This window comes from Pseudomonas sp. 32_A (assembly GCF_017490905.1).
GTDB classification, from domain to species: Bacteria; Pseudomonadota; Gammaproteobacteria; order Pseudomonadales; family Pseudomonadaceae; genus Aquipseudomonas; species Aquipseudomonas inefficax.
This window is the reverse complement of sequence record NZ_JAFGYI010000012.1, coordinates 1-54,982: the sequence shown is the minus strand read 5'-3', so window position 1 is coordinate 54,982 and position 54,982 is coordinate 1. Positions and strand designations below refer to the sequence as shown.

Genomic DNA, 54,982 nt, shown 5'->3' with positions numbered 1-54,982 from the left:
GCGGCGCAGAGTGCAAAGAGTACGCCTTTGCCGAAATGAGATTGCATTTGTACATTCCTTGTCATTGGCTTTATGCCTTTGCCCGGTCGACATGCAGGCGGTTGCGGCCCGCCTGCTTGGCGATATAGAGCGCCTGATCGGCGCGTTCAATCAGCGATGGCGGGTTGTCGAGGACCGTTCCATCGGCGCAGGCGATGCCGATACTGGCGGTCACATGCCCGAAAGGGCTGCCTTGGTGAGGGATGGCCTGCAAGGCCAGGCGCTCGAGCATCAGCCTGGCAACGACGGCTGCTCCGTCGTTGTCGGTATCGGGCAGGATCACCGCCATTTCCTCACCCCCGTAGCGTGCCAGCAGGTCGCGAGGGCGGCGGATGCAGTAAGAGAGCAGGGAAGCGATCTGCTGCAGACAGGCATCGCCAGCCGGGTGCCCATAGGTGTCGTTGTAGCGTTTGAAATGGTCGATGTCGATCATCAGCAAGGCCAGCGTGGTGCCGTTTCGATGGGCCGTGCGGATTTCCTGGGTCAGTGTCTCGTCGAAGCAGCGCCGGTTGGCAAGCCCCGTCAGCGCATCGTGCATCGCCAGGCTTTCGAGCCGTTGGTTACTGTCCAGCAACTGCTGTTGGGTCAGTCGAAGTTCGTTTTCGACTGCGCTTCGCCGGCTCATGGCACGGATCAGCAGCCAGCCAATGGCTCCGATCAATGCCAGCAGCGCAGCGACCACCAGCGACGACAGCAGCGCCTCGAGCCGCCAGGCCGAGAGTGCTTCCTGCTTGCCCAGCGCGACCGTTGTCACCAGGGGTAGCTTGTCGCTCTTGCGAAACGCATAGAGGCGCTCCACGCCGTCCAGGCTGGAGGTGAACGATGCAGTGCCTGCTGACTGGTCGACGAGATACTTGGTGAAGATGGGCGACTTCGAAAAGTTGCGCCCCATGTCCTGTTCCCGAAACGGGTAGCGCACCAGCATGGAACCGTCGGTATAGGCCAGCCCGATGGCCCCCTCATGGCCGACATCCAGTTTGCCGAAAAGCTGCAGGAAGTTCTCCACGCCAAGCGTCATGGCAACGACGCCGGCAAACTCGCCGTGGTCATCGTTGAATCGCCGGCTGATGGTGATCACCCATTTCTGGTTGACGCGGCTACGGATCGGCAGCCCGATGAAGGGGTCGCGGGATGGGTCGTCACGGTGATGTATGAAAAAGGCCCGGTCGCTGCTGTTGGCACCATCGGGCATCGGACGGTTGGACGACATCAGCCAGCGTCCATCCCTGGCGTAGATCGTGATGCCGCTCATTGGCGGCATCAACGGTTGCTGACGCTTGACCAGCTCACTCAGGCGTTCGATCTGCGCAGGTCCGGCGCCTTCGGTTTCCAGGCGCTCGACAAGGCCGAGCAGCAGCATCGAGCTCTGCCGGACGATACCTTCCGAATAGGTGGACAATGCCTGGGTCAGGTTCAGGCCATGGACATTGACGTCTTCCAGGGCGCGCTCTCGCGAAGCCATGACCTTCCACAGCGTCAACGAGGCGAGTGAGCAACCGATGACCGATAGCAGTAGCACAACGAGGTGGATGTCACGCTTCACGTCAATTCACACGCCTTTTTCCCTTAAAGACCAAGTTGAGCGTCGACACGCTTTGACTAACTGGAAGGTCAGGAAGTAACTATCTGGTTCACGTGCAATAATATAACAGCTAAATTGCTGGAATGTCCGACAGAATTACGCGCTCTGGAAAATCTCGTCTCTTATCTTCCGGCAGGGTTTTCAGAAGTTTGAACATGACGATTGGGCAAGTAACCTTGGACGTGGCGCACGGTCTTTTCCAGGGTGCGCACCATATCGGGATGTGCCAGTTGATACTTTCGTTCCAGTTGCTGGCTGTCACTCATGTCGAAGCGCTGCGTCTGGATGAAGTTCAATGACTCGGCGCTGATCGAGAGTCGGGTGGCCAGCCCGGGAATCGCCAGTAGCCACCTGAGCAGCCCTATGGGTACATGGTGCCGGGGCGCCTTGATATCCAGCGTTTTTGCCAACTGCCCGAGCATTCCCTGCAGGTTCGGGGTGTTCTCGTAGAGCGCCAGCACCTGCCGGTTGGCCATCGAAGGGTCGAATGCCACGCAGGTCATCATCTTTACCAGGTAATCGACGCTGACCAAGGGCAACCAGTGCCTGGCGGAACCAGGGATAGCCATGAACCGGCCCAGTGCCAGATTGCGAATGAGGTCGGCCAGAGGCTGCCCTTCAGGGATGTGCCCGCTCTCGCTGTGGCCACACACCGTAGCAGGATGAACGATCGTGTAATCCGCACCTACCTCCTGCATGTAACGGATGACTGCGAAATGGGACTCCAGCTTGCTGCCCTCGTAGCCACCTACGCGGCCGTAGACTTCGGGCCAATCGGTGTTCGCAGGGCACTCGTTATCAACCCCGATGCTCGCAAGGTGGGCAAGATTCTGCACCATGTAACCGCCCACCATCAGCAAGCGGATATCCTGGCTCGCCGCGAGCCTGGCGACTCTCAGCGCCCCTTGTACATTGACTGCGCGGGCCTGCTCCATTGTCAGCCCCCAGGTAAACTGCGCCGCGAGGTGGAAGAATACAGCGGCAGAAGACACGCACTGCTTGTCTGCTTCGCTGAGTCCAAGTTCTTCCCGGCTGATATCTCCTTCGACTGCATGGATATATGCAGGGTTACCTCCCAGTCGGCCTACCTGCTCTTTGAGGCGCTCGATGTTTTCAGGGTTGCGCATGAGCACCCAGGTCTTGTGCCCTGTCGCAGTAAGACGGGCCAACAGATGTTGACCCACAAACCCGCTGCCGCCTGTGACGAAGCATTCCACGCTCATATCTGAATCCTTGTCTGGATGATGGGCGCAGGCTAAAGTGTCGAGCGTACTCTACAGTCAAGGAATTTTTACTGTGAATGTTGGAGAGTTGGAGCGCAGGAGTGGAGTTGGCCGCCATACATTGCGCTATTACGAGCAACTCGGGCTGATCGTGGCCCATCGCCAAGCCAACAACTACCGCAGCTACAGCGACCAGACCGTGGTTGACCTGGCCTTTATCCAGAGTGCCCAGAGCGGCGGTTTTTCACTCGCCGAGATCGGCGACATCCTTGCGGCCAAGCGGGGTAATACGATCGATTGCGCGCAAGGTGCGGCCTTGGTGACCAGCAAGATGGCCGAAATTCAAGCGAAGATCACCACGCTGCAAGCCGCCTATGCCTTTTTGGACACAGAGCGTGCGAAGCTGGAGGAAAGCGCCATTGCCAACGGGCTGACCATTCCTCACCTTCCCAAGATTTAGCATGGCTCGATGCTGTAGCTTGTTTATTCGCAATTATTTCTCATTTACACTTGTGTCTTGTTTCGGGGCCTACCCCTTATTCAGGATGCATCGTGTCGTTCGATCCCGCCAAACCGACGCTGCTGTCTACATTGGTACGTCACTATGACGAGCTGGTGGACCACATTCGCCGACGCTTCGGCGACAGAGGCATGGCGCGCGATGTAGTGCACGACGTGTGCGTGCAGTTGCTTGAGCGCGGCGAGAAAGAAGACGTTCGCACTCCACTGGCCCTGCTGCGAAAAATCTCCCACGACGCCGCCGTGAGTCGCTATCGTGGCGATCGCCGCCGAGGCGCGTGGGTAGAGGCAATCTCCGAGCTGCCTGAAGTTGCGTGCCCGGCCGCCACCCCGATGACCAGGTATGACGCCGCGCGCGAGTTTCAACTGCTCGTCGACGCTGTCGCAGGCCTCCCACCTCGCTGCCAGGCTGTTTTCGTCATGCACAAGATTCACGAAATCCCCCAGGCAGAAGTAGCCGCTCGCCTCGGTATTTCCATCAAGACTGTGGAAAAGCACCTGCGCCTGGGGTTGGCAGCGTGCAGGCAACGGCTTGGGCGCGATGAGGTGCATCCATGACCAAGCAGCCCGAACAGGCGCCATTGGACGAGGCTCTGGGGCGCCATCGTGACGAACTCAAGCAGCTGTTCCCCATGCCGCCGTCCAGGCCAGCGCCTTCGAAAGCGGTAAAGACCGCCGGTATCACGCTAGCGGTCGCGATCGCCTTTGCAGCCCTGGCCTGGCTGAACCCTGCCTACAAGAGCGAGCGTTTCGCTACCGCCATTGGCGAGCGGCGCGCTGTGCTGTTGAGCGATGGCAGCAAGCTGCTGCTCGACAGTGGCACGCATGTCGATATCAGTTGGCGTCTGCTCAGCCGCGAAGTCGATCTGCGCGCAGGGCAGGCCCTTTTCGATGTATCCGCGGCCGTGTACCGCCCCTTCGTGGTGTCCGCTGGCCTGGCGAAAGTCGAGGTGCTCGGTACGCTGTTCAATGTCAGGCGCCTGGATAACGACGCGGTGCGTGTGACCCTGGCCCGTGGGCGCGTGGACGTCGCCGTGGCTACTGCAGCACAAGCGCCTGTCACACTCAAGCCAGGGCAACAGGTCGACTCGATTGGCGGGCAACTGATGCCGGTTGCGAAGGCCGACGCTTCCAAGGCGATGGCATGGAAAGATGATCGCATCGTGTTCGAGCAGACGCCGCTGGATGAAGCGGTGTCGTTGCTGCGCCATTATCGCAAGGCTCCCATCGAGCTAAGCGACCCAGGCCTGGCCGCGCTCAAGGTGACAGGGGTATTCGAGGCGCACAATGTCGACCTGCTACTGGGCTTGCTACCGAGCATCCTGCCCGTCGCCGTGCTGCAACAAGGGGATGGCAGCGTCCGGATTCAACGCAAACCGATAACAAAATAATTCTCAGGCGCAGGTAGGGTTTCTCGATTCTCGTGGCGGCTACTGAAAAAGCCCACCTATAAAAAGGAACTCGAGAAGTGCTCTTTCCCCTCCGCAGTCGCCAGCTACGCCTGTCATTGCTTGCCAGTAGCCTGCTCATCGCAATGTCGGCCCAGGGCCGGGAAAAGGTGAACGTGGATCTCCCCGCCGCACCGTTGGGCGAGGCCATCAACGCGCTTGCACAGCAGTCTTCGGTACAGATCATCTTTGCCAGCGATCTCGGTGCAGGCCGAAACGCGCCTGCGCTGAAGGGGCGGTTCACACCCGAGGAAGCACTTCAAACGCTGCTCAAGGACAGTGGCTTGCAGGTACAGGCCAAGGATGAGCGCACGTTCGTCATCGTCGCGCAGGGTGCCCCTGCATCAAGCCCGGAAATCCAGAGCGGGCCCGTGGAAATGGCGCAGATGGAAATCACCGCCTCGCGCACCAGCAGCAGCCTGGTTTCCGCAACGCGGCAATCCACCGTTCTCGAGCATGAACAACTGCAGGAACTGCGCCAGGGTTCGGAGAGCCTGGCCACGGTACTGGCCAAGGCGATTCCCGGCATGTCCGACTCCAGCCGCACCGTCACCGAGTATGGCCAGACCCTGCGCGGGCGCAGCATGCTGGTCATGGTTGACGGGGTGCCGCTCAATACCAACCGCGACTCTTCGCGCAACCTGGCCAACATCGACCCGGCACTGATCGAACGGGTCGAAGTCATTCGTGGCAGCAGCGCCATCTACGGCAGCGGCGCCACGGGGGGCATCATATCCATCACCACACGGCCTGCAGGTGGCGAAAACCGTGCCGAAACCAGCCTGAGCGCCACCTCGCCACTTACCCGCCTGGGCAGCGATGGCCTGGGTGGCCAGTTCCAGCAATATTTCGCAGGCTCTCAGGGCGCGGTGGACTACTCGTTCGACTTCGGTACCCGCCACATCGGTGCCTCGTACGATGCGCACGGCGACCGGATCGCCCCGGAGCCCAGCCAAGGCGACCTGTTCGATTCGAACATCTACAACATTGGCGGCAAGCTGGGGCTGCACATCGACGAAGACCAGCGAATCCAGCTCGCAGTCAGCCACTACGACGCCCGCCAGGACACCGACTACGCAACCGACCCAAGCGTCGCCAGGCTCCCCGCAGGCTCCGTGCCGGCCAATGCGATCAAAGGGCTGGATCTCGACGAACAGAACCGCATTCGCAACACGCTGGTGAACCTGGAGTACGAGAATCTCGACATTCTCGGAAGCCGGCTTTCTGCCCAGATGTACTACCGGGACTACTTCACCCGTTTTACCCCGTTCGACGCCCGGGCCGTTGCCACCCGCGGCGGCAACGTCGACCAGATCATGCAGAACAGTGAGGTCTTCGGCAGCCGCCTGACCCTGCGCACGCCACTTGGCGAAAGCGGCAGTACCGAGCTGGTGTGGGGGGGCGACTATAACCAGGAGCGCAGCGACATGCCGCTCGATGTCTTCGACCCTGCGGCTTATGACGGCAGTGGCGGCCTGGTATTCGACAAGATCGGCAAGCTCACCTACATGCCCCCGCTGAGGACGCGAAGCGCCGGTGCGTTCGCCCAGCTACAGCATCGCTTCGATGAGCATTGGTCTGTCGACGGCGGCCTGCGCTACGAGTACTCCACCGCCGAATTCGATGACTTCATCCCGTTGTCCGAATCCGCGGCTGCCTCCCCGGTCGCAGTGAAGGGTGGCGACATTCATTACGATGCGGTGCTGTCGAACCTGGGCATCGTCTACTCACCGGTACTCGGCCAGGAAATCTACGCCTCCTTCAGCCAGGGCTTCCAATTGCCTGACGTGGGCATTCAGTTGCGCAATGCGCGCCGTGGTTTCGACATCGACGCATCGAACCTGGAACCGGTCAAAACCAACAACTATGAGCTTGGCTGGCGAGGAGAGCTAGGCAGCAACACCCTCGGTACCTTGGCGCTGTTCTACACCACCTCCAAACTGGGGGACGTGCAAAGTTTCAACAATGGCCTGATTCTGACCCGCACCAAGGAGCGTATCTACGGTGCCGAAGCCAGTGCCGATTGGCTATCGGATGATGCGGTGTGGGGCGCAGGGGGGAGTGCGACCTGGATGCGCGGGCGAGAAAAACCGGACGGCAAAGCTTGGCAGGACATGACCGGCTATCGCGTCCCGCCCCTGAAGCTGACCGCCTACGTTCAGTACAAGCCGACCCTGGATTGGAGCAACCGCTTGCAAGCCACGTTCTTCGATAGCAAGGACTACAGGCTCGATGGGGTGGACAGCTTTGGTCGGCATCAGGTGAGTACCTATACGACAGTGGACCTGGTCAGCCAGTACCAGATTTCCGCTGACGACAAGGTAAGCGTCGGCATTCAAAACCTGTTCAACCGCGACTATTACCCGCTCTACAGCCAATTGCTGCGCAATAACAACAACACCAGCCACTTGCCGGCACCAGGCACCGTGTTGACTGCCAGTTATACGCACGATTGGTAAGGTGGTGAGCAACCACCGGGTCGTTATCGAGCCCGGTGGCCATTTATGCCTGGTGGCATGGCAGGTGCAATAACTGTGTTGAATACTCCTTTGAGGTCTGATCACATGGATCACGTCAGCCTGTTACCCGAGCTCCTTGTTCGCAAGCCCGTCAGCGCTGATGCCGCTGCCATTGCCCTCCTTCACGTTCGCAGCTGGCAGAGCGCCTATGAAGGGCTGTTGTCGAGCCGTTACCTGAGCGCCCTGGACAGCAGTGTGGAACGCCGTGTGGGATTCCTGAGGCAGGCAATCGAATCTGGCAATCCTTCCATTCGCGTAGCCGAATTGAATGGGCAGGTGGTTGGCTGGGTTTCCTTCGGCCCTAGCCGCGATCTTGACGCTGCCCAATGCACTGCCGAACTGATGGCGATCTACCTGGACCCGGTCTTCTGGGCGCGGGGTATAGGTACGGCGCTGTGGGCAGAGGCCCTGCAGGCGATAAGGAGCAGCGGATATCGGCAGGTCTGCGCATGGGTACTCGATGGCAACGAGCGCGCCACACGCTTTTACCTCAAGCACGGTTTCACTTCGCAGGCTGCAAGCCAGCGCGTCGTTGAAGAGGACAGTGAACCACTTGCGATCACCCGCTTTGGCTTGATGCTCGAACCATGACGAGGCTTGTTGCTCTGCGTGCTCCAGGCCAAATGGCACCAACAAATGGCGAAGCCAAGGAGAGCGCACATGAACTTGCTCATTACCGCGGCAGCCCGGTCTTGACCTCAAGTTAAGTCAAGGTTTTAGAGTGTCGTCCGGACTCTCTCGCTGCTTCCGGAAACGAACTCGCAAAGGACCAGGAATGGACGCTTCGACTTCACTGCTGATTTTCCAGATAACCTGCTGCATTGGCTTGAGCCTGTGGCTGAGCATCAGCCTGATCAACAACCTTCATGCCTTCGCCAGCTCGGCCGGGGCGATCGGGGCGACCATGTCGATGGCGCCGCTGGCCCAACCTCCCGCAATCAGCTTCCCTCTGCTGGGGCGAGCGATGACCTCTCCCTCCCTCCATCGCCTGGCCTTGGCGATCATCGTGCTGATACAGGCAGCTGCCGTGCTCACTGCCTGGGTCGGGTGCTATGAACTGGTGCTTGGCGCCGGCCTGGAAGCTTCGCTGCCCTGGCTGAACCTGGCCTTGAGCGCGGCGCTCGGGTTCCTGCTCGCCATGTTGCTGGGCGGGATATGGTTCGGCTACTGGATCCGTCAGGAGGGGTTGCAACTGACCCATCTGCTGCTGATGGTCTGGATCCTGCTGCACTTCGTCGTACTCAATGTCCGGTGGAGTTGATGGGCGATGGACACTTGCAGGATGCCAGGAAGGAGCAACAGCTGAAGACGATGAGCGTAGGGTCAGCGTTGATAGGACTGCTTTCTAGCCGAAGCAGACATCTGCTGTAGCCGCGGTCGAGCCGTAGCTGGCATGCTTGTCTGATCGCTAGCGGGAAGACGCAGGGAGTCTACGATGGAACGGTCTTGCATCACTTATTACCTGGAAATGACCTCGGCTTCCGAGTTGAAGGAAAAGCCACAGCGTCACGACCTCCAGATCATCGAATGTGAAGTGCCTCAGGCGGAATTCAATCGGTTTCTCTACAAGCTGGTAGGAACGCCCTGGGAGTGGGGCGATCTTGATAGCTGGAGTAGTTCCCAATGGCAGGCGCTGGTTGAACAGGAGTGCCACCGTACCTGGGTTGCCTATCACCGTGGTGCGATAGCCGGCTATTACGAGCTTTATCGCCCTGACGGCCGTAACTGCGAAATCCGCTACTTTGGCTTGGCGCCTCAGTTTCTGGGGTGTGGATTCGGCGGAGCGCTATTGAGCCACGCTGTTCGATCTGCGTGGGAATGGCATGGTACAGAGCGGGTATGGGTACACACCTGCACATTTGACCATCCTGCCGCACTGCAAAATTATCAGGCGCGTGGATTGCGTATTTTCAAGCAGGAGGAGGCGGAGCCAAGCCAATCATCGCTGGGTTGAAGCTGCTGGCCGCGAAAGGCAGCCATGGGCGTTAGCAGCCATTCGCGACTGACCGCTAACGACCCATAGCCGACGTTGCGTCTTACAGCGGACTTTGTGGGAGCGGGTTCACCCGCGAACACCGGCACAGCCGGTGCCATCCACCGCGGCGCCTGCTTCGCGGGTAAACCCGCTCCCACAGAGTGTGTGTCGCACTCACGAAGCCGGTTATTCTCAAGTGTCCGCTTCGGGCCGGTTGCAGCCATTCGCGAACGGCTGCCTTCGACCCATAGCTGCCGCTCATGGCCTCAGTAGAACGACAGGCGCTTCAACCATCATCGGCCGAGGATCGACTCACCTGTCGACATAGTGACGCGTCCCAAATAGCATGCCTCAATCCAATATGCCGAGCTGGTAAAATGATCTCAGACCCCGGTACACCAACTCTAGACCAGCTGAAAGTTCTCTTGACGGTCGTAGAAGTGGGAAGCTTCGCTGGCGCTGCAAGGAAATTGCATCGTGCAACGTCAGTAGTGAGCTATGCCATTTCCAATCTGGAGGTGCAGCTCGGCGTATCACTTTTTGACCGCAAGACGACACGTAAACCACAGCTGACAGAGGCTGGCCGTACAGTATTGGCCGAAGCACGAACCATCATCAACGGGGTCAACGGGCTGCGATCGAAGGTGTCTGGACTGCTGCATGGTCTCGAAGCAGAGGTGCATCTTGTTCTGGATGTAATGCTGCCAGCGGAGCGGGTCGTCGACGCGCTTAGTACTTTTAGGCAGGTGTTCCCAACCGTGGCTTTGCATCTACACATGGAAGCGCTCGGGGCGGTCACGCAACTAGTACTTGAGAAAAAAGCCGGCATTGGGATCAGTGGGCCCCTGGATACGGGGAGGGATGGCCTTGAGCGTGTCGGCGTAGGCAGTGTTGAGTTAGTACCCGTTGCAGCCCCGGCCCACCCACTCGCCCTCGCCGGCCGCAACGAGCCTGGGGCGGCAAGAAATCACGTCCAATTGGTGTTGTCAGATCGCTCAACGCTTACCGGGGACAGAGATTTTGCCGTAGTAAGCCCCCGCACCTGGCGGCTTGCGGACTTAGGCGCAAAACATATGCTACTTAAGGAAGGCATTGGCTGGGGCAACATGCCCTTACCTATGGTCCAAGCGGACCTCAATTCGGGACATCTTATCCATCTCGACCTGCCCGATTGCAAAGGCGGCTCTTACGCGTTTGACGCTATTTACCTTACTGATTCGCCGCCTGGGCCGGCTGGTCTATGGCTCATCCAACGCTTCGGTCAGCAAGCCGAAGCTCTCTAGACTTGTCGAATAAGTCGAATAAAACATTCGATATTCTTCTGGTTTTTAGCCAGGTAGCCCCCTGTTAGGCTGTGCTCATAGACCAGACCTGCGCTTCGGTGCCTGGCCTCAATGGTCACAATTTTCCGGTACCACGAGGTGAACCTATGTATTCGGCAGCCGAGCTTCTCAAACACCATTTCGAAACGTTTGTTGATAACCATGAAAAATGGAAATCCCTAATCGCCCCAGACATCGTCTGGGAGCTGCCCTTCGCCCCGAGTCTCGGTCACCCGGAAAAGCTGGTCGGCCGCGAGCAAGTGCTCAATCACGTCGCCTGGTTTGTCGGAGCGGTTGAATCGTTTCGATTCCACGATATACGTATTCAGCAATTCGCTGATTCACTGTCCGCCGTCGCGCAAGTCAAGGCGCAGGGGATCATCACTGAGACGGGTAAAACCTACTCACAAGAATATGTCCTTTTCGTTAGCGTTTCTGAGGGAAAGCTGACGCATATTCGTGAGTACTTCGATCCTGTCCAGGCATCTTACGCCTTGGACTCCCCCGTTGTGATGCCGGGCTAGCGCCCCTGCCTAGTACACGAAAGAAGCAAAACTCCGACAGGCAAAGCAAGGTCGCCAAGGAGTCGGATGTCAAAAAGAGAGAGATTGGGACCGTCGAAAGCGACAACCAATTCCTGACTTGGAGACATCAAAATGACTGACTTCATCCCAACCCCAAATGAAGTGGCAGGCAAAGTGGTGCTGGTAACCGGCGCGGCTAGCGGCATCGGGAAGGCCATCGCCGAGCTCCTTCACAGCCGTGGAGCGAAAGTCATCGCCGAGGATATCGACCCGAAAGTCAACGCCCTTGAGCGTCCCGGCCTGGTTCCTTTCATCGCCGATATCACCGTTGACGGTTCTGCCGAGCAAGCGGTGGCGTTGGCGGTAGAGAAGTTTGGCAAGCTGGACGTCTTGGTCAATAACGCCGGTCGCATCCTATACAAGCCCCTCGTCGAAATGACCCGTGAAGATTGGGAATGGCAGATGCAAACCAACGTTACGGGGGCCTTTCTTCATTCCCGAGAGGCGATGAAGGAGATGATGAAGAACAAGAGCGGCGCGATCGTGAACATCGCCTCGTACGCGTCCTACTTCGCATTTCCCGGTATCGCGGCCTATACCGCGTCCAAAGGCGCCTTGGCACAGTTGACTCGTACCCAGGCGCTGGAAGCGATTGAGCATGGCATTCGGGTCAATGCCATTGGCGTGGGAGATGTGGTTACCAACCTGTTGAACCACTTCATGGAAGACGGTCGTGGGTTCCTACAAGAGCATGGCAAGTCCGCGCCGATCGGTCGAGCTGCAGCACCGGAAGAGATCGCCGAGATTGTCTCTTTCCTGGCTTCCGAGCGCGCCAGCTTCATTGTCGGTTCGGTGGTCATGGCCGATGGCGGCATGAGCGTCCCGGTAGGTTAATCCTTCGCGTTGTCCGCGTTGTGCTGCATTGGCAGCACAACGCGTTTTCTTGCTAGCAGACCTTTTCAGCGGAGGCGTTATGACCGCACCTCGAAAATCCGACTTTCCCCTCATCGACGTTCGCCAGCATCTGGAAACCGGGCCCATCGTCCTCGTGACCTCAGCCTGGAAGGGCGAGAGCAACATCATGACCATGGGATGGCACATGATGATGCAGTTCGATCCAGCCCTTTTTGGCTGCTACATCTGGTCGGGGAACCACAGCTACGAACTGATCCGCAACAGCCAGGGATGTGTGATTAACGTACCCACCCTGGAGCTGGCGGACCAGGTAGTCGCGGTGGGCAACAGTACGGGCAGTGACGTAGACAAGTTTGGTGAATTCGGACTTACCGCGACAGCGGCGACGCGGGTTGCAGCGCCGCTGATAGCCGAATGTTATGCCAGCTTCGAATGCCAGCTGTACGACTCGAAGCTGATTGGCGATTACGGCTTGTTCATTTGGGAAGTCGTCAAAGCGCACGTAGATCGCTCCGTGAAGCAGCCCAGAACGCTGCACTACAGGGGAGGCGGTCAATTCATGGTGGCTGGGGAAACCTTGGATTTTCGCCAGCAATTTCGTCCGCAGAACCTCTGACTGGCGTAGCCCACTCACTATTTACGGTATTGAGTGGGCGTGACGCCAACCTCACGTTTGAACACCTGCGAAAAATGGCTTGGGCTGCTGTATCCGACCTCCAAGCCTATATCGATTACGTTCCGATCCGTTTCGACCAGGAGCTGCCGGGCTCTTGCCATCCTCAGTCTGATAAAGAACTGCGACGGTGAATAACCAGCGGCTTTTTTGAACAGCCGGCTGAAGTGGTACTCGCTCATCCCAGCTATTTCGGCCAAGTGCCCGAGATTGAAATCCTCAGCCAGATTCGCCTCCATCGCCGACAGCACGCGGCGCAGCTTGTAAGCAGGCAATGCGTTGCGGCGCACGATATCGTCCGCTGAGCTGTCTAGGTAGCTGCGGGCTAGGTGAATGGCGATGCACTGGGCCAGGCCCTGCAGATAAAGAGGACTAGCCCTGTGCCCCGTCAGCTCCAGGCGAACTTGCTCCAGTAGAACGGACAACCCATCGTCACGCCCGCCTGAGACTTCACGTAGTCGAACCGCTTCCACAGACCCGCCCAAGACCTCATGGATGGCTTTTTCCAAAAGCGGGATGCCGAGGTAGATATGCATGACTTCAAATGGTTCTACACCGTCTACGTTCCAGCGCATCTCGTAAGGCCGTGCCGAAGTAGTCAAGAAGAAATCACCTTTGGACACTTGGCTACATTGCCAGTCGCCGTCAAGCTCACGCTCCTGAACGGCAGCATTCCCGGAGATGATCCACACGAGCAAGGGCTCAGCTACGGCGGGCACGATAAAGCTCTCTTCTTTACGCTCCCGGTTAAAGATCTGCACCAACATATCCCTGTCGGCCAGGACGTCCGAGGCGGCAAGCCGCTCACCCCGAATGTAAGCCTCCAAACCATGGGCTGAAGTCCGCTCTATGACATCCATGGGAATCGTCGCCTCAGTCAGTACGCCTGCTCAAACGAGCCACCTCGGACATTGGTCTCACAGGGTGGACTTGAAGTTCAAGCCTAGGCTTTCAATGGTGAAGGCCCATCGCGGACCCGTTTGGGGATGTAAAGAACCCGCTCTGGATGCGTGTTCTGAAAGGTAAAGGTCGAAAAAAAGCCGGAATGTCTCCATTCCGGCCGGGCCTTCAACGCTCGGGATATAGAATCATCCCTGCGTGATACAGCACGTTGCTACGAAACTCCCCGTCGGCAGTAAATCCGCTGTCATCCACATACTCGATGTGATCACCCTCTAGCCAGTATCGACCTTGGTACGCGCTTTGTTGCCCTCCGCGGGCTTCGTCATAGCGGCCGCCAGGCAAGAGCTCATGGCGAATGCGTCCGTCAGCCGTCACCCACATGCCAACGTATTTGTCCTGATCTCCAGATGGTTCACCCATGGCATTTTCCTCGCTGTCGACCCGACATTCAGAATGGACTTGCGGTTGGACGCACGATGAGTTCGCTGACATCGACATCCGCAGGCTGTTCTACGGCGTAGGCGATCGCCCGGGCAATCGCCGAGGCAGGAATCGCGATTTTGCGAAACTCGCGCATCTCGGCCCGCCCGCCCTCATCGGAAATGCTGTCGGCCAGTTCGGACTCGGTGACGCCTGGGGCGATGACGGTGACCCGGATGTCACCCCCCACCTCTTGGCGCAAACCTTCGGAAATGGCTCGTACGGCATATTTGGTAGCGCAGTACACAGCAGCGGTCGGGCTCACCGCGTAGGCTCCGATCGAGGCAATATTGATGATCTGACCGGCGCGCTGTTCTTGCATGAGCGGCAGCGTTGCGGCAATGCCGTGCAGGACCCCGCGAATGTTCACATCGATCATCCGATTCCACTCATCTACCTTGAGCGCTTCGAGTTTCGAAAGCGGCATGACGCCGGCATTGTTGATCAGCACGTCGACGCGTCCGTGCAGTTCGACAGCGAAGTCTATAAAGGACTGCATGTCATCCAGGTTGGTGACATCCAGCGCCAGGACATCAGCGATACCGCCTGCTGAACGAATCTCCTTGGCCAGAGTTCCCAGGCGATCGGTGCGGCGGGCGCCCAGGACCACGCGAGCGCCTTTGCTGGCTAGCAGGCGGGCTGTTGCTTCGCCGATACCACTGCTGGCGCCGGTTATCACGATGACTTTTTGTTCGATGCCGTGCATTTTTTCGTACTCCTGTTTCTGGCTTGAGGGGCCACCGCCGACAGGCAGGTGGTGAAGCAAGAGTAAGAAGCCTGAGTTGGGCTGGGTTATCCCATTCCTATGGCCAACATGCACGATCCTGCGTTAGTGGTCGGGGTTGGAGGTCATCGCGTTATCAGTGGGCAAAAGGGAAGATACTTTTCAATTTAATCGAACATAAACCAAGAAATTAACCGGCTATTCAGTTATGTGAGGCTGTTCCAAACTTACTCCTACCAGCGTTCCATTCCGGAATGCGTACATTAAGGAACGTATGCCATGCCTCACGCCACCACCGTTTCAAGCTCAGCCTCTCATCCTTCGGCTGCGACAGCTGGTGCCGCCGCACTAGTAGGTCGCGTTTTTCTGAGCGCGATCTTCATCCTCTCCGGCATATCCAAGGTAAACGCGCCGGCCATGATGATCGGCTACATCAGTTCAGTGGGTCTGCCGTTTCCTTCCTTAGCGCTGACGCTTGCCATTCTTGTGGAAATAGCCGGCGGTGTAGCTCTAGTCGCCGGCTATAAGACCCGTGTTGTCGCAGCAGGTTTGGCGCTTTTCAGTGTCCTCACCGCGGTGATCTTCCACAGTGCTCTGGCCGATCAAAATCAATTCATTCACTTCTTCAAGAACATCGCGATGGCCGGCGGTTTGCTGCAGATCGTGGCCTACGGCGCAGGCCGCTTCAGCTTGGATTCGCGTCGCCATTAACTGACGCGCGCTGTCAACCATCGACTTAGATAAACCATTACCTACAGACGGGGAAGTTCATGAAAGCTATACAAGTGGCAGAGTACGGTCAGGTTGAGCGGCTTGAACTGATAGAGCTTGAAGAGCTGGTGCCCAACGATGATCAGGTTCTGATTGACGTTGCTGGGAGCGGAATCAATCCGATCGACTGGAAAATTCTCTCGGGGGCCATGAAGCAGTTCATCCCAATGTCCTTCCCCTATACGCCGGGTGTCGAGGTTGCTGGCACCATTGCAGCTGTTGGAAAGAATATTCATGAATACGCTGTGGGTGATGAGGTGTTCGGATTCATTGGAATAGTCGGTGGTTACGCCACTCAGGCTCTTGCAACGCCCGATAGGCTTGCGCACAAACCCGATGGGCTATCACTTCTTCACGCCGGTGGAATTCCTGCCGCAGCGCTTACTGCTTGGCAGGCGCTGCACGAACACGCCGAAATCAAGCCAGGCCAGACTGTTTTGATTCACGGTGCCGCAGGAGGGGTGGGTAGTTTCGCGGTCCAGTTAGCACGGCTGGCCGGCGCTCATGTAGTGGCAACGGGCTCGGCCAGAAACCGAGACTACCTCCGATCACTCGGCGCCCATCAGTTCATTGATTACACCGCACAACAGTTCGAGAACCTCGTCAGCAATGTCGATATGGTGATTGATCTGATCGGCGGAGAAACTCAGGATCGGTCCTGGACGGTGATCAAGCGCGGTGGGGCGTTAGTCTCGCCTGTCAGCACACCCAACGCGCAGAAAGCTCTTGAGTACGGCGTAGTCGGCAAAAACTTCGCAACCCGGTCGGATGGGCGCCAGTTAGCGGTTATAGCGAAATTGTTTGCTGAGAAGAAGCTACACGCCGAGGTTGAGGTCGTTCCGCTTTCCAACGCGGCTGAGGCTTTGATGCTAAGCCGTGGAGGACATACTCGCGGCAAACTGGTGTTCGATGTGAATCGGTGATTAACCTCGAAGGCCCTGCGCTCGAGTAAATCTGCCAGAAGGCGGCCCTGTGCAGAAATATGCAAAAGCCTCGCAGGAACCAAATAACGGCCTGCTTATCGCCGCCGTAATCTAAGCCCAAGCAGAAAGCGAGCCCGCTACTGCCGCCGGCCATCAGAGCGACCGAGCCTGCAAAAAACAGGAATCCACGTCACGCTTTGCACTGACAACCGGCAACGAATCCATCGCAAATTACGGAGTCGCTGTCATGAAAACTGTACATACCATGATGATTGGAATCGCCTTGTCTGCTCTCAGCGCAGGTTCGATGGCACTGCCAGCCAAAGAAATTGGTGGTTGGACCGATCGGACCTGCAAAGAAGTGATGGCTCCCCTTGTGGCGGAGGGTGGTGCGGGTCGCCTTAATGACCGCCGTGTGGCTGAAGGTGGTGCGGATCGCCTTAATGACCGCCGTGTGGCTGAGGGTGGTGCTGATCGGCTGAATGACTGCCGTGTGGCTGAAGGTGGTGGGGATCGTCTCAATGACCGCCGCGTGGCCGAGGGTGGCGGGGATCGTCTCAATGACCGCCGCGTGGCCGAGGGTGGTGGGGATCGTCTCAATGACCGCCGCGTGTCCGAGGATGGTTCGGATCGCCTGAATGACCGCCGTGTGGCTGAGGATGGTTCGGATCGCCTGAATGATCGCCGTGTGGCTGAAGATGGTGCGGAACCTCTTAATGCCCGTAGAGTGGCTAAATTCGATACAGATTGCGTCACCTATGCCTGACGTATATAGCCCATCCTACCGAGAGCCCGGCCTGCCGGGCTCTTGCATTTGAAGGGTGTCCATTAGCATCTATCCAAAAGGCTGCGGACCAATTTATTCTCTGCAATAGAACAAGCCTAACGGGAGGTAATGGCAATGGATGATAGGGACGAAGAGCTGACGCGTCTGAGAGCCGAGCTAGCATCAACCATGCATCGTTATGCTCCCACCTACGGCGTGTTTGAGACGGGGATTGCTCCGCTGCATTTCATACGCAGTGATGCTCCAACCGATGTGATCCACACTGTACATAAGCCGGGGCTATGTATCGTTGTGCAGGGCCGTAAACAGGTGCAGCTGTGGGAAGAAAGCTACGTCTACGACCCTTTGAACTATCTGGTCGTCTCGGTAACCCTACCTCTCGCGGGTCAAGTGACAGAGGCATCCTCAGAAAAGCCCTATTTCTGCATCCGCCTGGATATTGACCCGGCAGAAATAGCTCAGCTAATTGCAGACGTCAGTCCTATCGGCGTTCCGAGCCAACAGCCCCACCGAGGGCTATATCTGGATAAGATCGATAGCTCCTTGCTCGATGCAATGCTGCGATTGGTACGTCTGTTGGATGTGCCATCGGATATACCTGCGTTGGCGCCGCTAGCACTCAGAGAAATTTTCTACCGGCTGCTGAAAGGCCAGCAGGGTCAGCGTTTACATGAGATAGCCATAACCGATAGCCAGACCCATCGCGTTACTCGGGCCATTGAGTGGCTGAACAACAATTATGCAGAGCCGTTGCACATTGATGAGCTAGCGAGCTATGTCAATCTGAGTAACTCGACGCTTCACCATCGATTCAAGGCTGTCACCGCAATGAGTCCTTTGCAGTATCAAAAACAACTTCGCCTGCAGCATGCACGCAGGTTGATGATCTCAGAGGGTCTGGATGTTTCTACAGCCGGATTCAAGGTGGGCTATGAAAGTCCCTCACAGTTCAGCCGTGAATACAGCCGGATGTTTGGGGCCCCACCGAGCCGAGATATCGCGAAGCTTCGGTCTTTCGGGTAAGGTGCTGCTGAGGGCTCGGCTAAAACAACCCTGATGGCAGACGCCGAGCAGAAGGTGCTGCGGCAACTTATCGGCTGCTATGGGTCGGTTAGCGACGGTCTACCCTCGACCGTCGCTTTGGATGGTCAGACCTCCGTCTGCTCTGCCATCTCCAAGGCATCGTCGACCTCAATCCCCAGATATCTGACGGTGCTTTCAAGCTTCGTATGGCCAAGCAGGAGTTGCACTGCCCTCAGATTCTTGGTTCTGCGATAGATCAATGAGGCTTTCGTTCGCCGCAGCGTGTGGGTGCCGTACAGCGCTGGATCAAGGCCAATGGCTGTCACCCAGGCTTTCACTATTCGAGCGTATTGCCTAGTGGAGAGATGATCTGAACCATGTAGCCGACTCGGAAACAGACAGTCCTCGCTACGGAGGTGAGCCTGATGCATCCAGGCTTCCAAAGCCATACGTGTTTGCTCGGTGATCTCAAATTGCACTGGATGATGAGTCTTCTGCTGCATTACGATCGCTCGTGACGACACATGCTCTCCATGGGCTACGTCTCGTACACGAAGCTTGGTCAAGTCGCAGGCTCGCAGCTTGCTGTCGATGGCCAAGTTGAACAACGCTAGATCCCTAGATTTCTCCGCGATCTGGAGCCTTACCCGGATGGCCCAGATATCTTTAAGTCGGAGCGGGGCTTTCTGCCCGATTAGTTTTCCCTTGTTCCACGGGCGATGGGTGTAGGTAGCAGCGGTTTTCATGGATTGTCCTCCGCGTTAGAAGAGGACAAGGGTGAACTCGATACGGTGGACGGTCGCTAACCGACCCATAGCCGACGTTGCGTCTTACAGCGGACTTTGTGGGAGCGGGTTCACCCGCGAACACCGGCACAGCCGGTGCCATCCACCGCGGCGCCTGCTTCGCGGGTAAACCCGCTCCCACAGAGTGTGTGTCGCACTCACGAAGCCGGTTATTCTCAAGTGTCCGCTTCGGGCCGAATGCTGCCGTTTGCCGTCTGTAGCCAAGGGCCATTGACAGCCATTCGCGAGCTGACCGCTATCAACCCGAAGAGGTCATCTGTAACCGGGGCCGCTTCGCGGCCCATCGCCGGCAAGCGCGGCTCCCACAGGTACAGCGCATGTCTGAAGTCTAATGAAATTCCTGTGGGAGCTGGCTCATGGGTTGTCCTCGCGTCAGGGGAACTCGATACGGTGGACGGTCGCGATCCACCCCATTGCTGTCCTTCGCGGAAGGTTGTTCATGGGTAAACCTCCGGGCAATACACCGGCGCCTTACTGAATGGCTTAACGTTTACTGAAGGCGAGACGAGCAGCAAAAAGAACGAAGAGCATTCCTGTTGCACGATCCATCCACGCAACCACCTTCTCACGCCGCAATATACCGGCCAGCGGTTGGGTTGCGGCGATCAGAATAATTGACCATAGCAACCCGATTACCACGTGAATACTTACCAAGCCGAACGTCCAAGTAATCAATGGCTGGCCTTGGGGAATGAATTGGGGCAAGAAAGAGACGTAGAAAATACCAATCTTGGGATTGAGGATATTTCCCATCACTCCCTTCAGGAACCAGTCACGGCTTGGCTTTGCTGCCGCTTGGACAGGCGACAATGATTTACGCGGACGTAAAAGCATATTCAGCCCGAGCCAGGCTAAATAGGCGGCACCGCAGTATTTCAAGACGTTGAACGCCAACTCTGATACGGCAATCAGTGCGCCTAGTCCAAATGCCACAGCGGCGCCCCACAGCAAGCAACCTGTGTTGATGCCCAGCGCGGCGCGAAAAGCCTGCTGCTTTCCTTCCACGGTGGCCGTTCTCAATATCAAAGCAGTGTCGAGGCCGGGCGTCAGTGTTAACAGCGTTGCTGCGAAGGTGAACGCAAGAAGGTTGTCAGCAATTGACATAGGGAGATGGCCTCGGCGTGATTTTGAAGGGAAGTTAACCTCAAAAGCTGCCTGTTGAAAGTCGCATCTCCTTCGGTAGCAGCTTATGAACGTTACGGTTTTGCGTTGGCAAGGGGAGTGGGCGAAATTGCCGGGTTGGTCTATCAGCCGATGGAGAAGCGGCTGACCAATTGAATCGCCGCTTTCGACCCATAGCGAACATCTGTAACCGGGGCCGCTTCGCGGCCCATCGCCGGCAAGCGCGGCTCCCACAGGTACAGCGCATGCCTGATGGCTGGTGATTTTCGAAACATGCTGGGCAAAGACCGTCCCCACGTGACTTCGAGGGTGGGACAGCGTCGCTCGCCGTGCTGACGGTGTTCGCCTGGAGCATGATGGGAGCCGTTCAATCCGGCTACTCTGCCACCCAGTCAAAGGCGTAATCCTTGAAAACTGACCACCCGATCCCATGGGAGCACTGTACATGCCTGTCGATTTCAGACCCGCTCAAGCCTCGGACGCGCAAGACATCGCGCGCTTCTTTCAACTGACATCGGAAGGCATGGCCGATTACATATGGAGCAAGCTTGCCGCACCTGGAGAAGCGTTGCTGAGTGTCGGGGCGTCTCGCTATGCCAGGGAACAGGGCGACTTTTCCTACAAGAACTGCCTGATGGCCACTTCCGAAGGGCGCGTAATCGGCATGATGCACAGCTATGCCTTGCGCGAGACACCTGACAGACCTGTCGAGACAGACCCGGTCCTCGCACCTTATTCCGACATGGAAATACCCGACACCTTGTACATTTCCAGCCTGGCCCTGGATGAGGCGTGGCGCAGCCAGGGGCTGGGCGTCCAGTTTCTTCGCCACGCCCAGCAGCGCGCCGAGGACTCTGGCCTGGATGGGCTATGCCTGATCGATTATGCAGAAAACCACGGTGCACGCCGCTTCTACGAACGTCACGGTTTTCAGATTGTTAAAACCTGCCAGATCGTTCCGCACCCGATGCTGGGCGTAACCGGTGAAGCCTATTTGATGTATCGCCCTACCCACAACGTGCTCGAGAAAAAACCATGAACAAGAAACTGACCGTGTTCCGCGAACTGGATATCCAACCGGTGCGCGACCTGCCCTTTTTTGAAGAGGTCGTGGAAGGCACCCCTCATACGCTGACGTCCAAGTACTATCACGATGAACAGCAAGGTCGCATTTCCGGAGAATGGCAAGCCAGCACCGGAGCGTGGCGCATCGACTACAAAGTCTGGGAGTTCTGCCATGTCCTGAGTGGACGCTGCGTCATCGAGCTTGAGGGTTGCGCCCCCGTAACACTGGCCGCTGGCGACACGTTCATCATCGAACCGGGCGCCAAGGGCAAATGGACCGTGCTGGAAGACATGAAAAAGAACTTCGTGATCCTCTTGCACGCATAGTAGGCGCGAGGCACGCAACCACGACCAATGCGGCCAAGCCGCACCGGTCGTGAACCACTATCACTGTAGATGCTGTCTGATCGCCTGGGCAGCCTGGTCCATCGCACTGCGGGTACCGGGCACCTGGCCGAGTACGTTGAGCAGGCCGAAGTCGTGGATCATGCCGTTGTAGCGCACGGCGGTCACCGGTACGCCGGCAGCGCCAAGCTTGCGGGCGTAGGCTTCGCCTTCATCGCGCAGCACGTCCATCTCGGCGGTCTGTACCAGCGCGGGTGGCAGGCCTTTCAACTGCTCCAGGCTGGCGCGCAGTGGCGAGGCGTGGATGTCGTCACGCTGCCTGGGGTCGCTGGTATAGCTGTCCCAGAACCACTGCATCATGTTGCGGGTCAGGAAATGGCCCTCGGCGAACTGGTTGTACGAACCGTTGTTGAAGTTGGCATCGGTCACCGGCCACAGCAGGGCCTGGAAGCGCAGCTTTGGCGTGCCGGCCTCCTTGGCCTTGAGCGCCACAACCGCCGCCATGTTGCCGCCGACGCTGTTGCCGACAACCGCCAGGCGCTTGCCATCGACGCCAATTTGCCTGCCGTTCTCGGCAACCCAGCGGGTGGCGGCATAGGCCTGGTTGATGGCGGTGGGGAATTTCGCTTCTGGCGATGGCGTGTAGTCGACATAGACGGCCGCTGCACCGGAGCCGAGCACCAAGTCGTGGATCAGGCGTTCATGGGTCGGGTAATCCCCCAGCACCCAGCCACCGCCATGGAAGAACATGAACACAGGCAGCTCGCCTTTCGCCCCTTGTGGACGTACCACGCGGATCTCCAGGGCCTGCCCGTCGACAGCAATAGTGCGGCGCTCGACCTGGATGCCGGATACGTCCACATTCACGCTGGCCTGTGCGCCAGTGAGCACGGCACGAGCGTCTTTCGGCGACAGGGTTTCCAGTGGTTTGCCGTCGCCGGCTTCAAGAGCCTGGAGGAAAGCCTGGGTGGTGGTTTCCACACCGGGGCTACCGGCGGCGAAGGCGCTGTTGACGGCGAGCGCGAGCAGGCCGGCGGCGAGGGGGCGGGAGAGTTTCATGGTCAAGCTCCTGGGGCGCTGGGTAGGGTGATCAGTTCTGGTTGGCGTAGGTGGTCGGGCGCAGGTAGCTGACCTTCTGCAACTTGCCGTCGCTGTCACGGTAGGTCAGGGTGGCAGTACTGGCGTGCCCGGTGGCGTTGGCCGGGGCGTCCACGGCGATCACTTGGGCGATGTCCAGGTGCATGCCGTACTGGTACGGCGAGGCGGTCTGGGCGAAGGCACTGACGCTGGCGCCGAAGGTCAAGGTGGCGATGGCGATTGCTTTGCTGAAGTTCATGGTCATGCTCCGTTGGCTTGGGTAGGGGATCAGCGATTGCTTGCTGGGTGATTGGTATATTGCGCGGTAATAGTTAGTGCGCAAAATATATTTCCGTTATCGGGCCGATCGACACGCTGCATCAAGGCCGCAGTCTTGAACGGTACGGCGGTCGCTGCGCTTGGCGGATAGGCGGCACGCTAGGCCCGTTGAACCGCGAGTCAGTCGAGATCCATGGAGCGACGATGATTAGCGCCACTGATCTGCTATTCATGTATGGCACTGAACACGTGGGGTAAGGCCATTACCCCAACAGGGTAGGGCGCTTTTCCATCGCCCCTGACTTCTGGGAGTTCAGCATGAAAGCAATCGTTTATAACGGCCCGCGCGACGTCGCCGTCAACAATGTCGCGGATGCAAGGATCGAGAAACCTACAGACGCGCTGGTGCGCATAACCACTACCAACATCTGCGGATCCGACCTTCACATGTACGAGGGGCGCACATCGTTCGAGGCCGGGCGCGTGTTCGGTCATGAAAACCTCGGTGAGGTGATCGAGGTGGGTGCAGGGGTAGACCGGGTCAAGGTCGGTGATTGGGTCAGCCTGCCTTTCAATATCGGCTGCGGGTTCTGTGAAAACTGCGAAAAAGGCCTTACAGGATTCTGCCTCACTGCCAACCCGGGTGCTGCCGGGGCCGCATACGGCTTTGCCGACATGGGGCCCTATCAAGGCGGCCAGGCCGAGCTGTTGCGTGTACCGTACGCTGATTTCAACTGCCTGGTGCTGCCGGAGGACGCCCAGGAGCGTGAAGACGACTACGTCATGCTTTCGGATATTTTCCCCACCGGTTGGCATGCCACAGAGCTGGCCGGCCTACAGCCGGGCGAGAGCATCGCGATCTATGGAGCGGGCCCCGTCGGGCTGATGGCGGCCTATTCGGCAATCATCAAGGGTGCCTCCCAGGTGTTCGTGATCGACAACCAGCCAGATCGTCTGAGGCTGGCCGCGCAGCTTGGGGCAACCCCCATCAATGCGGTCGAGCAAAAGGCAGTGGAGGAAATCATGAACCTGACCCATGGCAAAGGCACCGACCGTGGATGTGAATGTGTGGGTTACCAGTGCTGCGACAAGCATGGTCATGAAGCGAACTACCTCACCATGAACAACCTGGTTGCCTCAACCAAGGCTACCGGTGGCATAGGCGTCGTGGGTGTGTTCGTGCCAGAAGACCCGGGTGCGAAGAATGAGCTGGCGAAGCAGGGCAAGATGGCCTTCGATTTTGGTGCGTTCTGGTTCAAAGGCCAGTTCATCCGCACAGGTCAGGCAAACGTGAAGGCCTACAATCGTCGTCTGGCGCAGCTCATTCATCATGGGCGGGCGAAGCCTTCCCAGATCATTTCCCATCGTTTGACGCTTGCCGAAGGCCCCGATGCCTACAAGCATTTTGATGCGCGGGATGATGGCTGGACGAAGGTGGTGCTCAAGCCTGCTGCTTGATCCGTACTCCGATGCCTCCAGGGAAGGAGGCTCGGCGAGGGAAGGGTTCGCCTTCTGCGCTAACCGGCCCCTCCCTGAAACAAGGCCCGAACCACCTCCCTCATCCAGCGATTCCCGCTGTCTTGCTGGTACCGCGCGTGCCAATGCTGCTTGACCGTGAAGCCCTCCACTGCAAACGGGCAATCGTGCACCTGCAGACCATGCATGTCGGCGAGTGTCTGCCCGATGTGCCGTGGCAGCGTAGCCACCAGGTCGGTCGACCCGACAATCATGCCTAACCCCAGAAACGCCGGCAGCTCGAGCATTATCCTGCGCTCGATGCCGGCTCGAGCCAGGCCTGCCTCCAGCAACTTCTGCCCGGTACCGGCACTGATCTGTACATGCCCCTCGGCCTGGTAGCGCGCCACGCTCATGCCTTTGCCCAGGCGAGGGTGTCGTGGGTTGCTCAGGCAGACCCAGTCCTGTTCGAACAACACTTGCTGATACATCCCCGCACCCAGCCAAGGCACAAAACCGATGGCCAGGTCCGCCTCGCCTGACTCCAGTGCGCTCTCGGTATTGCCATCGATGCGCGCTGCCTCCAGGCGAATGCCCGGCGCATGGGTGCGCAGGTGGTTGAGAATGCTGGGCAGCAGGGTGATATGGCTGGCATCACTGACGCACAGGCGAAAGCGCCGCTGCGCCGTGGCCGGAACGAATTGCGGCTCCCAGGTAGTCAGGCGCCGCAGCGATTCCAGCACCTCGCGGCAGGGCCCGATCAGTTGGTCTGCTCGCGGGGTAGGGGCCATGCCGCCAGGGGTGCGCACGAACAGCGGGTCGTTCAATTCTTCACGCAAGCGCCCCAACCAGATGCTCACCGTAGGTTGGCTCTGGCCGAGCTGTTCAGCGCTGCGGGTCACGCTACGGCAGTGGTAAAGCACATCGAACAGCTGCAGCAGCTTTGGATCGGGCAAGGCATCGAGCGTGCTCATTATTGCGAAACTCAATAACTGTATTGAGCCCATTGTATAGCCGAAATAAGACCCGCTGCATAAGGTAGTCGCAAACCACAGGAGGTCTGCGATTTGAAAATCTGCATTCTGGGCGCCGGTGCCTTGGGTTGTGCCATTGGTGCAGCCTTGAGCGAAGCGGGGCACGAAACCTGGCTGTTGAACCGTGGCCGTGCGCATGTCGACGCGATGAACCTGCACGGGCTGCGGGTACAGGACGAACGCGGCGAGCGGCAGGTCCGGGTGAAGGCGGCCTGCGACGCGGCAACCGTGGGCGTGGCCGACCTGGTGGTGGTGCTGGTCAAGTCGTTCCACACCCGCGAGGCGATTACCGGTGCCAAGGCGCTGATCGGGCCGCAAACGCTGGTGCTGTCACTGCAGAACGGTCTTGGCCATGAAGACATCCTGGCCGAGGCCGTGGGGCGTGAGCGGGTACTGGCCGGCAAGACCTACGTCGGTGGCGTGTTGCTGGCGCCGGGTTCGATCCGTGCCGGTGTAGCGGGCAAGCAGACCTTCATCGGCGAGCTCGACGGCCAATGTACCTTGCGAGTGCAGGCCATTGCCGAGGTCTTCAATGGCGCCGGGCTCGCCACCACAGTCAGCGACAACATTCTCGGCACCATGTGGGACAAGCTGCTGGTCAACGTCGCGACAGGCGCGCTCAGCGGCATCACCATGCTCAGTTATGGCCAGCTGTACAGCGAGCCACTGCTGGAAAGCACCGCCAAGGCAGCGGTGAGCGAGGCCATCGCCGTCGCCGAGCGGGCCGGCATCCGCCTGAGCCTCACCAGCCCGGACGCCGCATGGCGTCTGGCAGCTGAAGGCCTGCCAGCGAGCTTTCGCACCTCGATGCTGCAGAGCCTGGAAAAGGGCTCGGTCACCGAGATCGATTTCATCAACGGCTCCGTCGTGCGCTGGGGCCAGCGCCATGGCGTGGCTACGCCGGTCAACGCGACCCTGGTGGCCTGCATCAAGGGTATCGAGCGCGCCATGGCCGATCAGCAGAAGGGGAATCATCCATGAGCCAGCCGAAAGCCTACCTTGAACACGTTGCGTTCTGGGTGCGGGACATCCAGTGGCACATCCGCTTTTTCAGCGAGGTGTGCGGCATGACCATGCGCGAGATGCAGGGCGAGGTCGAGCAGCCCGCGCAGTACTGGACCCTCGGTGGCCTGCAGTTCATCCACCAGCCGGACTTTGCCGGGCCGGAAGGGCGCTTGGCGCACCTGGGCATCATGTGCGAGGACCTCGAAGCTGCCCTGGCCGCCGCACATCGTTTCGGCGTCAGCGAAATGCCCCAGGGCCGCAACTGGCTGCGCCTGCCTGACGGCCTGGCGGTGGAGTTCATTCAGGCAGTGCCGGCGGAATGCGTCGCCCAGGCACTGGCGATCGACCCACGCGCAGAGGTGACGGTATGAGCGTGGTGGAAAGATACTGGGACGATGCCCGCGAAGGCGATGAGTGCATCAGCCCCAGCTACACCGTGACCCGCGAACGCATCCTGGCCTACGCCGAACTCACTGGCGACCACACCCCGGTGCATGTCGACGAGGCATACGCCAACGCGAGTCACTTCGGCTGCCTGGTTGCCCATGGCCTGTTCGGCCTGTCGATCGCCGACGGCCTGAAGACCCAGTGCGAATACCGCTTTGTACCGGGCATGTCGCTGGGCTGGACCTGGGACTTCGTGCTGCCGATCAAGGTCGACGATGTGCTGCACGTGCGCATGCGTGTGGGGGCGATGCGCCCGAGCAACAGCCGACCGGGCTGGGGCATCGTGGTCTTGCCGTCGGAGCTGATCAACCAGCACGGCGAAGTCGTGCAGCGTGGCGAGCACCGTCTGATGGTGCCGAGGAGGGTGCAGGCATGAGCCAGGCATTGCCATTGGCGGGTATCCGCGTCATCGACTATAGCCACTTCCTGGCCGGGCCCTACGTGGGCCGCTGCCTGGCAGCACTGGGCGCCGAAGTGATCAAGGTCGAACGGCCGGGTAACGGCGATGCCGGCCGCCAGCACGCGTTTACCCTTGATGAGCAGCAGAGCGGTTACTTTCTGCAGCTGAACATGGGCAAGCAGGGCGTCAGCGTGAACATGAAGGACCCGCGTGGTAAAGCGTTCATGCAGCGCTTGACCGACTCGGCCGATGTGTTCATCGAAAACTATCGCCCCGGCGCCCTGGACAAGCTGGGCCTGGGCTACGCCGAGCTGTCGGCGCGCAACCCGCGCCTGGTGTACTGCTCGATCTCCGCCTATGGCCACACCGGGCCAGATGCCCACCGTGCCGGCTTCGGGCTGATCGCCGAGGCCAAGAGCGGGATCATGCAGATGGTCGGCGTGCCGGGCGAAGCGCCGCCGTTGCTGCGCATTTCCCTGGGCGACATGTACACCGGGATCCATGCCGTGGCAGCGATCAATGCGGCGCTGCTGGGCCGTGTGAACAGCGGCCGTGGCCAGCACATCGACATGGCCCTGTACGACACGCTGGTGTCGATGCATGAATACGCGGTGCAGTGCTACACCTTGTCCGACGGCACCGTCCTGCCCGAGCAGACCGGCCATGACATGCCCACCTCCACCCTGTACGGCGTGTTTCGCGCTGCCGATGGCGACCTGGTAATCGCCGCCCAGGTCGACGACGCCTGGAAGCGCTTTGCCGCGATGCTCGAAGCCAACGGTGGCCCGCCCGGGTTCGGCAACGACAGCCGCTACCACAGCCTCAATGGCCGCAACGCCCACCGCCAGGCAATCCTGGCCGTGGTTCGCGACTGGGTCGGAGCGCGCCGGGTGGCCGATATCCTGCAGTTGCTCGATGACATCGACATTCCCAGCGCCAAGGTGCAGCGCATCGACGAGGTCGTGGCCGACCCGCAGATCCAGGCGCGCAACATGGTCATCGAGCAGCAGCACCCGCGCTACGGTACCTTGCGCCTGCCCAACCTGCCGTTCCGCTTTTCGGATTGTGACACCACGATCCGCCAGGTAGCCCCGGACCTCGGCCAGCACAATGCCGAAGTCGCCGCCGGGCTTGGCTTCAGCCCTGAAGAAATCACCGCCATGCAGGCAGACGGTGTGCTGTTCACCCATGGAGATGCACGATGAGCGACCGCTATGCAGTGATCGGCCGGCCGATCAGCCACACCAAGTCCCCGTTGATTCATGGCCTGTTCGCCCAGGCCAGCGGCCAGTGCCTGGAGTACGGCGCCCTCGAGGGCGAACTCGAGGGCTTCGAGGCCCAGGTACTGCAGTTTCGCAATGATGGCGGGTTGGGCATGAACATCACCGCGCCGTTCAAGCTGCGTGCCTTCGAACTGGCCGACCAGCGCAGCGAGCGCGCACAGCTGGCGCGTGCGGCCAATGCATTGAAGTTCGAGGAGGGTCGGATCTTTGCCGATAACTTCGACGGCATCGGCTTGTTGCGGGATATCGAGGAGAACCTCGGTGAACCGCTGGGCAATCGCCGGGTACTGTTGCTCGGCGCCGGTGGCGCGGTGCGTGGTGCGTTGCTGCCGTTCCTGCAGGCGGGGCCGAGCGAGCTGGTGCTTGCCAACCGAGACATGGCCAAGGCGCTCACCCTGCGCAACGAGCTGGATCACCCAAGCCTGCGCATCAGCCGTTATGAGGAGCTGGAGGGGCAGTCTTTCGACATCGTGGTCAATGCCACCTCCGCGAGCCTCACCGGCGAGCTGCCGCCACTACCTGAAGGTGTGCTCGGCGAGACGCGGCTGGCTTACGAGCTGGCGTATGGCAAAGGCCTGACGCCGTTCCTGCGCATGGCCCAGGCGCAGGGGGTGACGCGCCTGGCCGACGGTGTCGGCATGCTGGTCGAGCAGGCGGCGGAGGCGTTCGCCTGGTGGCGCGGGGTGCGGCCTGAAACCCGTGCCGTGATCGATCGCCTGACCATTCCCCTGGAGTAGCCCCTGCAACTGAGGGCTGCACAAGCGATCTACTGTGGGAGCGGGCATGCCCGCGAAGAATCCAACGCGGTGCCTGGCACCGGCTGTGCCGGTGTTCGCGGGCCTGCCCGCTCCCACAGGGGCCCCTGCCAATCAGTAGGGCGGCGGTGGCAGTTCGGCCAACAGTCTTTTAAGTCCGTCGCTCCACTGCCTGCGTATCTGCTCGTAATAGGCATCGTCGCTGGCGATGCGCTGGCGCTTCGGTGTTTCCAGCCTGTCCTTGTGGTAGACCAGCAGGTCCAACGGCATGCCCACCGACAGGTTGCTGCGAATGGTCGAGTCGAACGAAATCAGCCCACAGCGCAACGCTTCATCGAGAGGCATGTGGTAGCCGAGGTTGCGGTCGAGAATCGGCCGCCCATACTTGCTTTCGCCCAGTTGCAGGAACGGGGTGTCTGGCGTGGCCTGGAAGAAATTGCCCTGTGCATAGACGTTGTATATGCCCATGGGGCCACCGGCTATCTGGCCACCGACGATGAACGAGCTGCTGAGGTCGGTGCCGGCAGACAGCTTGCTACGATCACGGCTGACTACCTCTCGCAGGGTGTCGGCGACCAGTGCCGTTGCATCGTAGAGCGTGGCAACGTTCAACAGGTGGGGGCCGGGGCCCCGCGTGCGTTGCTGCAGCAGGTTCACCACCGATTGCGAGGTCGCCAGATTGCCGGCGGTCTGCAAGACGATCAGGCGCTCCCCCGGCACGCCGAACACGAACAGCTTGGCAAAGCTGGCAATCTGATCGATGCCCGCATTGGTGCGTGAGTCGCTGATGAAGACCAGCCCGTCCGCCAGGTGCATGGCGACACAATAGGTCATGCTGTTTCCCTTGATTGCTCTATGAACGGATGCAGCGCCAGTTACTGGCGGTGCACATGCACGCTGGCCTGCATCGATTCGGCACCACCTCCGCGGCGCACGCCCCTGACCGGGCAGGCATCGAGGTAGTCCAGGCCCACTGCCAGTTTCAGGTGACGCTCTGGCCGGGTAAGGCGGTTGGTGATATCGAAGCTGTACCAGGCATCGTCGACCCAGGCCTCGGCCCAGGCATGACTGGCCAGGTGCTGCTCGTCCTCGGTGCACAGGTAACCGGAGACATAGCGTGCCGGGATACCCAGGCTACGTGCGCAGGCGAGGAATGCATGGGTATGGTCCTGGCAGACCCCGGCAGCGCCGGTGAACGCTTCGATGGCGGTGGTGCCCACCGACGTGGCACCGGGGCTGTATGGCATGTGCTCGGCAAGGCCCTGCATCAGCCCGACCAGCGCCGCCCGGTCGCGGTGTTCGCCGCAGTGCCGGTTGGCGAAGGCCTTGAGTGCGTCATCGGCCTGGGTCAGGTGGCTGCTGCGCAGAAATGGCAGGGGAGATTGTTCGCCAGCCTCCTGCTCGCGCTCCGGGTCGATCTCTACCTGGCCGCTGGCGGTCAGTGCCAGATGCCCGTGGGGTTTGTCCAGGGTCAGCACATGGAGGATGTTGCCATACGGGTCGATCTGGCCTTTGACCCTGCAGGGCAGGTCCAGTTGCCATTCGTTGATGCGCTGGCGCTCACTGCTGCGTGGCGTCAGGCGCAGGAACTGGATGCTGTTGCAGACATCGCTTGCGTAGCTGTAGGTAGTGTCGTGGCGAATGGACAGTTTCATACGACCTCCAGATAGGAGTGATGGACCGCCTGGCCCAGTTGATTGATGCGCCCGATGAAGTCGCTCAGCCATGGGTGCAAACCCGCTTCGAGGATTTCGTCGATCGCGGTGTAGCGCAGACGAGCGTTCAGTTCGGCGGCCATGCGCTGGGCGGCGCGCCCGGTGCTGCCCGGCAGGCTGGCAAGTATCTGGTCCAGCTCCTCGATGCAGGCATGCAGCGAGCGGGGCACATCGACCCGCAGCAACAGCAACTCGGACACCGGCCGTGCACTGGGTGCGGCGCGGTAGAGTTCGTTGAAGGCTTCGTAGGAGGTCAGCGCGCGCAGCAAGGCGCTCCACTGGTAATAGCCGCGGGCAGAGTCATCGCTGACCTCCTCGGAGGCCTCACCGAACATCTCATAGCGGGCATCGAGCAGGCGCAGGGTGTTGTCGGCCCGCTCCAGGAAGGTCCCCAGGCGGATGAAACTGTAGGCGTCGTTGCGCATGATAGTGCCAGAGGTTGCGCCGCGGAACAGGTGCGAGCGTTCCTTGACCCAGTCGCAGAACTGGCTGATGCCATAACGGCCGAGGCCATTGCTGGCAATGTTGCGCATCTCGATCCAGGTAGCATTGATGTTCTCCCACATGTCGGCGGTGATGCGGCCACGCACTGCGTGGGCATTGGTCCTGGCCGCCTGCAGACAGCAATAGATACTGCCGGGGTTGGTCGCGTCGAGGGCGAAGAAGTGCAGCATGCGCTCGGTATCGAGTTCGGTGTGCCGGCGGCGGTAGTCGTCCAGCGTGCCGGATGCCAGCAGTGACATGGCCAGCTCGGCATGGCCGTCACTGCGGCCGGCCTGGGGCATCAGCGACAGCGAGTAACTGACCTCGAGCATGCGCGCAAGGTTCTCTGCACGCTCCAGGTAGCGCGACATCCAGTACAGGTCGGAAGCAGTTCTCGAAAGCATGGTTCAGTCCTCCACCACCCAGGTATCCTTGGTACCGCCGCCCTGCGACGAGTTGACCACCAGCGAGCCTTCTTGAAGGGCCACGCGGGTCAGGCCGCCGGGTACCAGCCGGGTTTCGCTGCCCGACAGCACGAACGGGCGCAGGTCGATGTGGCGCGGCGCGATGCCGCTGTCGACGAAGGTCGGGCATGTGGACAGACACAGGGTAGGTTGTGCGATGTAGGCATGTGGGCGGGCCTTGATGCGGGCGCGGAAGTCCTCGATCTGTGCGCTGGTCGCCGCTGGCCCGACCAACATGCCATAGCCACCGGAACCCTGGGTCTCCTTGACCACCAGTTCGGGCAGGTGGGCCAGGACGTGGGACAGCTCTGCAGGCCTGCGGCACTGCCAGGTAGGGACGTTGTTCAGGACCGGCTCTTCGCCCAGATAGAAGCGGATCATGTCGTCGACATAGGGGTAGATCGATTTGTCGTCCGCTACCCCGGTGCCGACCGCGTTGGCCAGCACCACGTTGCCAGCGCGGTACACCGAGATCAGCCCCGGCACGCCCAGCATCGAGTCAGGGTTGAACGACAGCGGGTCGAGGTAATCGTCGTCCAGGCGGCGATAGATCACGTCCACCTGTTGAGGACCGGCGGTGGTACGCATGTAGACGTGCTCGTCTCGGATGAACAGGTCCGCACCCTCTACCAGTTCGATGCCCATTTCCCGGGCCAGGAAGGCATGCTCGAAATAGGCACTGTTGAAGCGGCCAGGGGTGAGCAGCACGGCAGTGGGGTTGTCCAGTGGGCTGGCGCTCTTGAGTGTGTCCAGCAGCAGGTTGGGGTAGTGGTCGATAGGGGCGATACGTTGGGCGGCGAACAGCTCGGGGAACAGCCGCATCATCATCTTGCGGTCTTCGAGCATGTAGCTGACCCCACTGGGGGTTCGCAGGTTGTCCTCCAGCACGAAGTAGCTGCCATCCCCATCACGGACAAGGTCGACGCCGGCGATGTGAGCATAGAGCCCACGGTGCAGTCCCAGGCCCTGCATGGCGATCTGGTAGCCCTCATTGGCCAGCACCTGCTCCGGCGGAATGATGCCGGCCTTGAGGATGCGCTGGTCGTGGTAGATATCCTGCAGGAACAGGTTCAGGGCGTGCACCCGCTGAATACAGCCGCGCTCGACCATGCGCCATTCGCTGGCGCGAATACTGCGCGGGATGATGTCAAAGGGGATCAGGCGCTCGGTGTCCTGTTTGTCACCGTACAAGGTGAAGGTGATACCGGCCCGGTGAAACAGCAGGTCAGCTTCACGTCGGCGTTGCTCCAGCAACTCCAGCGGGGTGTTTGCCAGCCAGCGGGCGAACTCCTGGTAATGCGGTCGGCAACTTCCGTTTGTATCGTACATTTCATTGAAAAATGCCCGGGACATACCCACTCCTTGCCACCGTTGCCGGCAGCTTCATTGCGGTTCATCTACGTATTTCAGGGTGTGGCCTTGCGGGTCGGTGGGTGCTGTGTCTGTGGCAAGCCTCGAATCCGATCAAGTGCTGGTGCGTTGTGCACCAAAGGGGCCGTTGCAATGAAGGTGCCGAAAGCCCGCGCAGCTGCGCAATAGCAGGGATGGGTTAGTAAATTATTGAAATTGCAAGATTTTCGGGTGCATTCAACAACTGCTCAGCGCGCAGCCGTGCCTCAAAAAAAGGCGCGTCATGCTCCGGGCTGCAACTTTTGGCCCGAATTGGAGCGAGCCCATCCGCGCCTGGATGCATAGCTGTTGATTTTAGCCAATATTCATTTAATGTAGAGAAGTAAACATATTATGTTGAGCTTTCTACATGATCGATTGGTCGCTACTGATTCTCGGTTTGCCGACGGCCAATGCCACCGAGCGCATGCGTGCCTGGAGAAGCCTGAAGGCCTCGGGCGCAGCAGTGCTGAGGGATGGTGTTTACCTGCTGCCCGCACAGTGCGCAGGTCGGGAAGTTTTCGAAGCGGTCGAGCGAGATGTGCTGGCCATCAACGGCACGGCATTTCTCCTGTCGCTGCCTGAACGTGAGGAGCGCTTCAGCAGGCTGTTCGACAGGAGCGACGAGTACGCCAGGCTGATGGAAAAAATTGCCGGCTGCACGGCTGAGCTGGTGCCAGACAATGCGCTGCAGACAGCCCGGCAGGTGCGCAAGCTCAGGAAGGCTTTCAGCCAGTTGGCGGCGATCGATTTTTTCCCGGGTGAGCCCAAGGCGCGAGCCGACTCGGCGCTGCAGGAGCTCGAAGCCGCGATTGGCCGCGCACTGTCTTGCGATGAGCCGAGCGCCCACGATGAGGCCATCGTCCGACTGGAACGCAACGACTACCAGGGCCGCACTTGGGCCACCCGCAAGCGCCCATGGGTGGATCGGCTGGCCTGTGCCTGGCTGATTCGTCGCTTCATCGATGCCGACGCCCGGTTCATCTGGTTGGACAGCCCTGAAGACTGCCCGGGCGATGCGCTGGGCTTCGATTTTGATGGGGCCAGGTTCAGCCATGTCGGGCAGCGGGTGTCGTTCGAAACCCTCATCGAGAGCTTTGCCGTACAGCAGCCAGGCCTGGCACGCCTGGCCGCTGTCATTCACTACCTGGATGTGGGAGGCAACCAACCCTCCGAAGCACCAGGCATCGAACGTGTCCTCGCGGGCTTGAGACAAAGCATTGGCGATGACGATCAATTGACAAGGGTCGCCGGGGGCATCTTCGATGGCCTGCTGACGGCTTTCGCGAGTGAGGAAGCGCAAAATGGTTGATAGCACCTCGGCAGTGGGCGAACAGCCACCATCGCAAGCGGTACAGCGGCCGATCGGACTGTTCGAAGCATTCCTGTTCTGGCTCAAGCTGGGCTTCATCAGTTTTGGTGGGCCTGCCGGGCAGATCTCGATCATCCACCAGGAGCTGGTTGAGCGCCGGCGCTGGATCAGCGAGAAGCGGTTCCTCCATGCGCTGAACTACTGCATGTTGTTGCCAGGCCCCGAGGCACAGCAGCTGGCCACCTACATCGGTTGGCTCATGCACCGCTCCTGGGGTGGGGTAATTGCCGGCGCATTGTTCGTATTGCCCTCGCTGTTCATCCTGATTGGCTTGTCCTGGGTCTACATCGCCTTTGGCGAGGTCCCGGTGGTGGCAGGGATCTTCTACGGCATCAAGCCCGCAGTAACGGCCATTGTCGTTCACGCGGCTCACCGCATCGGCTCGCGCGCGTTGAAGAACGGCTGGCTGTGGGCCATGGCCGCAGCGTCGTTCATGGCCATCTTCGCCCTTGATGTGCCGTTCCCGCTAATCGTGCTGGTTGCCGGCATCATTGGCTATGTGGGCGGTCGCGTCGCCCCCGACAAGTTCGTGGTTGGTGGTGGTCACGGGGCTGCCAGGAACAGCTACGGCCCGGCCCTGATCGACGACGACACACCAACACCTGAGCATGCGCGTTTTCGGGGCGGGCATTTGCTGCGTCTGGCCCTGATCGGCGCAGTCCTCTGGACCTTGCCCATGGGGCTGCTGACCCTGACATTTGGCTGGGCCGGCACCCTGACGCAAATGGGCTGGTTCTTCACCAAGGCCGCACTGCTGACCTTTGGTGGGGCCTACGCCGTGCTGCCCTACGTCTATCAAGGTGCCGTCGGGCATTATGGCTGGCTGTCACCCACCCAGATGATCGATGGCCTTGCCTTGGGAGAAACCACGCCAGGGCCATTGATCATGGTGGTAGCCTTCGTCGGCTTTGTCGGTGGCTATGTGCATCCGATGTTCGGTGAGCAAACCCCGTTCCTGGCCGGTGCAGTCGCGGCGAGCCTCGTCACCTGGTTCACCTTCTTGCCATCGTTCCTGTTCATCCTGGCCGGCGGCCCGTTGGTGGAGTCGACCCACAACGAGATGAAGTTCACTGCACCGCTGACGGGGATCACGGCCGCAGTCGTGGGGGTGATCCTGAACCTTGCCATGTTCTTCGGCTACCACGTGCTCTGGCCAAACGGTTTCAGCGGGGCGTTCGACTGGCCTTCGGCGCTGATCGCCGTTGCTGCCGCCGTGGCCCTGTTCCGCTTCAGGCGTGGCGTGATCCAGGTACTGTTCAGCTGCGCCTTGGCCGGTGTGGCGGTCCATGTGTTGCGTGGTTGATACCGGTTCTTTCCATGTCCGCCTTCGGCCGATAGCGGTAACCATCAGGTAATGGGCTTGGCCATTTCCGACGTACCCGTCCAGCCGGCTTGCTCATAGACCGGTTTACCCGTTTCGGTGGCGTGCAGGACAGCGAAGGTGATACCTCGGCGAGCGAACTCGGCGTCGGCAGCCTGCATCAAGGCCGACGCCAGGCCGCGGCGCCGGTAGGCCGGCTGGACGAACACATTCAGCACGTACCCACGCTTGTCTACGGTCGGGTGCGATGGATGGGGAGGCCAGTCAATGCTCATCAGGCCAATGGCTGCGACCGGTTGGTCGCCATCCAGGAGCTTGAAACCGTAATACCGGCCGTCACCGAGCCGCTCCTCCAGCCATGGGCGAAAGTGCTGAGTCATGGTTTGCAGGTTTTCAGGGTCGCCACCTGCCTCAAGAAACATCTCCTGGCGATGCGAGCAGATCATTTCTGCGTCAGCGGGCCCGACGGGCCGGCACTCCAAGCCTGAAAATTCTGCACATCCCTGTAGTTCGATCATCGTTTATCCAGTGTCAGTGGCCGATTCATGGGAAGCAGCCTATGGCACCTTCAGGCTTGCTTGCAATGGCTTGGTTCAATGCCTGCGCCGGCCAGACGGATGGATTCGATTGTGTCGAGCGTTCACTGTAGGGCGAGACAGGGGATTTCCTTACTGGCCGCAGGTTACGGCTGACCACACTCGACCCCGGACAGCGATCCAAAGCGCTGTAGTCAGTCCCGGCCTCATCGCCGGCAAGCTGCACCACCTCGACCACTCCGGCCTCAAGCCATGTGCAAACACCTGTAGGAGCGGCCTTGTGTCGCGATGGGGCGCGAAGCGGCCCCAGGTTTTCAGCTTCGCAGCAAAGATTGTCGGGGCCGCTGCGCGGCCCATCGCGACACAAGGCCGCTCCTACAAGGGCCAGTGCTGGCTGAAGAGATACCCAAGACAGTTGCTCCCACAGGAATATATTCCTGCGGGAGCCGGCTTGCCGGTCGTCAGCTCCATCGACCTCCAATCCTGCTGCCCGGTCAACTGGAAGACCCTAGGCCGCGAAGGTGAACCAATGGACGTCTCTGCTGACAATGAAATGTCGACCCGTAGAAATGTGGTCGGGCAATTGATCGTGGTGTTTTCCCTGATTCTGCTGTTGGCCCTGCTGCTGGGGCTGTTCTCCCTCTACCGCCTCGCCGAGGCGCTGGACGCCCGACAAGTGGAGCAAAGCCGCTTCTATGCTGGGTCCGCCATGGCCCAGTTACAGAAGAATGACAAGACGTTCCTGCTGACCCATGCCAACTGGCAGGCTGCCTATGATCACTTGGGCGGGCAGGTCGATACACATTGGGCATACGACGAGGACAACGTCGGTGCCACGCTCTATACCTCCGATGGGTATGACGGTGTATATGTGCTCGATGATGACGGGACTCGGTACGCAATCCTGGACGGTAAGCTCAGCCAACAGGGGCTGGAGCGTCATACCGCCAGTGCTGGCAAGATCCTGCAGGAGGCTCGTCAAGCAGCGCAGCACGAACAGGCGTCTTCAGGCTACCTCGTGTTTCGTGGCCAGCCGGCGGTGTACGTCGCCGCGCTGATCCGCCCGCAGACCCAGCCCGCCCAACCGCCGGGACCCACCGCGGTGATGGTGTTCATTCGGGTTCTCTCGCCCGAGGTGCTCTTGCCGCTGGGCCAGTCGGCGGGGTTGTCCGGCCTGGCCGTGGTCGATTCGGCCGATCAGCGCCATGGGCGCGGTGCCCTGCCACTCGAAGGCAGCGGCCATGCCTTGACGTGGGATATACCGCAACCCGGCACCGAACTGATCCAGACGGTAATCGCACCCTTGGCTATTGCGGTACTGCTCATCGCACTGAGCATGGCATTGTTTGCACGCTATGCGATCCGGGCCAGCACCAGGATCGATCGCAGCCACCGTGCCCTGATGACGTCCAGGGCTGCCCTGCAATCGAGCGAAGAGCGCTTCAAGGCCGTGGCCGAAGCCGCGTCGGACTGGATCTGGGAAACGGATGTGCTGCTTCGCCTGACCTACCTTTCGGACCGGTTCACCGAGCTCACCGGGCACCCCGTCGAAGCGTGGCGACAGCGCTCGATCACCGAGTTGCTATCGTGTGATACCAATAACCTCCGCACCTGCCTGCACAGCCTGGCCGCGGCAGGCTCTTCCGGCACGCTGCGCTGCCAGTACCAGGACCATCTCGGCCAACAGCGTATCTGCAGGATCGCTTCTCGCGCGATCGTGGCCGAGGGCGTCTGTACCGGCTTTCGTGGCACTTGCAGCGACATCACCGACGAAGTGGCCGCCCATGCCCAGATCCAGCACCTCTCTTTGCACGACGCCCTGACCGGCCTGCCGAATCGCAACAAGCTGTTCCGTTTCCTCGAGCAATCGGCTCCTGGCGCCGACCAACCCCAGGTGGCGCTGCTGATGCTGGATCTGGACAACTTCAAGCCGATCAACGATAGCCTTGGGCATCCGGCCGGCGACGCGGTGCTGCTGGAGGTAGCGATCCGCCTCGGCCAGGTTACCCGTGACAGTGATCTGGTCGCCCGTCTGGGAGGCGACGAGTTCATCGTCGTGCTCACCCGGCCAGGCGATCACGCAGACATGGACCGATTCTGCATGCGTGTGATCGAGGCGATCAAACGCCCCATTCAGGTCGAAGGGCATGTCGTGCAAGTGGGGGTAAGCCTGGGTGTAGTGCTGTCGGCCGAGTACCCCGGTACGCCGAGCGACCTGATCCGGCACGCCGACGTGGCCTTGTACAGCGCCAAGCAGGCGGGCAAGAACACTTGGCGCTTCTTTTCGGCACAGATGAACGCAGCATTGATGGAGAAGCGTGTGCTGGAAAGCGAACTGCGCGAGGGCATACCGCGTGGTGAACTGGTGCTGCATTTTCAGCCGCGCTTCAAGGTCGATGGGGTCTCGATCGCATCGGCCGAGGCCCTGGTGCGCTGGAAGCACCCGCGCCTGGGCCTGCTCCGACCGGATCGTTTCATCCCGCTCGCCGAAGAGTCCGACCTGATCGTGCTGCTTGGCAACTGGGTGCTGCACGAAGCCTGTATCAAGGCGCGGGGCTGGCCGCAGGCGGTGATGGTCTCGGTCAACATGTCCCCGGCCCAGTTCAGCCGCAGCGATGTGGTCCGCGACGTCGGCGATGCATTGCGCGCCACCGGGCTGCCGGCCCATCGCCTGGAGCTGGAAATTACCGAGAATGTCATGCTCAACGATGTTGAAGGCGCGCTGCACACCATGCTTGCGCTGAAGGAGCTGGGGGTGCGCCTGAACATGGACGACTTCGGCACCGGTTACTCCTCGCTGGGCTACCTGCGTACCTACCCGTTCGACAGCATCAAGATCGACAAGCGCTTCGTGCAGCACCTGGGCAAGAGCGGCAGCGACCGTAGCGTGGTCCAGGCCATCATCAATCTTGGCAACGCAATGGGCATGACGGTCACTGCCGAAGGTGTCGAGACCGCTGAGCAACTGGCCTTGCTCAGCGATGACCAATGCCATGAAGTACAAGGCTTCCTGCTCAGCAAACCGCTGGAAAACGAAGCGTTGATGGGAATGATGAAAGACCAGGTAGCGTTAGCGCGATGACGCTTCCCAGGGGCAGTTTCATTCGGATGCAAACGATGGGTGTTCCCTGCACCATGCCACCGCCAGCTCCTTGAACGCTTCAGCCGAAGGCGTCAGCGGATAGCGCTGATCATGTGCCAGTACGATGCTGTGCGTTGGCAGTTTCTCCTCGGTCGGCCGACAAACCAGCGCTTGGCCATCATAACTGCGGTCACCAAATGGCCGGGTATAGATCAGCGCCACGCCAAACCCGTTGGCGACGAGGCTACGCTGCAACTCGAAGGTGCGCACACGGTGCACAGCGGCGGGTGAGAGATCGTAGAAACTGAACAGGTCCAGCACATGCTGCCAGCTGTGGACCTGATCGGTGACTACCAGGGTGTATTCCGATAGCGCTTTGAGGCTGACGCGCGACTCCTTGGCCAACGGGTGATCGGCCGCCAGCAGTACCTGAGCGGTCAGCTGGCATAGCTGGATGCATCGAGTGTTCGGCGGCAGGCCCAGATCATAGGTGATTGCCAGCTCTATCGCGCCTTCACCCAGCCGCTTCCCGACATAATCGAAGCTGCCTTCGCGCATATCAACCGTGACCCTGGGGCAGGACTCCTGCATCCGCCGCACGATCTGTGGCAGGCAATAGGGCGCCAGGTCTTCAAAACATCCAACCACCAGCTCTCCGACACACTCTCCTGCATTGGCATTGATCTCGGCAAAGGTCCGAGCCTCGGTCAGGACGCGACGGGCCTGGGCCATGACGGTACGACCGAACGGGGTCAACGAAATGCCGAGGCCACGTTGGCGCACGAAAATCGATTGGCCCAGCACCTCTTCCAGTTCGCTGATGGCCGCCGAAATGGAGGGCTGTGAAACATGAAGCTCCATGGCGGCAGTCGTCAGGTTACCGTGCTTGGCCGCTGCGAGTGCATAGCGCAGTTGCCGCAGTGTGAACTTCATAGGTTTTTCCGTTGTGATACATCAGGACATATTATTTTATCCTTTTTTGAGGTTGTGAAATATTTCTCCTGCGCAGTGGCCGCCGCTCACAGGCGCCACGCCGATGCCGATTGCAAGGCTCATCAGCCAGTTTGGCGACCCTCTCTGGGCCGGATGCCCTCGACTACTGCAATCCATGTTCTTGTTTGGGAGCATCACAATGAAAATTACAAAGGCTCTGCTGACCACGACACTATCTTTCGGGCTGCTGGCGGCCGCTGGCGCCAGCCAGGCGGCCGGCTGGTGCGAGTCTGGCAAACCGGTGAAATTCGCCGGGTTGAACTGGGAAAGCGGGATGCTGCTCACGGATGTGATGCAGTTCGTGCTGAAAAATGGTTATGGCTGTGATACCGACAGCCTGCCGGGCAACTCCATCTCCATGGAAAACGCCCTGAGCAGCAATGATATCCAGGTGTTTGCCGAAGAGTGGGTAGGGCGCAGCGAGGTCTGGAACAAGGCTGCGGCTGCCGGCAAGGTCGTTGGCGTCGGCGCCCCGGTCGTTGGCGCGGTCGAAGGCTGGTACGTGCCGCGTTATGTGATCGAAGGCGACGCCAAGCGCAAACTCGAAGCCAAGGCACCCAACCTCAAGACCATCGCCGATCTTGGGCAATACGCCCAGGTATTCAAGGACCCGGAAGAACCGGACAAGGGGCGCTTCTACAATTGCCCGGCCGGCTGGACCTGCGAGCTGGACAACAGCGAGATGCTCAAGCGCTACGGCCTGGAAAGCAGCTACACCAACTTCCGCCCGGGCACCGGCCCGGCACTGGATGCCGCCGTATTGTCGAGCTACAAGCGTGGTGATCCGATCCTGTTCTACTACTGGTCGCCGACGCCGCTGATGGGCCTGGTCGACCTGGTCAAACTGGATGAGAAGCCAGGCGTGGATAAAACCCTGACCATCAAAGTGGGCCTGTCGAAGGCCTTCCACGAGCAGGCGCCGGAGCTGGTGGCGGTGCTGGAAAAGGTCAATCTGCCGATCGACCTGCTGAACCAGAACCTGGCGCGCATGAGCAAAGACCGTATCGAGTCGCCGGAACTGGCCAAGTTGTTCCTCAAGGAGCACCCCGAGGTCTGGCATGGCTGGGTCAGCGAAGACGCAGCCAAAAAGGTGGACGCGGCACTTTGAGCGTGTGGGCTGGTCCGGCTCCTGCCGGACAAGGCACGCGACAGTCCGTTTCATGCACTTGCTCGAGAGAATTCCATGTTTCCCAAGAACTTCACGTTTTCCATTGCCGACTGGGTCAATGGCTGGGTCGATGCGCTGGTAACCAACTACGGTGACGTGTTCCGGCACATCTCCGACACCCTGCTGTGGGCCATCGTCAACCTCGAAGGCCTGCTGCGCGCGATGCCCTGGTGGCTGATGCTGGCAGTCGTCGCCGGTATTGCCTGGCATGCCACCCGTAAAGTCGCGACCACTGCCGTGATCGTCGGCTTACTGTTCCTGGTTGGTGCGGTCGGCCTCTGGGACAAGCTGATGCAGACCCTGGCGCTGATGCTGGTAGCAACGCTGATATCGGTCCTGGTCGGCATTCCGCTGGGTGTGCTGTCGGCGCGCAACGATCGCCTGCGGGCGGTTTTGATGCCGCTGCTCGACATCATGCAGACCATGCCCAGTTTCGTGTACTTGATACCGGTCCTCATGCTGTTCGGCCTGGGCAAGGTGCCGGCGATCTTCGCCACCGTCATCTATGCCGCGCCGCCGCTGATTCGCCTGACCGACCTGGGCATTCGCCAGGTGGACGGCGAGGTCATGGAGGCGATCAACGCTTTCGGTGCCAACCGCATGCAGCAACTGTTCGGCGTGCAGCTGCCACTGGCGTTGCCGAGCATCATGGCCGGTATCAACCAGACCACCATGATGGCCCTGTCGATGGTAGTCATCGCCTCGATGATCGGTGCCCGTGGCCTGGGTGAAGACGTCCTGGTCGGCATCCAGACGTTGAATGTGGGCCGCGGCCTCGAAGCGGGCCTGGCCATCGTGATTCTGGCGGTCGTGATCGACCGTATTACCCAGGCCTATGGCCGACCACGGCATGGGGTGGGCAAATGAGCGCCAAACAGACGATGAACAAGATCGAAGTCAAGAATGTCTTCAAGATCTTCGGTGCTCGCGCCGAAGATGCCCTGAAACTGATCCGCCAGAAGAAGGCCAAGGACCAGGTCCTGGTCGAAACCGGCTGCGTGGTAGGGGTCAACGATCTCTCGTTGTCCATCGGCAGCGGCGAGATCTTCGTGATCATGGGGCTTTCGGGTTCGGGCAAGTCGACCCTGGTGCGCCACTTCAACCGCCTGATCGACCCGACCAGCGGCGAGATCCTGGTCGATGGCGAAGACATTCTGCAGTACGACATGCAAGCCTTACGCGAATTCCGCCGGCACAAGATCAGCATGGTGTTCCAGAGTTTTGGCCTGTTGCCGCACCGCACCGTGCTGGACAACGTCGCCTACGGCCTGAAAGTCCGTGGCGAGAACAAGGCCAAGTGCACAGAGCGCGCCCTGCACTGGATCGACACCGTGGGCCTGAAGGGGTACGAAAAGTCGTACCCGCACCAGTTGTCGGGCGGCATGCGTCAGCGTGTCGGCCTGGCCCGCGCTCTGGCTGCCGACACCGACATCATCCTGATGGACGAAGCCTTCAGTGCGCTTGACCCGCTGATTCGCGCCGAAATGCAGGACCAGTTGCTGGAACTGCAGAAGACCCTGCACAAGACCATCGTGTTCATCACCCACGACCTGGACGAGGCGGTGCGTATCGGCAACAGGATTGCCATTCTCAAGGACGGTCGCCTGGTCCAGGTCGGCACGCCGAAAGAAATCCTCTACCAGCCTGCGGACGAATACGTCGATCGTTTCGTGCAGCGTCGCGTAGCTTCGCTTTAAGGAACCGCGTGTATGTCGTTTGCTGAAAGAATCATCATCGCCGAAGCGCCCGTGCGTTGGCAGGATGTGGTAGCTGTGGCCCGGCATGGCGCGAAGCTTGAGCTGGCCCCATCGGCCTGGGCGCGGATCGAGAACGCCCAGGCGATCGTCCAGCGCATCGTTGCCAGCGGTGACCGCGCCTATGGCGTCAACACCGGGCTTGGTGCCTTGTGCAATGTCTCGTTGCAGGACGAACAACTCAGCCAGCTGTCGCACAACACCTTGCTCAGCCATGCCTGTGGCGTGGGTACGGCGCTGTCGGACGAACAGACCCGGGCGATAATGTGCGCGGCGATCATCAACTTCTGCCAGGGCCGTTCCGGCCTGCAGCGCAAGGTGGTCGAGGCACTGCTGACCCTGCTCAACCAGCACATCACGCCGCAGGTGCCGAAACAGGGGTCGGTGGGCTATCTGACCCACATGGCGCATATCAGCATCAGCTTGCTGGGCGTCGGCCAGGTCAGCTATCGCGGCCAGATCATGCCGGCGCAGCAGGCCTTGGCCGAGGTCGGCCTGGCGCCGGTCAAACTGGGTGCCAAGGATGGCCTGTGCCTGGTCAACGGTACCCCTTGCATGACCGGCCTGAGCTGCCTGTCTTTGGATGACGCCACCCGGTTGAGCCAATGGGCGGACGTCATCAGCGCCATGAGCTTCGAGGCCTTGCGCGGTCAAGTCGATGCCTTCGATCCTGAAATCATCGCGATGAAACCGCACCCCGGCATGCAGCGCGTGGGCAGTAACCTGCGGCGCCTGCTCGACGGCAGCGAAATCATTGCCAGCAGCCAAGGCATTCGCACCCAGGACGCCTTGAGCATTCGCTCGATTCCGCAGGTTCATGGCGCCGCGCGCGATCAGCTGGAACACGCTGCGCGGCAGATCGAAACCGAACTCAATTCCACCACCGACAACCCGATGCTGCTGGGTACGCCCGAGTCGTATCGGGTGGTTTCCCAGGCGAACCCGCACGGCCAGTCGGTGGCCATGGCGGCCGACTTGCTGGCTATCGCGGTGGCCGAGATCGGGGCGATTGCCGAGCGTCGTCTCGATCGCCTGATCAATCCGTTGGTCAGCGGTTTGCCGGCCTTTCTGGTCAGCCAGCCGGGGGTGAACTCGGGCATGATGATCGTTCAGTACGTGGCCGCTTCACTGTGTGCGGAAAACCGTCAGCTGGCACAACCGGCAGTCGTTGACAACTACGTCACCTCCGGCCTGCAGGAGGATCATCTGAGCATGGGCACCAATGCCGGGTTGAAGTTGCACCGCGCCCTGGAGAACTGCACGCAGATCCTCGCCATCGAATACCTGCTGGCGGCCCAGGCATTTGAATTTCTCAAGGAGCAGCGCTTTGGCGCAGGTACCAGCGTTGCCTGGCGGTTGTTGCGCGAACGGGTCCCCGCGTATGCCCAGGACCGTTGGCTGGCCCCGGATATTGCCAGCAGCGCATCGATCCTGAAGGATCCGGGCCTGCTTGGCGCTGCATTCCCCGAGCTGCTATGACCGATGCAAGGGTCACTCATGGCTTCGGATCGTGAGGGTCGAAACCTGTGCAATCGGGGGGTAAATGCCCCCTGATTGCGTACGACCAATAAAACGTTGACTTTGCGCGCGCCCAGGAACATTCATGATCCCAGAGGCATTGATGTTCGAGGTGAGATCATGGCGCAGACCGACGTACTCATTGTCGGAGCCGGCCCGACCGGGCTGGTTCTTGCTCTTTGGCTCAACAGGCAAGGCGTCGGCGTAAGGATCATCGACAAGAGCAGTGGGCCGGGTGAAGCTTCTCGTGCCATGGCTGTTCAAGCCCGCACGCTGGAGCTCTATCGCCAGCTCGATCTGGCCGAGCCAGTGATAGAGGCCGGCTATAAAACCCCAGCCATGAACATGTGGGCACGCGGCCGGCACAGGGCGCGTATACCCTTGGGCGACGCAGGCAAAGAAGTTTCTGCGTATCCTTTCGTGTTGGTCTATCCCCAGGACCGCCATGAGCGCCTGCTGGTGCAGCAGCTCCAGTCACTCGGCGTGGATGTGGAACGGCAGACCGAACTGCTGTCTTTCGAGGAGGGTGAAAGCAATGTCACGGCCGTCCTGAAACATGCTGATGGGCGAGAGGAATCCTTCACTGCGGCTTTTATGGCCGGGTGCGATGGCGCTCGGTCGCTTGTTCGGCAAGCGATCGGCAGCGGTTTCGAGGGCGGCACCTACAAACAGCTTTTCTATGTTGCGGATGTCAGGGTCAATGGTGTCGAGCCGGCGGGTGAGGGGCATATCGCTTTTGACAAATCCGATTTCGTGCTGCTTTTGTGCTATGGCGAAAAGGACCAGTACCGCCTGATTGGCACTGTGCGTGACGAGCGAGCCGAGCATCCTGAACATCTGACGTTCGCGGACGTTGGTCATGATGCCATCAACGGGTTGAACCTGAAGATTACCGCCGTGAACTGGTTTTCCACCTACCGTGTTCACCATCGCGTTGCGGACCATTTCCGCCGTGGCCGGGCGTTTCTGCTCGGCGATGCTGCGCATGTGCATAGCCCGGCGGGAGGGCAGGGCATGAACACCGGCATTCTGGACGCGATCAACCTGGCATGGAAGTTGGCCGCGGTGTTGAAAGGGAAGGCGCCCGACACATTGCTCGACAGCTACCAGATCGAACGCCAGGCATTTGCCCGCACGCTGGTGGAGACAACTGACAAACTGTTCACCTTCGTTACCGCTCAGGGCGGATTTGCCGACTTTGTACGTACTCGCATCGCGCCGCTCTTCGCCAGTGTTGCGTACAAGAGCGAAAACGTCCGCGAGTACCTGTTCCGAGTGGTTTCGCAAACCACACTCGATTACCGCGAAAGCCCGCTGAGCCAGGGCAAGGCCGGTGGCGTTGAGGGCGGTGATCGCCTGCCTTGGCTGTCTGTGGGCACCGAGGACAACTACGCTTCACAGGCAGCCATTCAGTGGCAAGTACATGTTTACGGTGAAGCCAAGGCCGACTTGACCCGATGGTGCGCAAGGCACGGTATTGCACTGCATGTTTTCGCTTGGGAGCAGGCGTACGAGAAAGCCGGCGTTGCCAGAAATGCTGCTTACCTGTTGCGGCCTGACAACTATGTCGCGCTGGCTGATCCCGAGGGGGAGGTTAGTACCTTGAGCCGATATTTCGAGGCGCATGGAGTGATGCCATGAGCAGCGCCGACCAGCCTTGCGCAGGTTATGGTCGACATTGAGTCTGCCGCATTGCCACCTGCCACTCCGATGGAATTATTCCCGCCCTGTATGCTCAATAGCGCATGAACTATCGATGCCGGGATTGTTTGGGTACTGGCAAATATACGTGAGCTACGTGAACTATGTGAGCTCTGCATCCAGTCCACTTGTTCGGAGGTATTGCCATGCAGCCGGAAACTGAAGGCTCTGAGGAAAAGGGGCCAAGCGACGTACCGTTCATCAACGATCCGGAAAAGCCCACCTCGCCGCCCTTGAACGACGCTGATGCCACGGATGCTGCCGAGGCGGAGGAAGAGATTCAGGATGACGGCGAATCCATTTGGCCATGAGGAGTGGACGATGGACAATTATCACCTCAGCCCGACATCGGATGGTTGGGAGTTGAAGAAAGTCGGTGCTGAACGAGCTTCCAAACGAGCGGCGACGAAGCAGGAACTAATCAATGCCCTTGCGGATTTCTTCGATGGCAAGACGGCATCAGTGAAGATCCACAGGGCGGATGGCACCCTCGAAGAGGAACGCACCTATCCACGTTCGGCTGACCCACGCCGTAGCAAAGGTTGAAGATTTCAAAAAAGAGGCCAGGGTGCCATGCACCCTGGCCGAACTCATTTCAAGTTAGCGGTTTTCGCTACCACGGCCGCCGCCGTGACTGTTCTCTCCGCCTTTGCGCCCAGCCTCGGAGGCGCGTTCACGGTCGTTGGCAAAGTTGCCCCCGGAGCTCTGGCCGCCTTTGCGACCTGCCTCCGACGCCTTCTCACGGTCATTGGCGAAATTGCCTGGATTGTTCTGGGCGGAACCACCTTGGCGGCCACGATTGCTTTGATTGTCAGCCATGATCTTTCACCTCATGTCGTCACACAGGAAAGTCTGTGTTCAACTCCGACTTCAAGCAGACAGCGATTTGCTCCCCGGCTTTGCGCTTGGGCCGACGGGTTGCGCGAAAGAACTCGTGCGGGCATTTGTGGCGCCGCAGAGCTTTGTTCGCCAACTTTTGGAACTGATTTGCCTTGCGTCGAGTTTGACAGCACAGTTGTTCAGCTCCTGCGGCGTGAATGGGTGATCGCAAAACCTATGATGACCGCAAGCGCCGCTGCGCCGATCACTAGAGGCGTCGTGTCTTTTTTTGGCTTCCTCCAGCCGCCGTCGATACTCCTCCTGCCACTCGGCGGCTCAAAGAGGTTGCCTGATGAGGTTTCGGCTTTGGGGCTGCGGTTTATCCCCCAACGCGTCAGCCACCCCGATAACAGCGGCAGGCCTGGTACCAGGTAGCTGGCCAGATGCGCGAGGCGAGCCGTGGCGCCGACCGTGGTGTGAGCTCGAGGTGAGATTGCGCAGGCCACCATGGCCTTTGCCACAAGTTCGGGATCATATACAGGGCCTGGAGGTGTCAGCGCATGTCCTGTGTAGTTGCCGCCGTCTCGGAAGCCCGGTGTGTCCATGACTGCCGGATAGATATCGCACACGTGGATGTCGGGAAACTCCGTCAATTCCCCTCGCAGTGCCTCGGTCAGGCCACGCAAGCCGAACTTGCTCGCCGAGTACGCGGCTGCATAGGGTTGGGCCACCCAACTGCCCAGGGACAGCGTATTGATCAGGATGCCGCTGCCTTGGCGCTTGAAGAGAGGAAGGGCTACAAAAGCGCCGCGCAGGTAACCCAACAGGTCAGTCTGAATCACCTGCTCATGGGCCTCCAGTGGTGTTGCCTCGAAGTTGCCCACCGCGCCAACGCCGGCGTTGTTGATCCAGATATCGATCCGTCCGTGGCCAAATTCTGCTGCCCGGGCGGCCAGCGCTTGCACCTGGTCGTTGCGGGTGACATCGGTCGTGATCGCTATGGCATCCGTACCGCAGTCGGTGCATTCATCCAGGACGTCGAACAACGCTTCTTCATCGCGCGCAGCGAGCACCAGGCGAGCCCCCTTGCAGGCAAATGCGTGCGCGGTGGCACGGCCGATACCGCTGGAAGCGCCAGTTATCACCACGACTTTGCCACGCAGCGGCCCTCTGCTCGGGTAGCCCCCGCGGGGCGATTCCCGCTCCGTGGCAGACTTGTTGTGCTCGTCAAGTGGCGCGAACGTTTCGCTGGCCTCGATCCTGGAGATTTCAAGGGCGGTACCATCGACCAAGGTCAACGTCAGCCCTTCAATCGTGCCTGCCTCCCGGTTCGGAAACACCGGTTCGCCTTCGGCATCCACGCTGTCGTAGATGAAGCGCGTACCTTCGATCCACCCAACGGCGGTCAAAAGCTCAGGGCCCAGGTAATACTTGCCGTCTTGAAAGAAGCCTGGGAACTGATGCGCCCGCTCGATGTTTTCCACGCGATAGCGTTCACCTGCTTTCATGCCTGTCGCTTGATCGATCATTTTGCGAACCCCTGTAGGTGGATTGCCTTCAGCCGCATGTTTGCGTGCCAGGTATGCAGGGGAAGCCCGGGCGGACAGCAAAGTTCAGACCAACAAGTCCGGCGGTACTGAAAAATTGCCTCGATTGTGCCGCAGCCAGCAGTGCAAGAGGGCGAACAGTTGGGGGGGGGGGAGACTGTGCCAGGCTAAACCGCCGGGGCGCCATGGCCGTTCAGAAACGGCGGTGCGGATTCAGCGGGCTTTTTCCAGGTGTTCGAACTGGCATTGCATCTGAGCATCTTTGAGGCTCAGCTCAAACTCAACCAAGCCGTCATGCACTTGCTGCAAGGCCTGGATCTGCCCCATCAATTCCTGCTTTTTGTTAGCGATGGCCTGCATGGCCAGATCCCGAGGCAGCTCCTGGCCGCGATGATCCTGCAGAATGGCCTGCATTTCCTTGAGCTTGAAACCGAGTTGCTGAGCGCATTTGATGAAGGTCAGCAGCTCTACGCTTTGCTGGCTGTAGATGCGGTACTTGCCTTCGCGTTGCGGGGGTGGCAACAGGCCGATTTCTTCGTAATGTCGAATGCTTTTGACGGTTGTGCCCGACAGCTGGGCGGCTTTGCCGATGTACATGAAAATCCCTTTTTTTGACGCATCAGAAGCAAAAAGATGTCGCGCGTTCTGACAGGCGCGCAAATCTTTGCACAAGCGTCAAGGGGTGGGAAGCCAGGTTGGACAAGGTGTCACAGCAGGGAGGCCCGGCTGGGCAGCACAGGTGCGCGGCCTGACCGGGGCCGATCAGCGGCTGGCGACTGCCTGGACCTGTTTGAGCCAGGCTTCACGCTGTTCCGGCCTGGAGCCCAATACCGGACCGAAGGTCAGGGTTTTCAGGGGTTTTATGCCGCAGAACTCCAGGGTGGTCTTGCGCATTTGGTGCAGGCCCGGCATGCGATACACCCACCGGTAGTACCATGGCGGCGTGTCCATGGTCACCAAAAGGTGAGCCGTGCGGCCCTTGAGCAGCTTATCCGGGAAGGGCGAGCCCTTGCGGTACTTGAAGGCAAAACCGGGCAGAAACACGCGGTCGAAGAACCCTTTGAGCAACGCCGGAATGCCGCCCCACCAGATCGGGTACACCAACGTCAGGTGTTCGGCCCAGGTAATGTCGTTCTGTGCGTCGATCAAATCGGGCTCAAGCAACTGGATCTGGTTATAGCCATCGTGCAAGACCGGATCGAAATCCAGGGTGTCCAGGCGCAGCAGGCGCACCTCGTGGCCTGCTTCCTTGGCAGCCTCGACATAACGTTCGGACACAGCGCCGCAAAAGCTGTCGTTCGAAGGGTGGCCGAGGATTACGAGCATGCGTTTGCTCTTCATGACAAACTCCAGGTAATGAAGTGCCAAGGGTAAAGTCTGCCCCTTACGGTAGAGTCAAGCCTTGCCGGTTAGCGGTAGAGACAAACAGTCCAGCAGCGCTCGGGTGTAGTCCGGCAAAGCGTCGAATGAGCGGGCCCAGAAACGCAATGTGCGTTGAGCCCGCACTCGCACCTGCAAGCGCCAACCGGCTTGCATGGCTTGCGCCTCCAGATCGACGGCGAGGGTACTGTTGGCATTGAGGGCGACATAAGTGTGGCCGAGGGTGCCGTTGAGCGTCAGGGTGTCGTTCTGGAATACGCCTATGCCAAACGAGTGTGATGGGCTCCGTCTACCGGTAACACCACGCCATTGACGAAGGAGCCCGCCTCGCTAGCGAGCATGATCACCGGGCCAAGCAGTTCGTCCAGTTGGCCCAGGCGTCGAGATGGCATCGAGCGTATGGCTGCCTGCCCCTTTTCGCTGGCGAAAAATGCCTGGCTCATTTCTGTTTCGAACCAGCCGGGGGCAATGGCATTGACCCGTATGCCAAAGCGCATCAGGTCATTGGCAAGTGCGCGGGTCAACTGGACAACTGCGCCCTTGGACGCTGCATAAACACTGTAACCGGGCTGCACCCCGAGGCCGAGTATCGAGGCGATGTTGATGATCGCTCCCGGGCGCTTTGCCTCGGCAAGCCGACGTGCGGCCTCCTGGGATACACGCCAGATCCCCTTGAAGTTGGTGTCCAGCACCGCATCCATCGAGATTTCGTCGGTCTCCAGGAAGGGGGCAGGGGCCGCGATACCGGCATTGTTGATAATGATGTCGCACACGCCGACCTGGGCTGCCGCAGCGTCGAACGCGGCACGTACGCTGTCACTGGAGGTCACATCCATGGCGACAGCGATGGCCTTGCCACCGCTGTTGTGGATGTCGTGCACCAGCGCCTCGATCCGGTCGAGCCGGCGAGCCGAAGCCACGATCGTGGCGCCAGCCTGCGCCAGGCCGCGGGCGAGACAATAACCGATACCGCTCGAAGCCCCGGTGACGAGAGCGACTTTACCAGCCAGCGAAAAACGTTCATTAACCATCGTATCTTCTCCAAACAACGGAAATTTCAGTTTCCAGGGGCAATGAGGTCCAAGCCCATTTGCGAGAGCGGCCGGGCCAGCTCACCCGTTTCGTGCGCCCGCGTATTGGAAGCGTTGCCTTCCAGGGCGCGTTTTTTTACACCTTGGGCGATCGCCGCAAGCCGGAAAAAACTGAATGCCAGGTAGAAGTTCCAGTTTTCGATCTTTTCCAGTCCCATGCGCGCGCAATAGTCGGCGACATAGGTATCTTCGTCTGGTATGCCCAATGCGTGGCGGTCGAGGCCGCCCAACCCTCGGATCAGGCCGTCATTCGGCATGCGCCACTGCATGCATTGATAGGCCAGGTCGGCGAAGGGATGGCCTAGAGTGGACAGTTCCCAGTCGACTACCGCGAGGATGCGCGGCTCGGTAGGGTGGAACAGGAAGTTGTCCAGGCGATAGTCGCCATGGACCAGGCTGACGCGTCCGTCGTCTGGTGGCAGCAGCCCCGGTAGCCGCTCGATGAGCTGGTTCATGGCAGGGTTGATATCGGTTTCGCTGGCTTGGTATTGCTGGGTCCAGCGCACGAGTTGCCGCTCGAAATAGTTACCCGCTCGACCATAATCGCCGAGGCCGATGGCTTCGACGTCCAGGCGGTGCATAGCTGCGAGTACGCGGTTCATTTCGTCGTAGTAGGCAGCGCGCTGGGCTTGCTCGATCTCGGGCAATGCAGGGTCCCAGAAAATCCGCCCCTCCACGAAGGACATGATGTAGAAGTCACTGCCGATGATGCTGGCATCCTCGCAGAGGTGGTACGGGTGGGCTACCGGAACCTCGGTGTTGCGCAGGGCTTGCATGACGCGGAACTCACGGTCGATCGCGTGAGCGGACTTCAGCAGTGCGCCCCGTGGTTTGCTGCGTAACACATAATCGGTCCCGCCAGCGCGTAGCCGGTATGTCGGGTTCGACTGCCCGCCAGCGAACTTTTCCAACGCGACGGGGCCGTTGAAACCGGGCAGAACGGCTTCCAGATAGGCGCCCAGGCGCTCGCTGTCGAGGTTTTCAATGTGGGTCATGTAGTCGTTCCTCAAGCTGTGTAGCGTTTGATCACCGCTTTGCCCAGTGAGGCCATGTGCACCTGATCGGGGCCATCGGCCAGGCGAATGGCCCGGGCATTGGCAAAGGCGCGCGGCAGGAAGCTGTCCTGACACAGGCCCAGTGCGCCGTGGGCCTGGATGGCGCGGTCAATGACCTGCTGCGCCATGGTCGGGGCAATGATCTTGATCATCGCGATGAGATCGCGCGCGTCCTTGTAGCTGGTGCGGTCCATCTTGTCGGCAGCCTTCAAGGTCAACAGGCGTGCCTGCTCGATTTCGCACAGCGAGCGCGCGATGTCCTCGCGTATCGAACCTTGCTCGGAGAGCTTCTTGCCGAACGCTACCCGGTGCTCGACCCGGGCGCACATCAATTCCAATGCACGTTGAGCGGATCCGATCAGGCGCATGCAATGATGAATCCGGCCTGGACCCAGCCGGCTTTGAGCAATTTCGAAACCTTGCCCCTCGTCGCCGATCCGGTTGCCAACCGGAACGCGTACATTCTCGAACAGGATCTCGGCATGCCCGTGCGGGGCATCATCGTCACCGAACACGCGCAGGGGGCGCAGTAGCTTGAGGCCGGGGGTATCCATCGGCACGATCACCTGCGTCTGCTGGTGATGAGGCGGGGCATCGGGATCGGTCTTGCCCATCACGATCAGGAACGCGCAACGCGGATCGGGGGCGCCGGTGGTCCACCACTTGTGCCCGTTGATCACGTAGTCATCACCGTCCCGTTCGATGCGGCATTCGATATTGGTGGCATCGGAGGAAGCGACCGCTGGCTCCGTCATGGCGAACGCTGAACGGATTTCACCGTTGAGCAGCGGCAGCAGCCACTGTTGTTTCTGCGCTTCGCTGCCATAGCGGGCCAGCAGTTCCATGTTGCCAGTATCCGGCGCATTGCAGTTGAACACTTCCGGGCCGATGAACGAGCGGCCCATGACCTCGGCCAACGGCGCATATTCCAGGTTGGTCAGGCCCGAGCCGTAGTCGTCGAACTTCGCCAGAAACAGGTTCCACAGGCCTTCGCTGCGCGCACGCGCCTTGAGTTGCTCCATCACCGGAGGAATGACCCAACGGTTTTCGGAGCGCTCGATGAAGTCGTGGTATTCGTGCTCGGCCGGGTATACGTGATCTTCCATGAAACGCTCAAGCCGCCCGAGAAGGTCTCGAACTTTAGGGCTGTATTCAAAGTGCATGCTGTATTCCTCGATAGGACGCGGGGGCGTGTTGCGTTGACGGGGGTTGGAAGCGGGCAGGGTTCATGCGCCAGTGCATTACCGACCGCAAAGCCCCTGGCTTTGACGACTGGAAGTCGTGCTTGTCGGATGAAGGATGTGGGCACATCAGCATTAGATTGCCAATGCATCGCGCAGGGGTTTGAGGATGTCCGCGAAACTGGACATCAGGTAGACAGGCCAAGGGTAAAGGGGGCTGGTCTGCACGATTTGCTCTGCCGCATACAACGTGCCTGTGAGCAAAAGCGTGACCGTGCCGATGAACGCAATTCGGCGCATGAATCTCTCCGAGTCCAGCGATTGGCTGGTTGCCGGTTTTTGTTGTTGGTGATTTGAAGTCTAAAGGCTCCGCGCGGCAGAGATTTAACAGATCACGCCAGAAAATGTGCAATTCATGAATTTGCGTTCGAGGTGTTGAGGCACCGTGGGGCTTTCTGGCCATCGATCTGGCTGTGTGATGCACACCTGAATCTCGGCACGCATTGCCGTTCTCAGGCAGGCGCCGACGGCTTTCTACACGTCAGGGCGGTGAGCCTGCACACCAATGGGGCAGCGACAGCACAGCCGAAAGGGCATTGCCAACGAGCAATTCCACGAATTAGCATAACGATGGTTTTCTTTAATTGTCGCCCGTTCCAGCAATAGCAGTAATCCGGTTGCCCTGTGTGCACTTCGCTCCCGGGATGCGCATCACCCAACTCATTTTCGAGAAATGCCATGTCTGATTACCAAGCACCCCTGCGGGATATGCAATTCATCCTCAATGAAGTATTCGAGGCCAGTAAACTGTGGGGCCAGTTTCCTGCTCTGCACGACTTTATCGACTCGGAAACAGCCGAGGCGATCCTGAACGAGGCAGGCAAGCTCGCAGCCGAGGTACTGGCACCGCTGAATCGTCCCGGTGATGAGCAAGGTTGCCAGTGGCAAGACGGGCGGGTAACGACACCTCAAGGGTTTGTGGAAGCCTAC

The 54,982-nt window shown here is 59.9% G+C and carries 58 protein-coding genes and 1 pseudogene (1 of these 59 cut by a window edge); 34 read left to right on the top strand and 25 right to left on the bottom strand.

The genetic code is table 11. From position 1 onward, the window contains the following. The 3 genes from J5M58_RS09880 to J5M58_RS09870 form a co-directional block, all read right to left on the bottom strand. A protein-coding gene (locus J5M58_RS09880) for a DMT family transporter (RefSeq protein WP_112253829.1) crosses the window boundary here: on the bottom strand, positions 1-47 show its 5' portion. The gene continues 853 nt to the left of window position 1, outside the view; only the first 47 of its 900 coding nucleotides appear in the window; its start codon is at positions 45-47; the stop codon falls past the left edge of the window. A 23-nt stretch (positions 48-70) separates the two neighbouring features. Continuing rightward, positions 71-1,582 carry a sensor domain-containing diguanylate cyclase gene (locus tag J5M58_RS09875; protein WP_207878026.1) on the bottom strand — a complete coding sequence of 504 codons (1,512 nt, stop codon included), beginning with the start codon at positions 1,580-1,582 and terminating at the stop codon, positions 71-73. Positions 1,583-1,743: 161 nt separating this feature from the next. Next, a complete protein-coding gene (locus J5M58_RS09870) occupies positions 1,744-2,844 on the bottom strand; it encodes an SDR family oxidoreductase (protein WP_207878024.1) in 1,101 nt (366 codons plus the stop codon). Between the two features lie 73 nt (positions 2,845-2,917). Here J5M58_RS09870 and J5M58_RS09865 point away from each other — a divergent pair, with 73 nt between their 5' ends. The 11 genes from J5M58_RS09865 to J5M58_RS09815 all read left to right on the top strand — a co-directional run bounded on the left by J5M58_RS09865 (position 2,918) and on the right by J5M58_RS09815 (position 12,682). Then, the gene (locus tag J5M58_RS09865) at positions 2,918-3,304 is read left to right on the top strand and encodes a MerR family transcriptional regulator (RefSeq protein ID WP_112253826.1); all 387 of its coding nucleotides are present in this window, start codon (positions 2,918-2,920) and stop codon (positions 3,302-3,304) included. 92 nt (positions 3,305-3,396) lie between these two features. Further along, entirely contained in the window at positions 3,397-3,921 is a 525-nt protein-coding gene (locus tag J5M58_RS09860; protein ID WP_207878022.1) for an RNA polymerase sigma factor, read from the top strand. Further along, entirely contained in the window at positions 3,918-4,754 is an 837-nt protein-coding gene (locus J5M58_RS09855) for a FecR family protein (protein WP_112253824.1), read from the top strand. The genes J5M58_RS09860 and J5M58_RS09855 overlap by 4 nt, the downstream gene beginning before the upstream one ends. Before the next feature lie 77 nt (positions 4,755-4,831). Then, positions 4,832-7,270, top strand: coding sequence for a TonB-dependent receptor (locus tag J5M58_RS09850; protein WP_207878021.1), 2,439 nt, complete (start codon positions 4,832-4,834; stop codon positions 7,268-7,270). Between the two features lie 105 nt (positions 7,271-7,375). Continuing rightward, a complete protein-coding gene (locus J5M58_RS09845) occupies positions 7,376-7,921 on the top strand; it encodes a GNAT family N-acetyltransferase (RefSeq protein WP_207878020.1) in 546 nt (181 codons plus the stop codon). A gap of 184 nt (positions 7,922-8,105) precedes the next feature. Next, a complete protein-coding gene (locus J5M58_RS09840; RefSeq protein ID WP_207878019.1) occupies positions 8,106-8,591 on the top strand; it encodes a DUF2165 domain-containing protein in 486 nt (161 codons plus the stop codon). A 174-nt stretch (positions 8,592-8,765) separates the two neighbouring features. Further along, on the top strand, positions 8,766-9,284 hold the full coding sequence (locus tag J5M58_RS09835; protein ID WP_112253820.1) for a GNAT family N-acetyltransferase: 519 nt from the start codon (positions 8,766-8,768) through the stop codon (positions 9,282-9,284). 398 nt (positions 9,285-9,682) lie between these two features. Then, positions 9,683-10,588 carry a LysR family transcriptional regulator gene (locus tag J5M58_RS09830; RefSeq protein ID WP_112253819.1) on the top strand — a complete coding sequence of 302 codons (906 nt, stop codon included), beginning with the start codon at positions 9,683-9,685 and terminating at the stop codon, positions 10,586-10,588. Between the two features lie 146 nt (positions 10,589-10,734). Next, the gene (locus J5M58_RS09825) at positions 10,735-11,151 is read left to right on the top strand and encodes a nuclear transport factor 2 family protein (RefSeq protein WP_112253818.1); all 417 of its coding nucleotides are present in this window, start codon (positions 10,735-10,737) and stop codon (positions 11,149-11,151) included. Between the two features lie 132 nt (positions 11,152-11,283). Beyond that, a complete protein-coding gene (locus J5M58_RS09820) occupies positions 11,284-12,045 on the top strand; it encodes an SDR family NAD(P)-dependent oxidoreductase (protein WP_207878017.1) in 762 nt (253 codons plus the stop codon). Between the two features lie 79 nt (positions 12,046-12,124). After that, positions 12,125-12,682 (top strand): flavin reductase family protein, encoded by a 558-nt coding sequence (locus tag J5M58_RS09815; RefSeq protein WP_112253816.1) that lies wholly within the window; start codon positions 12,125-12,127, stop codon positions 12,680-12,682. Between the two features lie 17 nt (positions 12,683-12,699). Here J5M58_RS09815 and J5M58_RS09810 read toward each other — a convergent pair whose 3' ends face one another. The 3 genes from J5M58_RS09810 to J5M58_RS09800 form a co-directional block, all read right to left on the bottom strand. Continuing rightward, the gene (locus J5M58_RS09810) at positions 12,700-13,599 is read right to left on the bottom strand and encodes an AraC family transcriptional regulator (protein WP_112253815.1); all 900 of its coding nucleotides are present in this window, start codon (positions 13,597-13,599) and stop codon (positions 12,700-12,702) included. A 208-nt stretch (positions 13,600-13,807) separates the two neighbouring features. After that, positions 13,808-14,062: an Atu4866 domain-containing protein gene (locus J5M58_RS09805; RefSeq protein ID WP_112253814.1), complete on the bottom strand. Its 255-nt coding sequence runs from the start codon at positions 14,060-14,062 to the stop codon at positions 13,808-13,810. 28 nt (positions 14,063-14,090) lie between these two features. After that, a complete protein-coding gene (locus J5M58_RS09800) occupies positions 14,091-14,828 on the bottom strand; it encodes an SDR family oxidoreductase (RefSeq protein ID WP_112253813.1) in 738 nt (245 codons plus the stop codon). A 297-nt stretch (positions 14,829-15,125) separates the two neighbouring features. Between J5M58_RS09800 and J5M58_RS09795 the strand changes: the two genes are divergently transcribed. The 4 genes from J5M58_RS09795 (at position 15,126) to J5M58_RS09780 (ending at position 18,350) form a co-directional block, all read left to right on the top strand. Next, entirely contained in the window at positions 15,126-15,557 is a 432-nt protein-coding gene (locus tag J5M58_RS09795; RefSeq protein ID WP_112253812.1) for a DoxX family protein, read from the top strand. A gap of 59 nt (positions 15,558-15,616) precedes the next feature. Further along, positions 15,617-16,540, top strand: coding sequence for an NADP-dependent oxidoreductase (locus J5M58_RS09790; RefSeq protein WP_112253811.1), 924 nt, complete (start codon positions 15,617-15,619; stop codon positions 16,538-16,540). A gap of 247 nt (positions 16,541-16,787) precedes the next feature. Continuing rightward, the gene (locus J5M58_RS09785) at positions 16,788-17,306 is read left to right on the top strand and encodes a phage infection protein (RefSeq protein WP_207878015.1); all 519 of its coding nucleotides are present in this window, start codon (positions 16,788-16,790) and stop codon (positions 17,304-17,306) included. 135 nt (positions 17,307-17,441) lie between these two features. Further along, positions 17,442-18,350, top strand: coding sequence for an AraC family transcriptional regulator (locus J5M58_RS09780; RefSeq protein ID WP_112253790.1), 909 nt, complete (start codon positions 17,442-17,444; stop codon positions 18,348-18,350). Between the two features lie 125 nt (positions 18,351-18,475). On the opposite strand, the gene J5M58_RS09775 is transcribed toward J5M58_RS09780, so the two are convergent. Together J5M58_RS09775 and J5M58_RS09770 are read right to left on the bottom strand one after the other, a co-directional pair. Continuing rightward, on the bottom strand, positions 18,476-19,096 hold the full coding sequence (locus J5M58_RS09775; RefSeq protein WP_112253789.1) for a tyrosine-type recombinase/integrase: 621 nt from the start codon (positions 19,094-19,096) through the stop codon (positions 18,476-18,478). A gap of 543 nt (positions 19,097-19,639) precedes the next feature. Beyond that, entirely contained in the window at positions 19,640-20,260 is a 621-nt protein-coding gene (locus J5M58_RS09770) for a LysE family translocator (RefSeq protein WP_133973368.1), read from the bottom strand. A gap of 463 nt (positions 20,261-20,723) precedes the next feature. Between J5M58_RS09770 and J5M58_RS09765 the strand changes: the two genes are divergently transcribed. Beyond that, positions 20,724-21,317: an N-acetyltransferase gene (locus J5M58_RS09765; RefSeq protein ID WP_243432278.1), complete on the top strand. Its 594-nt coding sequence runs from the start codon at positions 20,724-20,726 to the stop codon at positions 21,315-21,317. Beyond that, the gene (locus tag J5M58_RS09760; protein ID WP_207878013.1) at positions 21,314-21,670 is read left to right on the top strand and encodes a cupin domain-containing protein; all 357 of its coding nucleotides are present in this window, start codon (positions 21,314-21,316) and stop codon (positions 21,668-21,670) included. The genes J5M58_RS09765 and J5M58_RS09760 overlap by 4 nt, the downstream gene beginning before the upstream one ends. A 60-nt stretch (positions 21,671-21,730) precedes the next feature. On the opposite strand, the gene J5M58_RS09755 is transcribed toward J5M58_RS09760, so the two are convergent. Together J5M58_RS09755 and J5M58_RS09750 are read right to left on the bottom strand one after the other, a co-directional pair. Beyond that, positions 21,731-22,747, bottom strand: a complete 1,017-nt coding sequence (locus J5M58_RS09755) for an alpha/beta hydrolase (protein ID WP_207878011.1) — start codon at positions 22,745-22,747, stop codon at positions 21,731-21,733. Positions 22,748-22,778: 31 nt separating this feature from the next. Further along, positions 22,779-23,024 carry a DUF2790 domain-containing protein gene (locus tag J5M58_RS09750; protein WP_112253783.1) on the bottom strand — a complete coding sequence of 82 codons (246 nt, stop codon included), beginning with the start codon at positions 23,022-23,024 and terminating at the stop codon, positions 22,779-22,781. Between the two features lie 338 nt (positions 23,025-23,362). Here J5M58_RS09750 and J5M58_RS09745 point away from each other — a divergent pair, with 338 nt between their 5' ends. After that, entirely contained in the window at positions 23,363-24,502 is a 1,140-nt protein-coding gene (locus J5M58_RS09745) for a glutathione-independent formaldehyde dehydrogenase (RefSeq protein ID WP_207878009.1), read from the top strand. Positions 24,503-24,561: 59 nt separating this feature from the next. Here the strand turns inward: J5M58_RS09745 and J5M58_RS09740 are convergent, their stop codons facing one another. Next, positions 24,562-25,473 carry a LysR family transcriptional regulator gene (locus J5M58_RS09740; protein WP_207878007.1) on the bottom strand — a complete coding sequence of 304 codons (912 nt, stop codon included), beginning with the start codon at positions 25,471-25,473 and terminating at the stop codon, positions 24,562-24,564. A 93-nt stretch (positions 25,474-25,566) separates the two neighbouring features. Between J5M58_RS09740 and J5M58_RS09735 the strand changes: the two genes are divergently transcribed. The 5 genes from J5M58_RS09735 to aroE are packed head-to-tail and all read left to right on the top strand — an operon-like array spanning position 25,567 to position 29,405. After that, complete coding sequence (locus tag J5M58_RS09735; RefSeq protein WP_207878006.1) at positions 25,567-26,514, top strand: ketopantoate reductase family protein; 948 nt, start codon at positions 25,567-25,569, stop codon at positions 26,512-26,514. Next, positions 26,511-26,909: a VOC family protein gene (locus tag J5M58_RS09730; protein WP_207878004.1), complete on the top strand. Its 399-nt coding sequence runs from the start codon at positions 26,511-26,513 to the stop codon at positions 26,907-26,909. Before J5M58_RS09735 ends, J5M58_RS09730 begins: the two co-directional genes overlap by 4 nt. Continuing rightward, positions 26,906-27,361 (top strand): MaoC family dehydratase, encoded by a 456-nt coding sequence (locus J5M58_RS09725; RefSeq protein WP_112253778.1) that lies wholly within the window; start codon positions 26,906-26,908, stop codon positions 27,359-27,361. Before J5M58_RS09730 ends, J5M58_RS09725 begins: the two co-directional genes overlap by 4 nt. After that, on the top strand, positions 27,358-28,590 hold the full coding sequence (locus J5M58_RS09720) for a CaiB/BaiF CoA-transferase family protein (protein WP_112253777.1): 1,233 nt from the start codon (positions 27,358-27,360) through the stop codon (positions 28,588-28,590). The genes J5M58_RS09725 and J5M58_RS09720 overlap by 4 nt, the downstream gene beginning before the upstream one ends. Further along, positions 28,587-29,405: a shikimate dehydrogenase gene (aroE, locus tag J5M58_RS09715; protein WP_112253776.1), complete on the top strand. Its 819-nt coding sequence runs from the start codon at positions 28,587-28,589 to the stop codon at positions 29,403-29,405. The genes J5M58_RS09720 and aroE overlap by 4 nt, the downstream gene beginning before the upstream one ends. A 132-nt stretch (positions 29,406-29,537) precedes the next feature. Here aroE and J5M58_RS09710 read toward each other — a convergent pair whose 3' ends face one another. The 4 genes from J5M58_RS09710 to J5M58_RS09695 are packed head-to-tail and all read right to left on the bottom strand — an operon-like array spanning position 29,538 to position 33,438. Beyond that, complete coding sequence (locus J5M58_RS09710; RefSeq protein ID WP_207878002.1) at positions 29,538-30,257, bottom strand: proteasome-type protease; 720 nt, start codon at positions 30,255-30,257, stop codon at positions 29,538-29,540. A gap of 41 nt (positions 30,258-30,298) precedes the next feature. Continuing rightward, positions 30,299-31,078 carry a transglutaminase family protein gene (locus J5M58_RS09705; RefSeq protein ID WP_207878000.1) on the bottom strand — a complete coding sequence of 260 codons (780 nt, stop codon included), beginning with the start codon at positions 31,076-31,078 and terminating at the stop codon, positions 30,299-30,301. Beyond that, complete coding sequence (locus tag J5M58_RS09700) at positions 31,075-32,025, bottom strand: alpha-E domain-containing protein (protein ID WP_015270105.1); 951 nt, start codon at positions 32,023-32,025, stop codon at positions 31,075-31,077. Before J5M58_RS09700 ends, J5M58_RS09705 begins: the two co-directional genes overlap by 4 nt. 3 nt (positions 32,026-32,028) lie before the next feature. After that, complete coding sequence (locus J5M58_RS09695) at positions 32,029-33,438, bottom strand: circularly permuted type 2 ATP-grasp protein (protein WP_112253772.1); 1,410 nt, start codon at positions 33,436-33,438, stop codon at positions 32,029-32,031. 406 nt (positions 33,439-33,844) lie between these two features. Here J5M58_RS09695 and J5M58_RS09690 point away from each other — a divergent pair, with 406 nt between their 5' ends. Next, complete coding sequence (locus J5M58_RS09690; RefSeq protein WP_112253771.1) at positions 33,845-34,786, top strand: chromate resistance protein ChrB domain-containing protein; 942 nt, start codon at positions 33,845-33,847, stop codon at positions 34,784-34,786. Beyond that, entirely contained in the window at positions 34,779-36,149 is a 1,371-nt protein-coding gene (chrA, locus tag J5M58_RS09685) for a chromate efflux transporter (RefSeq protein WP_207877998.1), read from the top strand. Before J5M58_RS09690 ends, chrA begins: the two co-directional genes overlap by 8 nt. Positions 36,150-36,193: 44 nt before the next feature. Here chrA and J5M58_RS09680 read toward each other — a convergent pair whose 3' ends face one another. Next, entirely contained in the window at positions 36,194-36,685 is a 492-nt protein-coding gene (locus tag J5M58_RS09680; RefSeq protein ID WP_207877996.1) for a GNAT family N-acetyltransferase, read from the bottom strand. Between the two features lie 547 nt (positions 36,686-37,232). Here J5M58_RS09680 and J5M58_RS09675 point away from each other — a divergent pair. Beyond that, entirely contained in the window at positions 37,233-39,785 is a 2,553-nt protein-coding gene (locus tag J5M58_RS09675) for an EAL domain-containing protein (protein WP_207877994.1), read from the top strand. Positions 39,786-39,803: 18 nt separating this feature from the next. Here the strand turns inward: J5M58_RS09675 and J5M58_RS09670 are convergent, their stop codons facing one another. Continuing rightward, positions 39,804-40,718 carry a LysR family transcriptional regulator gene (locus J5M58_RS09670; protein ID WP_207877992.1) on the bottom strand — a complete coding sequence of 305 codons (915 nt, stop codon included), beginning with the start codon at positions 40,716-40,718 and terminating at the stop codon, positions 39,804-39,806. Positions 40,719-40,917: 199 nt separating this feature from the next. On the opposite strand from J5M58_RS09670, the gene J5M58_RS09665 reads away from it, so the two are divergent. From J5M58_RS09665 to J5M58_RS09635, 7 genes are all read left to right on the top strand, one after another. Beyond that, positions 40,918-41,886, top strand: coding sequence for an ABC transporter substrate-binding protein (locus J5M58_RS09665; protein ID WP_207877990.1), 969 nt, complete (start codon positions 40,918-40,920; stop codon positions 41,884-41,886). Between the two features lie 75 nt (positions 41,887-41,961). After that, complete coding sequence (locus J5M58_RS09660) at positions 41,962-42,813, top strand: proline/glycine betaine ABC transporter permease (RefSeq protein WP_112253765.1); 852 nt, start codon at positions 41,962-41,964, stop codon at positions 42,811-42,813. Further along, on the top strand, positions 42,810-43,643 hold the full coding sequence (locus J5M58_RS09655; RefSeq protein ID WP_112253764.1) for a glycine betaine/L-proline ABC transporter ATP-binding protein: 834 nt from the start codon (positions 42,810-42,812) through the stop codon (positions 43,641-43,643). Before J5M58_RS09660 ends, J5M58_RS09655 begins: the two co-directional genes overlap by 4 nt. 12 nt (positions 43,644-43,655) lie before the next feature. Further along, the gene (gene hutH, locus J5M58_RS09650) at positions 43,656-45,179 is read left to right on the top strand and encodes a histidine ammonia-lyase (protein ID WP_112253763.1); all 1,524 of its coding nucleotides are present in this window, start codon (positions 43,656-43,658) and stop codon (positions 45,177-45,179) included. 159 nt (positions 45,180-45,338) lie between these two features. Continuing rightward, complete coding sequence (locus J5M58_RS09645) at positions 45,339-46,859, top strand: FAD-dependent monooxygenase (RefSeq protein WP_207877989.1); 1,521 nt, start codon at positions 45,339-45,341, stop codon at positions 46,857-46,859. A gap of 206 nt (positions 46,860-47,065) precedes the next feature. Continuing rightward, positions 47,066-47,230, top strand: coding sequence for a hypothetical protein (locus J5M58_RS09640; protein ID WP_207877988.1), 165 nt, complete (start codon positions 47,066-47,068; stop codon positions 47,228-47,230). Positions 47,231-47,240: 10 nt separating this feature from the next. Continuing rightward, positions 47,241-47,465, top strand: a complete 225-nt coding sequence (locus tag J5M58_RS09635; protein WP_207877986.1) for a DUF2188 domain-containing protein — start codon at positions 47,241-47,243, stop codon at positions 47,463-47,465. A 54-nt stretch (positions 47,466-47,519) separates the two neighbouring features. Here the strand turns inward: J5M58_RS09635 and J5M58_RS09630 are convergent. The 8 genes and pseudogenes from J5M58_RS09630 to J5M58_RS09595 form a co-directional block, all read right to left on the bottom strand. Next, positions 47,520-47,714: pseudogene (locus J5M58_RS09630) on the bottom strand (general stress protein); the annotation flags it as partial. Between the two features lie 224 nt (positions 47,715-47,938). Continuing rightward, complete coding sequence (locus tag J5M58_RS09625; protein ID WP_112253759.1) at positions 47,939-49,267, bottom strand: SDR family oxidoreductase; 1,329 nt, start codon at positions 49,265-49,267, stop codon at positions 47,939-47,941. 231 nt (positions 49,268-49,498) lie between these two features. Next, complete coding sequence (locus J5M58_RS09620; RefSeq protein ID WP_112253758.1) at positions 49,499-49,882, bottom strand: MerR family transcriptional regulator; 384 nt, start codon at positions 49,880-49,882, stop codon at positions 49,499-49,501. A gap of 165 nt (positions 49,883-50,047) precedes the next feature. After that, positions 50,048-50,626 carry an NAD(P)H-dependent oxidoreductase gene (locus tag J5M58_RS09615; RefSeq protein WP_207877984.1) on the bottom strand — a complete coding sequence of 193 codons (579 nt, stop codon included), beginning with the start codon at positions 50,624-50,626 and terminating at the stop codon, positions 50,048-50,050. A 299-nt stretch (positions 50,627-50,925) separates the two neighbouring features. Further along, positions 50,926-51,696 carry an SDR family NAD(P)-dependent oxidoreductase gene (locus J5M58_RS09610; RefSeq protein ID WP_112253756.1) on the bottom strand — a complete coding sequence of 257 codons (771 nt, stop codon included), beginning with the start codon at positions 51,694-51,696 and terminating at the stop codon, positions 50,926-50,928. Between the two features lie 26 nt (positions 51,697-51,722). After that, positions 51,723-52,751: a phosphotransferase gene (locus J5M58_RS09605; RefSeq protein ID WP_207877982.1), complete on the bottom strand. Its 1,029-nt coding sequence runs from the start codon at positions 52,749-52,751 to the stop codon at positions 51,723-51,725. Positions 52,752-52,762: 11 nt separating this feature from the next. After that, entirely contained in the window at positions 52,763-53,974 is a 1,212-nt protein-coding gene (locus J5M58_RS09600) for an acyl-CoA dehydrogenase family protein (protein WP_207877979.1), read from the bottom strand. Between the two features lie 153 nt (positions 53,975-54,127). Beyond that, positions 54,128-54,292, bottom strand: coding sequence for a hypothetical protein (locus tag J5M58_RS09595; RefSeq protein ID WP_190288806.1), 165 nt, complete (start codon positions 54,290-54,292; stop codon positions 54,128-54,130). 438 nt (positions 54,293-54,730) lie between these two features. Here J5M58_RS09595 and J5M58_RS09590 point away from each other — a divergent pair. Continuing rightward, positions 54,731-54,982: acyl-CoA dehydrogenase N-terminal domain-containing protein (locus tag J5M58_RS09590; protein WP_207877975.1), on the top strand; the 252-nt coding region annotated here is incomplete at its 3' end.

What these genes read in the sequence shown, in the direction of transcription:
- J5M58_RS09870 (WP_207878024.1), bottom strand. Translation starts at nt 2,844, where the DNA reads ATGAGCGTGGAATGCTTCGTCACAGGCGGCAGCGGGTTTGTGGGTCAA.
- J5M58_RS09855 (WP_112253824.1), top strand. Translation starts at nt 3,918, where the DNA reads ATGACCAAGCAGCCCGAACAGGCGCCATTGGACGAGGCTCTGGGGCGC.
- J5M58_RS09845 (WP_207878020.1), top strand. Translation starts at nt 7,376, where the DNA reads ATGGATCACGTCAGCCTGTTACCCGAGCTCCTTGTTCGCAAGCCCGTC.
- J5M58_RS09840 (WP_207878019.1), top strand. Translation starts at nt 8,106, where the DNA reads ATGGACGCTTCGACTTCACTGCTGATTTTCCAGATAACCTGCTGCATT.
- J5M58_RS09835 (WP_112253820.1), top strand. Translation starts at nt 8,766, where the DNA reads ATGGAACGGTCTTGCATCACTTATTACCTGGAAATGACCTCGGCTTCC.
- J5M58_RS09830 (WP_112253819.1), top strand. Translation starts at nt 9,683, where the DNA reads ATGATCTCAGACCCCGGTACACCAACTCTAGACCAGCTGAAAGTTCTC.
- J5M58_RS09825 (WP_112253818.1), top strand. Translation starts at nt 10,735, where the DNA reads ATGTATTCGGCAGCCGAGCTTCTCAAACACCATTTCGAAACGTTTGTT.
- J5M58_RS09820 (WP_207878017.1), top strand. Translation starts at nt 11,284, where the DNA reads ATGACTGACTTCATCCCAACCCCAAATGAAGTGGCAGGCAAAGTGGTG.
- J5M58_RS09815 (WP_112253816.1), top strand. Translation starts at nt 12,125, where the DNA reads ATGACCGCACCTCGAAAATCCGACTTTCCCCTCATCGACGTTCGCCAG.
- J5M58_RS09810 (WP_112253815.1), bottom strand. Translation starts at nt 13,599, where the DNA reads ATGGATGTCATAGAGCGGACTTCAGCCCATGGTTTGGAGGCTTACATT.
- J5M58_RS09805 (WP_112253814.1), bottom strand. Translation starts at nt 14,062, where the DNA reads ATGGGTGAACCATCTGGAGATCAGGACAAATACGTTGGCATGTGGGTG.
- J5M58_RS09800 (WP_112253813.1), bottom strand. Translation starts at nt 14,828, where the DNA reads ATGCACGGCATCGAACAAAAAGTCATCGTGATAACCGGCGCCAGCAGT.
- J5M58_RS09795 (WP_112253812.1), top strand. Translation starts at nt 15,126, where the DNA reads ATGCCTCACGCCACCACCGTTTCAAGCTCAGCCTCTCATCCTTCGGCT.
- J5M58_RS09790 (WP_112253811.1), top strand. Translation starts at nt 15,617, where the DNA reads ATGAAAGCTATACAAGTGGCAGAGTACGGTCAGGTTGAGCGGCTTGAA.
- J5M58_RS09785 (WP_207878015.1), top strand. Translation starts at nt 16,788, where the DNA reads ATGAAAACTGTACATACCATGATGATTGGAATCGCCTTGTCTGCTCTC.
- J5M58_RS09780 (WP_112253790.1), top strand. Translation starts at nt 17,442, where the DNA reads ATGGATGATAGGGACGAAGAGCTGACGCGTCTGAGAGCCGAGCTAGCA.
- J5M58_RS09775 (WP_112253789.1), bottom strand. Translation starts at nt 19,096, where the DNA reads ATGAAAACCGCTGCTACCTACACCCATCGCCCGTGGAACAAGGGAAAA.
- J5M58_RS09770 (WP_133973368.1), bottom strand. Translation starts at nt 20,260, where the DNA reads ATGTCAATTGCTGACAACCTTCTTGCGTTCACCTTCGCAGCAACGCTG.
- J5M58_RS09765 (WP_243432278.1), top strand. Translation starts at nt 20,724, where the DNA reads ATGCCTGTCGATTTCAGACCCGCTCAAGCCTCGGACGCGCAAGACATC.
- J5M58_RS09760 (WP_207878013.1), top strand. Translation starts at nt 21,314, where the DNA reads ATGAACAAGAAACTGACCGTGTTCCGCGAACTGGATATCCAACCGGTG.
- J5M58_RS09755 (WP_207878011.1), bottom strand. Translation starts at nt 22,747, where the DNA reads ATGAAACTCTCCCGCCCCCTCGCCGCCGGCCTGCTCGCGCTCGCCGTC.
- J5M58_RS09750 (WP_112253783.1), bottom strand. Translation starts at nt 23,024, where the DNA reads ATGAACTTCAGCAAAGCAATCGCCATCGCCACCTTGACCTTCGGCGCC.
- J5M58_RS09745 (WP_207878009.1), top strand. Translation starts at nt 23,363, where the DNA reads ATGAAAGCAATCGTTTATAACGGCCCGCGCGACGTCGCCGTCAACAAT.
- J5M58_RS09740 (WP_207878007.1), bottom strand. Translation starts at nt 25,473, where the DNA reads ATGAGCACGCTCGATGCCTTGCCCGATCCAAAGCTGCTGCAGCTGTTC.
- J5M58_RS09730 (WP_207878004.1), top strand. Translation starts at nt 26,511, where the DNA reads ATGAGCCAGCCGAAAGCCTACCTTGAACACGTTGCGTTCTGGGTGCGG.
- J5M58_RS09725 (WP_112253778.1), top strand. Translation starts at nt 26,906, where the DNA reads ATGAGCGTGGTGGAAAGATACTGGGACGATGCCCGCGAAGGCGATGAG.
- J5M58_RS09720 (WP_112253777.1), top strand. Translation starts at nt 27,358, where the DNA reads ATGAGCCAGGCATTGCCATTGGCGGGTATCCGCGTCATCGACTATAGC.
- aroE (WP_112253776.1), top strand. Translation starts at nt 28,587, where the DNA reads ATGAGCGACCGCTATGCAGTGATCGGCCGGCCGATCAGCCACACCAAG.
- J5M58_RS09710 (WP_207878002.1), bottom strand. Translation starts at nt 30,257, where the DNA reads ATGACCTATTGTGTCGCCATGCACCTGGCGGACGGGCTGGTCTTCATC.
- J5M58_RS09705 (WP_207878000.1), bottom strand. Translation starts at nt 31,078, where the DNA reads ATGAAACTGTCCATTCGCCACGACACTACCTACAGCTACGCAAGCGAT.
- J5M58_RS09700 (WP_015270105.1), bottom strand. Translation starts at nt 32,025, where the DNA reads ATGCTTTCGAGAACTGCTTCCGACCTGTACTGGATGTCGCGCTACCTG.
- J5M58_RS09695 (WP_112253772.1), bottom strand. Translation starts at nt 33,438, where the DNA reads ATGTCCCGGGCATTTTTCAATGAAATGTACGATACAAACGGAAGTTGC.
- J5M58_RS09690 (WP_112253771.1), top strand. Translation starts at nt 33,845, where the DNA reads ATGATCGATTGGTCGCTACTGATTCTCGGTTTGCCGACGGCCAATGCC.
- chrA (WP_207877998.1), top strand. Translation starts at nt 34,779, where the DNA reads ATGGTTGATAGCACCTCGGCAGTGGGCGAACAGCCACCATCGCAAGCG.
- J5M58_RS09680 (WP_207877996.1), bottom strand. Translation starts at nt 36,685, where the DNA reads ATGATCGAACTACAGGGATGTGCAGAATTTTCAGGCTTGGAGTGCCGG.
- J5M58_RS09675 (WP_207877994.1), top strand. Translation starts at nt 37,233, where the DNA reads ATGGACGTCTCTGCTGACAATGAAATGTCGACCCGTAGAAATGTGGTC.
- J5M58_RS09670 (WP_207877992.1), bottom strand. Translation starts at nt 40,718, where the DNA reads ATGAAGTTCACACTGCGGCAACTGCGCTATGCACTCGCAGCGGCCAAG.
- J5M58_RS09665 (WP_207877990.1), top strand. Translation starts at nt 40,918, where the DNA reads ATGAAAATTACAAAGGCTCTGCTGACCACGACACTATCTTTCGGGCTG.
- J5M58_RS09660 (WP_112253765.1), top strand. Translation starts at nt 41,962, where the DNA reads ATGTTTCCCAAGAACTTCACGTTTTCCATTGCCGACTGGGTCAATGGC.
- J5M58_RS09655 (WP_112253764.1), top strand. Translation starts at nt 42,810, where the DNA reads ATGAGCGCCAAACAGACGATGAACAAGATCGAAGTCAAGAATGTCTTC.
- hutH (WP_112253763.1), top strand. Translation starts at nt 43,656, where the DNA reads ATGTCGTTTGCTGAAAGAATCATCATCGCCGAAGCGCCCGTGCGTTGG.
- J5M58_RS09645 (WP_207877989.1), top strand. Translation starts at nt 45,339, where the DNA reads ATGGCGCAGACCGACGTACTCATTGTCGGAGCCGGCCCGACCGGGCTG.
- J5M58_RS09640 (WP_207877988.1), top strand. Translation starts at nt 47,066, where the DNA reads ATGCAGCCGGAAACTGAAGGCTCTGAGGAAAAGGGGCCAAGCGACGTA.
- J5M58_RS09635 (WP_207877986.1), top strand. Translation starts at nt 47,241, where the DNA reads ATGGACAATTATCACCTCAGCCCGACATCGGATGGTTGGGAGTTGAAG.
- J5M58_RS09625 (WP_112253759.1), bottom strand. Translation starts at nt 49,267, where the DNA reads ATGATCGATCAAGCGACAGGCATGAAAGCAGGTGAACGCTATCGCGTG.
- J5M58_RS09620 (WP_112253758.1), bottom strand. Translation starts at nt 49,882, where the DNA reads ATGTACATCGGCAAAGCCGCCCAGCTGTCGGGCACAACCGTCAAAAGC.
- J5M58_RS09615 (WP_207877984.1), bottom strand. Translation starts at nt 50,626, where the DNA reads ATGAAGAGCAAACGCATGCTCGTAATCCTCGGCCACCCTTCGAACGAC.
- J5M58_RS09610 (WP_112253756.1), bottom strand. Translation starts at nt 51,696, where the DNA reads ATGGTTAATGAACGTTTTTCGCTGGCTGGTAAAGTCGCTCTCGTCACC.
- J5M58_RS09605 (WP_207877982.1), bottom strand. Translation starts at nt 52,751, where the DNA reads ATGACCCACATTGAAAACCTCGACAGCGAGCGCCTGGGCGCCTATCTG.
- J5M58_RS09600 (WP_207877979.1), bottom strand. Translation starts at nt 53,974, where the DNA reads ATGCACTTTGAATACAGCCCTAAAGTTCGAGACCTTCTCGGGCGGCTT.
- J5M58_RS09595 (WP_190288806.1), bottom strand. Translation starts at nt 54,292, where the DNA reads ATGCGCCGAATTGCGTTCATCGGCACGGTCACGCTTTTGCTCACAGGC.